47 protein-coding genes (1 of these 47 running past the window's edge) are annotated in these 57,671 nt (G+C 55.0%); 38 read left to right on the top strand and 9 right to left on the bottom strand.

Translation table 11 applies throughout. From position 1 onward, the window contains the following. The 8 genes from RMS95_RS03290 to RMS95_RS03255 all read left to right on the top strand — a co-directional run. A protein-coding gene (locus RMS95_RS03290; RefSeq protein WP_310643562.1) for a helicase-related protein crosses the window boundary here: on the top strand, nt 1-1,676 show its 3' portion. 1,183 nt of this gene lie to the left of the window's left edge; only the last 1,676 of its 2,859 coding nucleotides appear in the window; its start codon lies off the left edge, out of view; it ends in the stop codon at nt 1,674-1,676. A 15-nt stretch (nt 1,677-1,691) separates the two neighbouring features. Then, nucleotides 1,692-6,083 carry an Eco57I restriction-modification methylase domain-containing protein gene (locus RMS95_RS03285; RefSeq protein ID WP_310643560.1) on the top strand — a complete coding sequence of 1,464 codons (4,392 nt, stop codon included), beginning with the start codon at nt 1,692-1,694 and terminating at the stop codon, nt 6,081-6,083. Further along, complete coding sequence (locus RMS95_RS03280) at nt 6,083-7,492, top strand: AAA family ATPase (protein WP_310643559.1); 1,410 nt, start codon at nt 6,083-6,085, stop codon at nt 7,490-7,492. The genes RMS95_RS03285 and RMS95_RS03280 overlap by 1 nt, the downstream gene beginning before the upstream one ends. Further along, a complete protein-coding gene (locus tag RMS95_RS03275; RefSeq protein WP_310643557.1) occupies nt 7,492-8,064 on the top strand; it encodes a hypothetical protein in 573 nt (190 codons plus the stop codon). The genes RMS95_RS03280 and RMS95_RS03275 overlap by 1 nt, the downstream gene beginning before the upstream one ends. Continuing rightward, the gene (locus tag RMS95_RS03270) at nt 8,061-8,771 is read left to right on the top strand and encodes an RNA ligase family protein (RefSeq protein ID WP_310643555.1); all 711 of its coding nucleotides are present in this window, start codon (nt 8,061-8,063) and stop codon (nt 8,769-8,771) included. Before RMS95_RS03275 ends, RMS95_RS03270 begins: the two co-directional genes overlap by 4 nt. Before the next feature lie 15 nt (nt 8,772-8,786). Continuing rightward, nucleotides 8,787-9,959 carry a HEPN-associated N-terminal domain-containing protein gene (locus tag RMS95_RS03265; RefSeq protein ID WP_310643554.1) on the top strand — a complete coding sequence of 391 codons (1,173 nt, stop codon included), beginning with the start codon at nt 8,787-8,789 and terminating at the stop codon, nt 9,957-9,959. Nucleotide 9,960: 1 nt separating this feature from the next. Then, nucleotides 9,961-11,607, top strand: coding sequence for an ATP-binding protein (locus RMS95_RS03260; protein WP_310643552.1), 1,647 nt, complete (start codon nt 9,961-9,963; stop codon nt 11,605-11,607). 243 nt (nt 11,608-11,850) lie between these two features. After that, nucleotides 11,851-12,537, top strand: a complete 687-nt coding sequence (locus RMS95_RS03255) for an HNH endonuclease (protein ID WP_310643550.1) — start codon at nt 11,851-11,853, stop codon at nt 12,535-12,537. A 146-nt stretch (nt 12,538-12,683) separates the two neighbouring features. Here the strand turns inward: RMS95_RS03255 and miaB are convergent, their stop codons facing one another. Continuing rightward, a complete protein-coding gene (gene miaB / locus RMS95_RS03250) occupies nt 12,684-14,018 on the bottom strand; it encodes a tRNA (N6-isopentenyl adenosine(37)-C2)-methylthiotransferase MiaB (RefSeq protein ID WP_310643548.1) in 1,335 nt (444 codons plus the stop codon). Between the two features lie 235 nt (nt 14,019-14,253). Here miaB and RMS95_RS03245 point away from each other — a divergent pair, with 235 nt between their 5' ends. Further along, nucleotides 14,254-15,456 carry a carbonic anhydrase family protein gene (locus RMS95_RS03245; RefSeq protein ID WP_310643546.1) on the top strand — a complete coding sequence of 401 codons (1,203 nt, stop codon included), beginning with the start codon at nt 14,254-14,256 and terminating at the stop codon, nt 15,454-15,456. A 126-nt stretch (nt 15,457-15,582) separates the two neighbouring features. Here RMS95_RS03245 and fliN read toward each other — a convergent pair whose 3' ends face one another. From fliN to RMS95_RS03225, 4 genes are read right to left on the bottom strand one after another with little or no spacing between them, the layout of a single operon-like run. Then, nucleotides 15,583-15,963 (bottom strand): flagellar motor switch protein FliN, encoded by a 381-nt coding sequence (gene fliN / locus RMS95_RS03240; RefSeq protein ID WP_310643545.1) that lies wholly within the window; start codon nt 15,961-15,963, stop codon nt 15,583-15,585. Nucleotides 15,964-15,977: 14 nt separating this feature from the next. After that, nucleotides 15,978-16,970, bottom strand: coding sequence for a flagellar motor switch protein FliM (gene fliM, locus RMS95_RS03235; RefSeq protein WP_310643544.1), 993 nt, complete (start codon nt 16,968-16,970; stop codon nt 15,978-15,980). Nucleotides 16,971-16,981: 11 nt separating this feature from the next. Beyond that, the gene (gene fliL / locus RMS95_RS03230; RefSeq protein WP_310643542.1) at nt 16,982-17,581 is read right to left on the bottom strand and encodes a flagellar basal body-associated FliL family protein; all 600 of its coding nucleotides are present in this window, start codon (nt 17,579-17,581) and stop codon (nt 16,982-16,984) included. 35 nt (nt 17,582-17,616) lie between these two features. Then, entirely contained in the window at nt 17,617-19,542 is a 1,926-nt protein-coding gene (locus RMS95_RS03225) for a flagellar hook-length control protein FliK (protein ID WP_310643540.1), read from the bottom strand. 189 nt (nt 19,543-19,731) lie between these two features. Between RMS95_RS03225 and flhA the strand changes: the two genes are divergently transcribed. The 8 genes from flhA (at nt 19,732) to RMS95_RS03185 (ending at nt 28,099) form a co-directional block, all read left to right on the top strand. Further along, nucleotides 19,732-21,828: a flagellar biosynthesis protein FlhA gene (flhA, locus tag RMS95_RS03220; RefSeq protein ID WP_310643538.1), complete on the top strand. Its 2,097-nt coding sequence runs from the start codon at nt 19,732-19,734 to the stop codon at nt 21,826-21,828. Nucleotides 21,829-21,864: 36 nt separating this feature from the next. Further along, entirely contained in the window at nt 21,865-23,247 is a 1,383-nt protein-coding gene (locus tag RMS95_RS03215; RefSeq protein ID WP_310643537.1) for a hypothetical protein, read from the top strand. Then, nucleotides 23,240-24,067 (top strand): MinD/ParA family protein, encoded by an 828-nt coding sequence (locus tag RMS95_RS03210; protein ID WP_310643535.1) that lies wholly within the window; start codon nt 23,240-23,242, stop codon nt 24,065-24,067. Before RMS95_RS03215 ends, RMS95_RS03210 begins: the two co-directional genes overlap by 8 nt. Further along, nucleotides 24,064-24,819 (top strand): RNA polymerase sigma factor FliA, encoded by a 756-nt coding sequence (fliA, locus tag RMS95_RS03205; protein WP_104799885.1) that lies wholly within the window; start codon nt 24,064-24,066, stop codon nt 24,817-24,819. Before RMS95_RS03210 ends, fliA begins: the two co-directional genes overlap by 4 nt. Next, nucleotides 24,816-25,613, top strand: a complete 798-nt coding sequence (locus RMS95_RS03200) for a hypothetical protein (protein WP_310643533.1) — start codon at nt 24,816-24,818, stop codon at nt 25,611-25,613. The genes fliA and RMS95_RS03200 overlap by 4 nt, the downstream gene beginning before the upstream one ends. A 93-nt stretch (nt 25,614-25,706) precedes the next feature. Further along, a complete protein-coding gene (gene fliS / locus RMS95_RS03195; protein WP_310643531.1) occupies nt 25,707-26,129 on the top strand; it encodes a flagellar export chaperone FliS in 423 nt (140 codons plus the stop codon). 90 nt (nt 26,130-26,219) lie between these two features. Further along, on the top strand, nt 26,220-27,080 hold the full coding sequence (locus RMS95_RS03190; RefSeq protein WP_310643530.1) for a motility-associated protein: 861 nt from the start codon (nt 26,220-26,222) through the stop codon (nt 27,078-27,080). Continuing rightward, nucleotides 27,080-28,099, top strand: a complete 1,020-nt coding sequence (locus RMS95_RS03185; protein ID WP_310643529.1) for a flagellar motor protein MotB — start codon at nt 27,080-27,082, stop codon at nt 28,097-28,099. The genes RMS95_RS03190 and RMS95_RS03185 overlap by 1 nt, the downstream gene beginning before the upstream one ends. Before the next feature lie 36 nt (nt 28,100-28,135). Here RMS95_RS03185 and RMS95_RS03180 read toward each other — a convergent pair whose 3' ends face one another. Then, entirely contained in the window at nt 28,136-29,239 is a 1,104-nt protein-coding gene (locus RMS95_RS03180; RefSeq protein WP_310643527.1) for a sigma-54 dependent transcriptional regulator, read from the bottom strand. 134 nt (nt 29,240-29,373) lie between these two features. Here RMS95_RS03180 and RMS95_RS03175 point away from each other — a divergent pair, with 134 nt between their 5' ends. Genes RMS95_RS03175 through RMS95_RS03155 form a run of 5 tightly spaced genes read left to right on the top strand, consistent with a single transcriptional unit; the run spans nt 29,374 to nt 32,792 of the window. Further along, the gene (locus RMS95_RS03175; RefSeq protein ID WP_310643525.1) at nt 29,374-29,877 is read left to right on the top strand and encodes an LPP20 family lipoprotein; all 504 of its coding nucleotides are present in this window, start codon (nt 29,374-29,376) and stop codon (nt 29,875-29,877) included. Nucleotides 29,878-29,902: 25 nt separating this feature from the next. After that, nucleotides 29,903-30,967 carry a hypothetical protein gene (locus RMS95_RS03170; protein ID WP_310643523.1) on the top strand — a complete coding sequence of 355 codons (1,065 nt, stop codon included), beginning with the start codon at nt 29,903-29,905 and terminating at the stop codon, nt 30,965-30,967. 26 nt (nt 30,968-30,993) lie between these two features. After that, on the top strand, nt 30,994-31,389 hold the full coding sequence (locus RMS95_RS03165) for a hypothetical protein (RefSeq protein WP_310643521.1): 396 nt from the start codon (nt 30,994-30,996) through the stop codon (nt 31,387-31,389). 9 nt (nt 31,390-31,398) lie between these two features. After that, complete coding sequence (locus RMS95_RS03160) at nt 31,399-32,490, top strand: hypothetical protein (protein ID WP_310643519.1); 1,092 nt, start codon at nt 31,399-31,401, stop codon at nt 32,488-32,490. Between the two features lie 8 nt (nt 32,491-32,498). Continuing rightward, entirely contained in the window at nt 32,499-32,792 is a 294-nt protein-coding gene (locus RMS95_RS03155; RefSeq protein ID WP_310643517.1) for an EscU/YscU/HrcU family type III secretion system export apparatus switch protein, read from the top strand. Nucleotides 32,793-32,810: 18 nt separating this feature from the next. Here the strand turns inward: RMS95_RS03155 and RMS95_RS03150 are convergent, their stop codons facing one another. The 3 genes from RMS95_RS03150 to flgA all read right to left on the bottom strand — a co-directional run bounded on the left by RMS95_RS03150 (nt 32,811) and on the right by flgA (nt 34,521). Then, complete coding sequence (locus RMS95_RS03150; RefSeq protein ID WP_310643515.1) at nt 32,811-33,233, bottom strand: flagellar export chaperone FlgN; 423 nt, start codon at nt 33,231-33,233, stop codon at nt 32,811-32,813. Nucleotides 33,234-33,249: 16 nt separating this feature from the next. Beyond that, nucleotides 33,250-33,570, bottom strand: coding sequence for a flagellar biosynthesis anti-sigma factor FlgM (gene flgM / locus RMS95_RS03145; protein WP_310643513.1), 321 nt, complete (start codon nt 33,568-33,570; stop codon nt 33,250-33,252). A gap of 141 nt (nt 33,571-33,711) precedes the next feature. Further along, nucleotides 33,712-34,521: a flagellar basal body P-ring formation chaperone FlgA gene (gene flgA, locus RMS95_RS03140; protein WP_310643510.1), complete on the bottom strand. Its 810-nt coding sequence runs from the start codon at nt 34,519-34,521 to the stop codon at nt 33,712-33,714. A 70-nt stretch (nt 34,522-34,591) separates the two neighbouring features. Here flgA and RMS95_RS03135 point away from each other — a divergent pair, with 70 nt between their 5' ends. The 16 genes from RMS95_RS03135 to RMS95_RS03060 all read left to right on the top strand — a co-directional run. Beyond that, complete coding sequence (locus RMS95_RS03135) at nt 34,592-35,905, top strand: LysM domain-containing protein (protein WP_310643508.1); 1,314 nt, start codon at nt 34,592-34,594, stop codon at nt 35,903-35,905. Nucleotides 35,906-36,043: 138 nt separating this feature from the next. Next, nucleotides 36,044-36,427, top strand: a complete 384-nt coding sequence (flgB, locus tag RMS95_RS03130; protein ID WP_310643506.1) for a flagellar basal body rod protein FlgB — start codon at nt 36,044-36,046, stop codon at nt 36,425-36,427. Nucleotides 36,428-36,433: 6 nt separating this feature from the next. Further along, nucleotides 36,434-36,859, top strand: coding sequence for a flagellar basal body rod protein FlgC (gene flgC / locus RMS95_RS03125; protein ID WP_310643504.1), 426 nt, complete (start codon nt 36,434-36,436; stop codon nt 36,857-36,859). Nucleotides 36,860-36,884: 25 nt separating this feature from the next. Continuing rightward, nucleotides 36,885-37,598 carry a flagellar hook capping FlgD N-terminal domain-containing protein gene (locus RMS95_RS03120; RefSeq protein WP_310643502.1) on the top strand — a complete coding sequence of 238 codons (714 nt, stop codon included), beginning with the start codon at nt 36,885-36,887 and terminating at the stop codon, nt 37,596-37,598. Nucleotides 37,599-37,637: 39 nt separating this feature from the next. Continuing rightward, nucleotides 37,638-40,832: a flagellar hook-basal body complex protein gene (locus RMS95_RS03115; protein WP_310643500.1), complete on the top strand. Its 3,195-nt coding sequence runs from the start codon at nt 37,638-37,640 to the stop codon at nt 40,830-40,832. Between the two features lie 22 nt (nt 40,833-40,854). Continuing rightward, nucleotides 40,855-41,619 (top strand): flagellar basal body rod C-terminal domain-containing protein, encoded by a 765-nt coding sequence (locus RMS95_RS03110; RefSeq protein ID WP_310643498.1) that lies wholly within the window; start codon nt 40,855-40,857, stop codon nt 41,617-41,619. Nucleotides 41,620-41,649: 30 nt separating this feature from the next. Then, complete coding sequence (gene flgG / locus RMS95_RS03105) at nt 41,650-42,435, top strand: flagellar basal-body rod protein FlgG (RefSeq protein ID WP_310643496.1); 786 nt, start codon at nt 41,650-41,652, stop codon at nt 42,433-42,435. 11 nt (nt 42,436-42,446) lie between these two features. Then, a complete protein-coding gene (locus RMS95_RS03100) occupies nt 42,447-43,130 on the top strand; it encodes a flagellar basal body L-ring protein FlgH (RefSeq protein ID WP_310643494.1) in 684 nt (227 codons plus the stop codon). A gap of 63 nt (nt 43,131-43,193) precedes the next feature. Beyond that, nucleotides 43,194-44,285 carry a flagellar basal body P-ring protein FlgI gene (locus RMS95_RS03095; RefSeq protein ID WP_310643492.1) on the top strand — a complete coding sequence of 364 codons (1,092 nt, stop codon included), beginning with the start codon at nt 43,194-43,196 and terminating at the stop codon, nt 44,283-44,285. Nucleotides 44,286-44,295: 10 nt separating this feature from the next. Continuing rightward, nucleotides 44,296-44,775 carry a rod-binding protein gene (locus RMS95_RS03090; RefSeq protein ID WP_310643488.1) on the top strand — a complete coding sequence of 160 codons (480 nt, stop codon included), beginning with the start codon at nt 44,296-44,298 and terminating at the stop codon, nt 44,773-44,775. Beyond that, entirely contained in the window at nt 44,772-47,873 is a 3,102-nt protein-coding gene (flgK, locus tag RMS95_RS03085; protein ID WP_310643486.1) for a flagellar hook-associated protein FlgK, read from the top strand. The genes RMS95_RS03090 and flgK overlap by 4 nt, the downstream gene beginning before the upstream one ends. Nucleotides 47,874-47,888: 15 nt before the next feature. After that, the gene (gene flgL / locus RMS95_RS03080; protein ID WP_310643484.1) at nt 47,889-48,812 is read left to right on the top strand and encodes a flagellar hook-associated protein FlgL; all 924 of its coding nucleotides are present in this window, start codon (nt 47,889-47,891) and stop codon (nt 48,810-48,812) included. 59 nt (nt 48,813-48,871) lie between these two features. Beyond that, nucleotides 48,872-50,401, top strand: coding sequence for a flagellar filament capping protein FliD (gene fliD / locus RMS95_RS03075; protein WP_310643482.1), 1,530 nt, complete (start codon nt 48,872-48,874; stop codon nt 50,399-50,401). Between the two features lie 190 nt (nt 50,402-50,591). Next, nucleotides 50,592-50,900 (top strand): flagellar protein FlaG, encoded by a 309-nt coding sequence (locus tag RMS95_RS03070; RefSeq protein ID WP_310643480.1) that lies wholly within the window; start codon nt 50,592-50,594, stop codon nt 50,898-50,900. A gap of 145 nt (nt 50,901-51,045) precedes the next feature. Beyond that, nucleotides 51,046-53,172 (top strand): flagellin, encoded by a 2,127-nt coding sequence (locus RMS95_RS03065; RefSeq protein ID WP_310643478.1) that lies wholly within the window; start codon nt 51,046-51,048, stop codon nt 53,170-53,172. Between the two features lie 687 nt (nt 53,173-53,859). After that, nucleotides 53,860-57,671, top strand: a 3,812-nt coding sequence (locus tag RMS95_RS03060) for a beta strand repeat-containing protein (RefSeq protein ID WP_405023353.1), incomplete at its 3' end; no start/stop codon positions are given.

Below are 57,671 nucleotides of genomic sequence, written 5' to 3'. Positions count from 1 at the left end.
CGTCTCCCGCCGCTGCCGTCAAGGCGCTGACCACAAGGCTTGAGGGTAAAACCGGCGCAGACCTGGAGGCCGAAGCCGACGACTTGCTGGGCGATGACCGACTGCACGACGGCGAAGCCGATGACATGGCGGGCACCGATCTAGAGCCACCCGGTCAACTCAACCCCCAACTGCAAGACGCCCAGCGCCTGCAAACCCTGATCGCTGATGCCCATCGCTTGAGTGGCAAATCTGGCGACCCCAAACTCGCCAACCTCATCGTGCACCTGGACGGCTTGGTGAAAGAAGGCTTTCACCCCGTAGTGTTTTGCCGCTACGTGGCCACCGCCCACTACGTGGCAGACGAGTTGCGCAAGCATTTCAAACAAGCCACCGTCTTATCGGTCACTGGCGAACTCAGCCCCGAAGAACGCCGCGAACGTGTGGAAGATATGGCCGATGCAGATACCCGCATCTTGGTGGCGACAGACTGTTTGTCAGAAGGTATCAACCTTCAGCATTTGTTTACCGCTGTGGTGCATTACGACCTGGCTTGGAACCCCACCCGGCATGAGCAGCGTGAAGGCCGAGTCGACCGCTTTGGGCAACAAGCCCCCGAAGTGCGCTGCACCATGCTGTATGGGCAAGACAACCCAGTCGATGGCTTTGTGCTCAACGTTATCCTTCGCAAAGGCGAGGCCATCCAAAAAGAGTTGGGCGTGCTGGTGCCCATGCCCGAGGACAAAACCCGCATCAACCAAGCCATGGTCAAAGCCGCGCTCATGAAGCGCGTGAGCGCCGAAAGCCGCCAAATGGGTTTTGGTTTTGAAGAGGCGGAAGAAATTTTGGCCCCGCTTCAAGCACAGTGGACCGACGCCCTCGAAAAAGCCAAGGCCAATAGAACCGTGTTTGCCCAGCGCGCCATTCGCCCAGACGAAGTCATGCCCGAATGGCAAAAACAGCAACAAGCCTTGGGCACGCAAGATGATGTTCAGCGCTTTGTGCAAAGTGCCTGCGCACGGTTGAACGCGCCGCTAGAAAAATCGCGACGCCAAACCTTCAAGCTCTTGCCCGGACACCTGCCTGAGGCTCTGCAACAACGCATGGCCGACGAAGGCTTGATTCAAGAAGGCGACAAAACCCTCGCCACCAAAGGCCTAGTGCTTGACTTTGCCGAACTGCACCGCAGCCACCCGCTGGTGACCGTGCTTGCCGACCACTTGATTGAAACCGCTTTGCAAGGTGACAGTAGCATCACCGCTCGCTGTGCAGCCACTGAGACAAATGCAGTGCAGGTTGTCACCACAGTGTATTTGTTGCGCTTGCGCCACCAGCTCAGCTACGTGCGCCGCAGACAGCCTTATCAAATGATGGCCGAAGAAACCGTTGCTGTGGCCGTCCAAGGACGCAGCAACCCGGTTTGGCTTAGCGACGAGGGCGTGGCACAGCTTCTGCAAAGCACCCCATCCAGTAACCTGCCGCGTGACTTGATCTCGCGCCAGATTCAGAAGTCCATCGAATTTGCAGAGGCCAATCAAAGCTACTTCGAGCAACTGGCCAAAGAGCGCGCCCAAGCCCTTTTGGAAGACCATCGACGCGTGCGCGAAGCCGCCCGCGACGTGGGTCAATACAGCGTCAGCCCCTGTCTGCCGGTCGACGTCATTGGTGTGTATGTGCTGCTGCCAGCAGACCTGTAATTCAATAAGAACAACATGAAACGCGTCACCCGCCACAAGTCATCCGCCCTGAACCTGCCTACCCTCCGCTTAGAGGGGGGCCTGTTCTTGCCCGACGTTTTGGAAAAAGCCGCCCTGGGCACCGCCCGCTTGCAAGCCGATGCCGACTACGGCATTCCCAAAGGCCTCAAGCAAAAGGACGAATACAGCCGCGCCTTTCAAATCGCATCCGCCCAATGGAAGCACTTTGAAAAGCAGATGGAGCGCACCGACTTAGACGCCAACCACGCCACGGCCACCTTTGTGGCCGAGCTGTTGCGCGACGCGCTGGCTTACCCAGCCGTGGGTGCCAGCACCGGCATCAGCGTCGGTGACCGGCATTACCCCGTGACCCACATCGCCAGCAACGGTTTGGGCGCTCAGCTGCCCATTTTGGTTGCGCCACACACCCAAGGCCTAGACGAGGCTGACGCACGCTTTGGCGTACGCCACACCGACGGCCAAGCCATCGGCGGCCACAGCGGTACGCGCAAAAAGTCACCTTTTCAGCTGGCCCAAGAACTCCTCAACGCCAGCCCAGACCACCAGTGGGCCATCGTCACCAACGGCAAAACCATTCGCATCTTGCGCGATGCCGCCACGCTCACCCGCCCGAGCTACCTTGACATCGACATCGCCGATCTGCTCAGCGGTCAACGCTACGCCGAATTTGCCTACGCCTGGCGCCTGCTGCACGCCAGCCGCGCAGGCCTGCAAGCCACAAACGACATCACCGTCAAGCAGCCCGTGGTGTGGGAAACCTGGCGCGAAGCCGGGCAAGAAGAGGGCACCCGCGTGCGCAACGGCCTGCGCTTGGGTGTCACGCAAGCCTTGCTCACCTTTGGGAATGGCTTTTTGCAGCACCCCGCCAACGACGCCTTGCGCATGGCCCTGCAAAACGGCGAACTGAAAAAAGAAGACTACTTCGCCCAGCTGTTGCGCCTGATTTACCGCTTGATCTTCGTCTTCAGCATCGAAGAGCGCGGCCTGCTCAAAGACGCCAACGGCCAAACCAACGCCGCGTACACCCAAGGCTATGCACTGGCCCGCCTGCGCGACATGGCCTTGCGCCGCCGCGCCCGCAACCGCTTTGATGACCTGTGGCAAAGCATGCGCATCGTGTTCAAAGGCCTCAACCTGGGCGAGCCCCGCTTGGGCCTGCCTGCATTGGGTGGCTTGTTCAACACCAGCCAATGCCCTGCGCTGGACGGCGCCGAACTCAGCAATGCGCATCTGCTGGCCACCATGCAAAGCATGCGCTGGGCAGCACAAGCGGGTGGCAGCCTGGCCCCCATCGATTACCGCAACATGGGCGTGGAAGAGCTGGGCAGCGTCTACGAAAGCCTGCTGGAGCTGGTGCCTGAGGTAGACCTGCCTGCCCGCAGTTTTGGTTTTGTAGGATTGACCAGCGAAGGCACGTATGTGGCATCGGTGGCAGGCAACGAACGCAAGCTGACCGGCAGCTACTACACCCCCGACAGCCTGGTGCAAGAACTCATCCAGTCTGCGCTGGTGCCCGTCATTGACGAGCGCATTGCAGCCCAACCCGACAACCCGGTGGAGGCCTTGCTGTCCATCAAGGTGTGCGACCCTGCCTGCGGCAGCGGCCACTTTTTGCTGGCCGCCGCCCGCAAGTTAGCCGAGCGCTTGGCAGCCCTGCGCTCTGACGACGGCGTGGTCACTCCATCCGCCTACCGCCATGCCCTGCGGGAAGTCATTGCACGCTGTATTTACGGCGTGGACCGCAACCCCATGGCCATCGAGCTGGCCCGAACGGCGCTGTGGCTGGAAGGTTTTGAAGAGGGCAGGCCGCTGAGCTTTTTGGACCACCACCTGCAGGTGGGTGATGCGCTGCTGGGCCTTGTCGATTTGAACGTGCTTCAGAAAGGACTGTCAGGAGAGGCATTCAAGCAGCTTACAGGCGATGACAAAGAGGTTTGCAAAGCTCTGTCAAAAATCAACTTGGCCGCCTTGAAGCAACTGGAAAGAGAACAGGAGTCAGGGCAGTTGACGCTGGATTTCTCGCACGAAACCGGCCTACAGTCACTCAAAGCCATCGAGTCTATGGCAGCTGAGACCCCCGAGCAAATCAGCGAGAAGGAGAGGGCGTATTTGCAGTTCCTTGAGCACAGCCAGGACTCCACCATTGCGCATGCAGCAGATCTGTTTGTGGCGGCCTACCTTGCACCCAAGACGGCAAAAAACCTGGCTATCGTGCCAACGACCGCCAGCTTGATTTTGGAATTAAGCGCTCAAGACAAGGATGAGTCACACCACCAGCAAGTTGCCGCTGCAAGAAAAGCATGCAAGGCAGCTCGCGTTTTACACTGGCCATTGGCCTTCCCGCAAGTGTTTGCCGCAGGTGGTTTTGACTGTCTTCTGGGTAATCCGCCCTGGGAAATGTTGCAACTCGACCCACAGGAATTTTTCGCGAGCCGTGCCCCTGAAATTGCCAACGCACAGCACATGGCCGCACGCGACAAAATGATCGAGGACTTGCGGGCCTCCAACCCGAAGCTCCATGCAGAGTATTTTGAGGACGTTCGACGGACCGAGGCCTCACAGGCTTTTGTCCATGTCAGTGGGCGATTCCCAGCCTCAGGGTTTGGGCGACTGAACCTGGCCTATCTGTTTGCCGAGTTGTTCCTGGACCTGAAGAAAGCCATCGGGCGCTCGGGTGTCGTTGTTCCCTCTGGCATCGCGACCGATTCCTTCAGCCAACATTTGTTCAACAAAATTGCCAAAGGAAACTTGGTCAGCTTTTTTGACATCGAAAACTCTCAGGCAATCTTCGAAGGAGTGCACCGAAGCTACAAGTTTTGCTTGCTTACTTTGGGTAATGCAGAAGAGGCCCAGTTTGCTTGTTTCATCAGCAATACATCGCAGTTGACCGATGCAAGACGAATTTTCAGGCTTGCTAAAGATGACTTTGAACTGCTTAACCCGAACACAGGTACTTGCCCTGTTTTCCGTTCTAACCAGGACGCCGAACTCACCAAGAAGATTTATCGGCGTGTACCTGTTCTGTGGCGTGAGGCAAGCGACGACCGGCTAGAGGTGAACCCCTGGGGCCTTAAATTCATGCTGATGTTCATGATGAACACCGACAGCGGAAAGTTCAGGAACCGGGAAGAGCCTGGTACCTTGCCCCTCTTCGAAGCCAAACTTATCCACCAGTTTGACCACCGTTGGGCCACCTACACGCCAGATGGCAATGTCCGCGACATGTCCCTGGCTGAAAAGCAAGACCCTGTTCAAACCGCCCGCCCGCGCTACTGGGTGGACGAGCGCGAAGTGCTGGCCCGCGTAGCCAACGTGCCCGCCCGGCTCGCCAAGGCCTGGCTGCTCACCCATGCCGAAGGCCCGTACAGCCAGAGCATCCCCGAGGCTAAGTCACTGGAGTTTGCCGTTGCCAGTTGGGTGGCCGGGCAGCTCATGCGCGAGGCCGTCTACAACACAGGCCAGGCCGTGCGCACCGTCGACACCCTGAGCAAAAACGAACTCGCCCAAGCCCTGCATGGGGCACAAAGCGTCATCGAAGAACGCTACCCGCCACTGGCCGAAACCCTGCGGGCCGCCGGCATTGAAGGCGCTGCCGCCCGCAAAGCCTTCGCCGCCTGGTGCGAAGACGACCGCGAGGTGCCCCTCTCACAGCTGGAGCTCGATGAAATCGACGCCTGGATGCGGGTCTGGAATGGCCTGTCCAGCGAAGGCACCCGTGTGGGGGCATTGCTGACGCAAGTCGACGTGTGGATGCAGCGCCGCAGTCCGAAGTGGTTGATGGGGTGGCGACGAAATGCACGTGCTACAGATGAGCGTACAACAATTGCAACCGTGATGCCGTTGAGTGGCCAAGGTGACAGTATGTTTCTTTGGACAGCGTCAACGGCAATAGTGGAAACTAGATCTGCAGCTCTTTTGGCTAATTTGGGTTCGCTGATTTTCGATTTCGTAGCTAGGCAAAAAGTAGGTGGCGTTAATTTCAGTTTCTACTATTTCAAACAGCTACCTGTGTTTCCACCGGAAATTTATACAGAAAAGGACTTGTTGTACATAGTCCCCCGCGTGCTGGAACTAACCTACACCGCACTCGACTTAGCCGCTTGGGCGCAAGACCTCGGCTACACCGGCCAGCCATTCCCCTTCAACCCCGAACGCCGCGCTCAACTGCGCGCCGAACTCGACGCCTACTACGCCCGCCTCTACGGCCTCACCCGCGACGAACTCCGCTACATCCTCGACCCGGCAGACGTCATGGGCGACGACTACCCCAGCGAAACCTTCCGCGTCCTAAAAAAAGGGGAAGTCAATGAGTTTGGCTACTACCGGACACAGCGGTTGGTGCTAGAGGCGTGGGATAGACTGACACAAACAGGAGATTTGCACTGATGCACTTCCATTTCGAAAAACTAGGACTACTGGATCAAATCGATCTGGAGCTGGCTGATCTGACCTTGATCTGCGGCGAAAACAACACAGGTAAAACCTATGCCACTTATGCGGTATACGGGTTTTTGCGCAACTGGCGCGGAATTCTTAGGGACTTGATCGAGCCAGAAATTGATCAACTGCTCAAAGACGCCAGCGAGTACCGCATTGATCTGATGCTCATGTTTGAGGGAAAGGTCAATGATTACCTTAAACGCATGGGCAAGACATATGTGAAAGGGCTGCCCCGCGCATTCGCGACAGATGGCAGCGTTTTTGCGCAGACAGTGTGCGTGCCTAGGTCTGATCTTTTTGTTGATCTGGTTAGTAAAACTTACCAATACAGTGTTCAGTCAGGGCCAGGTGGAAAAGTGCTGGCGACACTGAATAAAAGCCCTGGTAGTTCAATGTTAGAGGTGCTGGTCGCCGATCCGGAGGTTTTGCGGCGACCATTTGGTGGTTTGACCGACTTCATCACAGACGCGATTGCCGATATCGTATTTGCAGACCATTTACCTCGCGTTCATATCACCAGTGCTGAGCGAACAGGCGTTGCCATTTTCCGTAAGGAATTGGACATGGCACGCACCCGCATGATCAAGGCGCTTCACCAGGTTGATTCGAAAGAGTTCAAAAAAAACCCATTCCAAACTGTGTTCAAGGCCGCAATGGATGCAGATTACGCTTGGCCGGTGGAGGACAACGTCGAGTTCATTCGTCAACTGGAGGATATTGATAAGCGAACGGGCAAACTCGCTGAAGACAATCCTGAGTTACTTCAGGTCTTCGACGCCATCATTGGTGGCAGCTACAAGGTCGTGAAGAATCAGTTGTTTTTTCAGGCTAAAGGTGCCGCCAAGCAACGCTTCACCATGAACGAGGCATCAAGTTCGATACGTGCCCTGCTGGATGTAGGTTTTTACCTGCGCTGCAAAGCAGAGCCGGGTGACTTGTTCATACTGGACGAGCCTGAACTCAATTTGCACCCCAAAAATCAGCGGGCCTTTGCACGTTTGGTGGCCCGTATGGTGAATGCCGGCATCAAGGTGTTCATCACCACCCACAGTGATTATTTGATCAAGGAACTCAACACACTGATCATGCTCAACCAACAGACGGCGCACACACGCGCTGTCCAGAGTCAGCATGGCTATGCTGACAATGAGTTGATTAATCCGAATCGAGTTCGGCTTTATACAACCGCTTTAGAAAGTGTGAAGATTGCTGGTGCAGCTCGAAGCAGCAAGATCAGGACGTTGAGGCTGGCCAACATTCATGCGGACCGGGGCATCGAGGTTGAAACCTTCGATGACACCATTGAGACCATGAACACGATTCAAAGCGAAATCCTTTACGGGGGCGAACTTTGATGGCCCTCAGTGCTGAACTCGATGCTTTGCACACCTCACTTTCTTGCTGCACCTACAGGGGAGATCAGCACACGCATGTGTTGATTGAAGAACATGGGGCTTTGGCGAAGTTAAAGAAGGTCACTCTGACAGCACCCAATGGCGACTGGTTCAGTTTTGACCCTGACAAAGGGCGTGGCAACACCGCGTTGATGTCGCCGTTGTTGGCCGTAGCTAGAAGTCATAACCATCATCGAGCGTGCGACTGTGTCGTGTTGGTCGGGCGTTTGGGTAAATTGACCGCAATTTATATCGATTTGAAGTCGGGCAATCCGAAGGGTTATGCGGGTCAGTTCAAGAGCACGCGGCAGTTCGTTCGTTATGCCTTGGGCTTGTTGGCCGAGTTTCACGGGCTCGCACTGAACTTGGATGATGAGCGTTATGTGGTCCTGCATGGCGGTCAGCCTGCTTTGATCAATAAAACAACGACCGTACCCAAACCAGGAAAAGCAGCTAATACCACGCCCAACAATCCCTACAAACGTGAGGTCACCAATCCAGCACGCTTGTATTTGAAAGAGTTGTTGGCGTGACGCCCGAATTTTTCCGTTTTCCCCACACGCCCCACATCGCTTGGCTTGCAAAAGGTGAGCCGCGTGACGATAAGGTGCTGTCACCAGCTGAGGCGCAGTCGCTGTTGTCACAAGCGGTGGTGGTGGAAGAAAAGCTCGATGGCGCAAACCTTGGTTTTTCGCTGGATGCTGATGGCCGGTTGCAGGCTCAAAACCGAGGTCAGTATTTGCAAGATCCATTCGCCGGTCAATTTGCCCGCTTGCCTGACTGGTTAGCGCAGGCGGGGGATCGTGTAGAGCTGGCGTTGCTGGGGCTTGCGGAGACGCCTGTCATTCTGTTTGGCGAGTGGTGCGCTGCCCGTCACTCACTAGGCTATGACCATTTGCCCGATTGGTTCTTGCTGTTCGATGTGTACGACAAGACCCAAGGACGCTTTTGGAGTGCGCAGCGCCGCAACGTGCTGGCTGAAACCTACGGGTTTGTCAAAGTGCCTTGCCTTTTACAAGGCTCGACCACCTTGGACCACCTCAAAGTGATGCTCAAGGAAACGCCCAGCCGCTACCGCAACGGTTCGCTCGAAGGCGTGGTGATTCGTCAAGATTCAGAACACTGGTGCGAAGCCCGTGCCAAGCTGGTACGCCCCGATTTCACACAAGCCATAGAGGAGCACTGGAGTCGTAGGCTGGTCGAGTGGAATCGGTTGGCGGTGATTACAACTGCCAATTGATTAAGAGGCTGACCGATGGGCATTGACGATGAAGCTTTTGCGCAAGAGGAGCGTGGTTGGCGCGATCCCGGTAAATGGATTTGTCGTGAGTGCGTTGGAGAGCAAGAGTTCTTGCGTCGATTGATTCAGGAAAACACCAGTTCGTCCACTTGCTCATATTGTCAATCCCACTCGCGTCGAGCGGCACCGTTGTCTGCTTTGATGGATGCGCTGTTACGGGCAGTCAAATACAGTTTTGAAGATCCGACACACGCAGGGCATCCTTGGGACAGCGCGTGCCCCATTGACTACCAATGCTCTGAAGAAGTTTTTCGGGCAGTTTTGGATTCGGAGGCCTTGGACTTGTCGGATAACTTGATTGCTGATGTCGCAGCTTCGTTTGTGAATACAGGCTGGGTCGAAGCAGCGGAGGGTGAATGGATGGGCAGTCACGGACATGAGCTTTACCGCTGGTCGTGGGAGGCGTTTACCAGAACAGTCAAGCATCAAAGCCGATTTCATTTCCACAACGTGGCCAATGTCGACAGAAATTGTGGCGACCAGTTTGTGAGTTCATCGCAAATTTTCGGTTTTTTGGGTGACGTGTTTAACGCGAATAACATGGTTAAGAGCATTTCAGTCAACACGGAATTGCTTCGAGTGCGACGTGGGAATCATGGGCTCACCGCACAGGAGGCTGGACCGCCGCCAAATGCCAAAGCCACGTCGGGGCGGATGAATCCCGCGGGTATCCCCTATTTGTACCTGGCGTTTGATCAGCGCACAGCATTGGCAGAAGCTCGGGCTGTGATAGCCGAAGACGTGACGCTCAGTCGCTGGCAGTCCAGCCGTGAGCTTCAGGTGCTGGACCTGACACACCTGCCGCAATGCATGTCGATCTTCGAGGGGCGCGACACAAAACAAGACCAGGTGATTTTTCTGTCGCATTTCGTGGCGGACATGCGCAAGCCTGTGGGCGAGGACAATCTTGCTGAAATCGAGTACGTGCCTACCCAGCTGGTTTGCGAATATCTCGCCCAAGTCTTCTCCTCCGAAGGAAAGCCTTTGGATGGGCTGATTTATCCCAGTGCGCTGACCACCGGGAAAAATTTGGTGCTTTTTCCAGAGCGTGGTCAGCGGTATTCGGCGTCTTCACTCCATCGTTTTGGAATGGTGAAGTTTCAATCTGCCGAGGTCATCAAGGTTTGACATGATTCCAAATTCAGAATCCCTCACCGTTGAATTCAAAAGCGACCGCAAACGCCTGTCGGATGCCGAGCTGGTCGAGGCTTTGGTGTGCCTAGCCAACACCGAGGGCGGCGAGCTCTGGCTGGGGGTGGAGGACAATGGGCAAGCCACGGGCCTGCATGCCGACCACTTGGCGCTGACCGGTTTGGCTGGCATGGTGGGGGCGCGCACATCGCCTGCTTTGCAGGTGAAGGTAGAGGCACTGCAAGTTGGTGATGTACCTGTGGCCAAAATCACTGTGCCCAAAGCTCAGGGCGAGGTGGCCACGCAAGCTGGCGTGTATGTGCGCCGCCGCATCAAGCACGATGGCACGCCCGAGTGTGTGCCCATGCTGCCGCACGAGCGCATCAGCCGCGCCAGCAGTTTTGGCCTGGTGGATGTGTCGGCCCAGCCGGTGGCGGGCTGCACCCTTGCCGACTTTGACCCGCTGGAGCGCGAACGCCTGCGCCAAGCCGTGCAGCAATACGGTGGCGACCGCGTGCTGCTGGAGCTGGACGACGAGGCCATGGATGGCGCACTGGGATTTACGCAGCGTTTGGCCGATGGCACCCGTGTGCCCACGCTGACGGGTTTGTTGTTGATTGGCCGCGAGTCAGTGTTGCAGCGGCGCGTGGCCACCCACGAGCTGGCGTTTCAGGTGCTGGCGCAGCAGGCGGTGCGCTTCAACGAGTTTCGGCGTTTTCCGCTGCTCAAGGCGCTGGATTGGCTGGAGACCAACTTCCGCCCCTACAACCCCGAGCAAGAGTTGCAAGTTGGCTTGTTCCGTGTGCCGGTGCCCTTGGTGGACATGGCCGCGTTTCGCGAGGCCGTGGCCAATGCCTTGATTCATCGCGACTACCACCGCATGGGGGCGGTGCATGTGCGGCTGGAGGATGAGGCCTTGGTGATCAGCAACCCCGGTGGCTTGGTGGACGGCGTGACACTGGCCAATTTGCTGGTGACAGAGCCGCGCCCACGCAATCGCGCACTGGCCGATGCGATGAAGCGCATTGGGGTGGTGGAGCGTTCTGGGCGCGGCGTGGACACCATTTATCGGGGCATGCTCAAGTTTGGCCGCCCAGCGCCAGATTACGGCCGAACGGATTCGCACAACGTGGTGTTGAGCCTGCCCACGGTGCCCGCCGATGTGGCATTCCGCCGCATGGTGGTGGACGCAGAGCGGAACCGCAATGCCGAGCTGCCCATTGATTCACTGATTGCTTTGGCGGCATTACGCGAATTCAAACGACTTCCAGCTGACGCGCTGGCCTTGCATATTCAGCGCGACGCGGCCAGCGCCAAGCGCACGCTGGAGGCGTTGACTGAAGCTGGCTTGGTAGAGGCACACGGCAACACGCGTGGCCGCAGTTACACCTTGTCGGCAGCGGTCTACACCGTGGTGAGCGACAAGGCGGCTTACACCCGCCAGGTGGGCTTTGGGCCCATTCAGCATGAGCAGATGCTGCTGAGCTATATCCGACAGCATGGGCAGATCAAACGGGCTGAGGTGATGGAGCTTTGCCGATTGACGGAGGGACAGGTCAAGCGGTTGTTGCAAAGAATGTTGGCTGCCGGGCAAATTGTCATGCGCGGACAAGGAAAAACGACCGCCTATGTAGAGCCGGAGTGACTTGCATGCCACCCGATTCGGATCATTTGCGGATCATTTGCGGATCATTTGCGGATCATTCAATTTTTATAAGTCATTGATTTTTATAGTTATTTTTTCTAAATCCCACGTTGAACAGGTTCTTGCGGATCAAAATAAACGGGGGGTTTTTCTGAACACATGACACCTCTCAAACGCGCCCTCATCGAAAAAGCGGGTCACGACCACGGTTTTGAACACACCGTGTCTGCAACGGGTGCGGCCGTGACTTTGGGCTCTGCCCGACACCCAGCGCGGGTGGCTGTGTCGCTGTTGCAGCAAGGCTATGCCGTGACTTTGGTTCAGGGACCGCCAACTTTGCAGCCTGAGTTGGAGCGCAGTTTTGCCATGTGGCCGCGTAACGATGCCACATTTGTTGCAAATACCGATGCCGAGCTGGCCGGATGGTTGCGCCGGGCGTCAGCTTTGGCTCAGTCGCTACCCAACCAGGCGGTGGTAGATTTTGACACCGAGGTGCAACACGCCTTAGCCGCGCTGCCTAGCCATGAGATACAAAGTACAGAGGTGCAACGTTTGGTGCGTCAACGTGTGGGGCAAGATCGATACCGCCAGGCTATGCTGTCCTATTGGGGCGGTGCATGTGCTGTTACAGGGTTGACGCTTTCGCCTGCACTACGAGCAAGCCATGCCAAGCCATGGGTTGTATGTTCCAGTGATTCAGAACGCCTTGATGTGTTTAATGGGTTCTTGTTATCTGCAAACTTAGATGCATTGTTTGACAAGTTTTTGATCACATTCTCAAACACGGGGCAGATCATGATTAGCGATAAGGTTGATGAGCTGAACCGCCAAGTGCTTGGCGTCTACTCTCAGATGTCGTTGCGTTGGATAGCAAATGAACACTTGATGTACTTAGAGTTTCATCGTGGCGAATTTTCAAAGACTTTTTGAATTCCAACTAAATAGTAGGAGCTGAATAATTCAGTTTTCAGACAGTCTGGTACGCAGGTTTGAAAACACAATAACTGACTGCGAACAGCAAAAAGCCCAACCGTGATTTCACGGTTGGGCTTTTTTTCTTTGGATTGCTCGTAGAGTTACTTCACCACCACCTCGCCCCGCAATGAATGCGGGTTGGCTTCGGTCACTTTCACGTCAATCAGCTGGTGCATCAAGCGTTCAGGGTTGGGGCCTGCAGGGAAGTTGACGATGCGGTGGCACTCGGTGCGGCCGCGCAATTCGTTGGCGTCTTTCTTCGAGTAACCGTCCACCATCACGCGTTGCACGGTGCCCACACGCTGCACGTTGATGGCGTGCATGTTGTCGTTGATCACCTTTTGCACTTCTTGCAAACGTCGCAGTTTCACCGCGTGCGGCGTGTCGTCGTGCAAGTTGGCGGCAGGGGTGCCGGGGCGTGGGCTGAAGATGAAGCTGAACGAGTTGTCAAAGTACACATCGTCCATGAGCTTCATCAGCTTTTGGTGGTCGTCTTCGGTTTCGCCGGGGAAGCCCACGATGAAGTCTGAGCTCATCGCCATCTCAGGGCGAATGGCGCGCAGTTTGCGCACCGTGCTCTTGTATTCCATGGCGGTGTAGCCGCGCTTCATGGCCATCAAGATGCGGTCGCTGCCGTGCTGCACGGGCAAGTGCAAATGGCTCACCAGTTGCGGCACTTTGGCGTAGGCATCAATCAAACGCTGGGTGAACTCGTTGGGGTGGCTGGTGGTGTAGCGGATGCGCTCAATGCCCGGAATTTCGGCCACGTACTCGATCAACAGTGCAAAGTCGGCAATCTCGGCGGTGTTGCCCATCACGCCACGGTAGGCGTTCACGTTTTGGCCCAAGAGTGTGACTTCTTTCACGCCTTGCGCGGCCAAACCGGCTACCTCGACCAACACGTCGTCAAACGGACGGCTGACCTCTTCGCCACGGGTGTAGGGCACCACGCAGTAGCTGCAATATTTGCTACAGCCTTCCATGATGCTCACGTAGGCGGTGCCGCCTTCTACGCGGGCAGGGGGCAGGTGGTCGAACTTTTCGATCTCGGGAAAGCTGATGTCCACTTGTGGGCGCATGAGCGATTCACGTTGATTCAGCAAATCAGGCAGACGGTGCAGCGTTTGGGGGCCAAACACCACGTCCACATAAGGCGCACGGGCGATGATGGCGTCGCCCTCTTGGCTGGCCACGCAACCGCCCACGGCAATTTTGACGCCCTTGGCTTTCAGGTGTTGAACGCGACCGAGGTCTGAAAATACCTTCTCTTGTGCTTTTTCACGCACCGAGCAGGTGTTGAAAACGATCAGATCGGCTTGTTCGGGGTCGTCGGTTTTTTCGTAGCCTTGGGCTTCGCCCAAGACGTCTGCCATCTTGTCCGAGTCGTACTCGTTCATTTGGCAACCGAAGGTTTTGATGAAGACTTTGCGGCTCATGCGCGAGCCTCCCCATGGGGGAAAGTGCAGCGGTTCATGGTGTTGATCCAGAGGCTGTTGATAAGACCGCCATTGTAATTCGCCGCCCCTTGCTGGCCCAGCGGCCATAATTTGCCGACTCAGCCGTGCATTAAAGCTTTGTGGACTTGGAGCCGATATGCATGCACCTGCCTTGAGAGAAGCCGCGCGCTTGTGTCAAGGACATCTATCAATGCACCCCTTCAAGTGAATGGCCATGAAAAAATACCTACGTCTGATTCTCGAAATTGTCCTAGGCCTGTTGCTCGCAGGCGCTGCGGCGTTTGCTTATATGAGCTACAGCGCCAAAACCCACGCGGTCCAAGAGCTGACCGAAGCCAGCGAAGGCATGGGCGAGGCGCAAGAAGAACTCGAAAAGCTCACCAAAGAGTTGGAAGAAGCCAAAGAGCAACTGAAAGAAATTGAGCCCGTCGCCACCGAGTTCGCGGCTGTCAAAGACGCGTTCAGCAACGGCGTGGTGTTGGAAGAGTACGACGCCTACATCAAGGCCCAAAAAGGCCCGATGACCAGCGAGCGCCAACTCGGTTTAGGCGCCTTGCGCTTGTTGACCAATGGCGTGAAAGACCCAGACACCATTTCAGCGTTTGAGAAGTCTCTTGAAATGGCGGAAGTGGCCTCGCGTCTGAAGACCATTTGCGCCGCACAAAACGCCTTGGTCGCCGCTGGCAAAAAAATCAATGTGTTGGCTGACTGCGCCGTTTCCAAAGAACCCGCGCATGCCAAAAAAGACGGTCACCATGCCGTGCATTGGGCCTACGACGGTGAAATGGGCCCAGAGAAGTGGGGCGATGAGTTCCCCACCTGCGGCACAGGCACCAAGCAATCGCCTTTGAACATCACCGGCCCATTTGAGAAATCCAAAGATGTGTTGACGGTGGCTTACAAAGAAGGCCCGCTCAAAATCTTGAACAACGGCCACACCATCCAAGTGAACGTGGAGCCCGGCAGCACGCTGAAGATCAACAAAGACGTCTACAACCTGTTGCAATTCCACTTCCACCGCCCCAGCGAAGAGCAAATTGACGGCAAGCCCATGGCGATGGTCGCTCACTTTGTGCACAAAAATGCGGAAGGCAAGTTGGCGGTGTTGGGTGTGTTGCTCAACGAAGGCAAAGACAACGCGTCGATCCAAACTTTGTGGAACAACGCGCCTAAGTCAGAAGGCCCCGAAGTCAAGCCTGAAAAAGCCAAGTTCGACCCTGCCACTTTGGTTCCCGCTGCGTTGACCCACTACAGCTACGAAGGCTCGTTGACCACACCCCCATGCACCGAAGGCGTGAACTTCTACATCTTGAAGACGCCCGTTGACATTGGTAAGAAGCAAGTCATCGACTTCCCCTTCAAGCGCAATGCACGCCCTGTGCAGCCTTTGAACGGTCGCAAGATCAACGCGAACTGATCACGGTTTCTAACCCCCAAGAAAAATGCCTGCAAATTGCAGGCATTTTTTTGGCCGCTTGAAGCGGAGGGAACAAAGTGAAGCCTCGGGCAAAAAGCCGAGGCTGGTGGCCCCTAGGTCGGTGAATTAAATCAACTTCAGGCGTTCCGAAGAGGGCACCACGCGGGTCAAGCGCACGCCGTAGCGGTCGTTGACCAACACGATTTCGCCTTGCGCGACCACCGAGTTGTTGACCAACAAGTCCAATGGTTCGCCAGCAATGCGGTCAAGTTCGACCACGCTGCCTTGGGTCAGGCGCATCAAGTCTTTGATCTTGATTTGCGCACGGCCCACCTCGATGGACAAGGTGACCGAGATGTTTTGCAAAATCTCGGGGTTGATGTTGCCAGGCATGCTCGGCTTGAAGTCTTCCAAGCTGGGCTCCGCGTTGCCAGCCAGCATTTGAGCCAGCCCTGCTTGCGCGTCGTCGTCGAGTTCGTGTGTGTGGTCGTCAGTGTTATCAGTCATTTGAAAGTCCTGTCTCAGATTTTTCCGTGCACGTGTTCGTGGTCGATTTGAACGGCTACTTGTGAGCCGCGTGTTCCCACATTGACGTGGAAGGTGGGGACGCCGCTGGTGGTCATCAGCGCCGTCTCGTCTTTCTTAAAGAAGAGCAAATCGCCTTCTTGCAAGTTATTCAGGTGGTGCAGCGTGGTTTTCACCTCGCCCATGTTGACCACCAATTCCAATTTGGCGTCGCCCACGGCGGCAGCCAAGTCTCGGCGCCAAATTTTGTCGGATTCTTCGTTGCCTTCGCCGCTTTGCACGCGGCTGCTGAGCAGTTCGCGCACAGGCTTGAGGGACGAGTAGGGGTAGACCAAATCGATGAAGCCTTTGCCGCCGCTGACCGTGGCATCGGCTTCAAAGCGACTCAGCACGACCAAGTCGTTCTCATCGGCAATTTGCGCAAATTGGGGGTTGATCTCAGAGCTCACATGCTCGCACTCGATGGGCAATAAAGGGCCCCAAGCTTCGGTCAGTGAGCGAAAGAACACTTCCAAGATGATCTTGATGATGCGGCTTTCGGTGGGCGTGAACAAACGGCCCGAGGGCAATTCGCCCACACCTTTGCCAAAGCCACCAAAGAAGCTGTCCAGCGAGCTGAACACCACGTTGGGGTCAATGATGATCACCGAGTTGCCGCGCAGCGGGTTCATGCGAACCATGTTGACGGAGAGCGGTGGCTTCAAGCCTTTGAGGTAGTCGCCGAACTTCAAAATCTGGACGCGGGTGGGGTTCACACGCGGGCTGGTACGCAGCACTTCGAGCAGACCCAGACGGAACAAACGGATGAAGCGCTCGTTGATCATGTCGACCGACGAGACGTTCACGCCTAAGCTGCTGTCTTCGCTGGCGAGGTCGTGCTTGCGAACCCGCACGCGGGTGTTAAAGCCGGTGTCGGTCTCGATCGAACCGTCGCGCACGCCCTCAGACAGGGCGGCCAGTTCTTCTTGCGAGAGCAGGTTGGATTTCATGGGCTTGTGCGTTATTGCATCACAAACGAGGTGAAGAACACGTCTTCAATGCCGCCGAAGTCTTCGTACTTCATCAGCATTGCGTTCATCACGGTTTTGATTTTGGCGGCCAGTTCGGTGCGGAACTCAGGCTTGGCAATGTCGGCTTCGGTGCTTTGGCGCATCACGTCGAGCACGGCAGAACGCACGGCGAACTCGTGTTTCTTGACGTTGTCGAACACACGGTTGTCGTAATGCGTCATGACGGCAATCTGCACCACCATCACTTTTTTACTGCCCGTGATGTTGGTCATGAACTCTTTGTCGATTTGCAAATAGGTATTTTCAAAGCGGGTGGTTTCTGACGCATCTTTCTTCACTTTGGAAGGACCGGCGGGGGCTGCGCTGTGGGCGTCTTCGGCGGCTTTTTCGAGCTCATCGACTTTGTCGTGGGCGGCTGCTTCGCTCTTGTGCTCAAAGTAGCCTGACATGAACAAAGTGCCAAACACGCTGCCGCCAATCAGGATGATGAGCGACAAGACGATCACCAAAATCAGCAAGATTGGCTTTTTCTTTTTCGGCTTGACTTCGCCTTCTTCGGCTGGGGCTGCTGCTGCGGGTGCGCTGGACATGGGGCTTACTCCTGTTATTAGATGGTCATGCGTGATTAGGCGTACAGGTCAAGCAAGGACGCATTGGCCTTGTTGCGGGTTTCGGTGGCGCTGGCCACGTTGTCGCTGCCCTTGACTTGCAATGATGAATTGTCACCAACTTGCGACGGTTTTGATGAACCGCGAGATGGGTTTTGTTGTGCGTTGCCGCTGTCTTGACCGATGTGCATTTGGCCGGCATGAATGCCAAAGTTTTCAAGTGCGTCGCGCAAGCGTTGGCTGCTGTTTTGTAACAGGTCGCGTGTGAGTGGGTTTTCAGCATGGATCACGGCGTTGAGTTTGCCGTCTTTCATTTCCAGCTGAATTTCGACGCCACCCAAATGGGCAGGGCGCAGACCGAATTTCATTTTCCATTCGCCATCGCTGAGCTGCTTGTGCATGCGAGCGGCCATTTCGGTGGCCATTTTGTCGCTCAACTGGTCGTACACCTCACTCATGGGCGTCGTGGTCGCGACGGATGAGGCCGCGTTGGCGTTTGTTGCTTGTGCGGGGGCGCTGGTTTGTGCCAGAGCTTGGGCAAAACCTTGGCCGCTGTTGTTGCCAGAAGAGGGTTGTTGCTGTGCATCGTCACCAGCGCCGGAGTTCTGTGAGAACTGCGCCACCAAGTCGCTGATGCTTTGCTCGGTGATGTTGCCACCCAGCAATGACAAAGCCTCTAGCGTGCTGGGGGTGGCAACACTGTTTGGGCCGCTGGTCAGGGCCATGTTTTGCAACGAGGCCACTGGCGCAGCGGAGGGCGCCGTAATGGTGATTTGAATTTGTTGGATCGACGCCATGTCTGCCGCGCTCAAACCCAGTTGTATGGGGGGCTGAACATTCGCCGGCGCTGTGGCTGGTGCCAGCGATGTGGTGGTCATCGTCGCAGCCGCAGGCATGATCGGGGTGTCTGCCGACGACGCAGCCACGGTTGAGGTGGCTGTTGTGTCAGGCATCAGCCCTAAGGCTGCTAATTGTGTGGCAGCCGAGTCGACTTGGTTCGGCGATGGCAGTGAGAGCGTGACCGCTGGCGTTGCTGTCGCTGTCGCTGCGCCCGTGGACGCAGATGGCATGTTTGCCGCTGCTGCATTCAGGGCTTGCATCAAAGGATCGGCGTTGTGGGGCGAGGCTGACGCAGGGGCTGTGGATTGCAATGTCGCCCCCTGGGGGGCTGGCTGCATCAGCGATGCAAGACCGTTTGGCGTGGCCACAGGGCTAACGTTAGCCAGTGCCGATGCGTCTACGGTGGTGCCGCCTTGTCCTGGGAGTGGCGGTGCAACGGGGGGCTTGGCCGCGCCTTCGCCCAGCAGCTTCTGAATGGCGGCTTCGTCCAATCCCATGGATTTGGCAAATTCCGTCAAACTCTCGGCGTTCGGCGTGGCGCTGGGCGTCGTGATGATGTGTACTTGTGGGCTGAGCGCAATGGTGCGCAATGACAAAGGCGCTTCGGTCGGTGCTGTGGCTTGGCCCTGCACTGGCGGGGTTGATGGCATGGCCATCATGGCGACTTGCGCCAAAAGGGTGGCGTCTGCGGCGTCAGAGGCCGCGGTATTGGCTTCATCACGCAGTTGTTGCGCGCGCTGCTCAGCGCGTTTTTCGTCCGTGCTCTTATTGGCGTCGTCCGTTTGAGCGGTGCGGTCCTGCTGACGGTCATCGCTCAACCGTTGTTGTGTGGCGTAAGACTGGTTGGTGGCCCATTGCGCACGCTGTGTTTGGTCGGCTTGGGCGCTGACTTCTGGCCTAGGCGGTGTCTCAGCGGCAAAACTTGGCCGCTCCGAGGCCGACAGCCGTTGGAACTGGCGGGCCATGATATTGGCGAAGTCTTGCCCTGCATTGGTACCGGCGTCGGCACGCACGCCTGCTGCCAGCCCTTGTGTGGCGCTGGTCGAGAGGCTTTGAGGCACTGGAGGTGCCGGTGGCATTTGAAGGTAGCTGGACAGGTTCATGTGTGCTTTAAAACGAGTTTGCCTACGAGTTAAGCAAAAACCGTGACAGGTCACATCTTGCCGCTGCTCGGACGCAACCACGTCGGTGTCAGATTGAGCTGGCACATCGATTGCTTAGTGAAGATGTCCCCGACGTTTTGTCAGGGATGAAAAGACAACTAAACGTTCCAATTCAACTGGATTTCATCGATGAGCACTCTCACTCTGTCAACGATTCGACACAACTTGTCGAAATTTGACCTCTCCGGACTCAGTATTCCGGCGGTGGTGCTCGTCATCATGTCCATGCTGGTCTTGCCGTTGCCTGCGTTGTTGCTGGACTTTTTGTTCACCTTCAACATTTTGATCAGCTTGGTGGTCATCATGATCGCCATCGGCACCCGCAAACCCCTCGAATTTTCTTCATTCCCGACCGTCTTGCTGTTTGCCACCATGTTGCGTTTGGCTTTGAACGTGGCCTCAACCCGTGTGGTGTTGGTCAATGGCCATGAAGGCGGCCATGCGGCTGGCAAAGTGGTGCAGGCTTTCGGTGAGTTCGTGATTGCCGGTAACTACGTGGTGGGTTTCATCATCTTCGCGATTTTGATGATCATCAACTTTGTGGTGGTGACCAAAGGTGCGGGCCGTGTGTCTGAAGTGAACGCCCGTTTCACCTTGGATGCGATGCCCGGCAAACAAATGTCCATCGACGCTGACTTGAACGCTGGCGTGATCGACCAAGACACCGCCAAAAAGCGTCGCGCCGAGTTGGCCCAAGAATCAGACTTCTTCGGCTCCATGGACGGTGCTTCTAAATTCGTGAGCGGTGACGCCATGGCCGGTTTGTTGATTTTGATCATCAACTTGGTCGGTGGTTTGATCATTGGCGTGGCCCAACACGACCTGCCCGTGGCTGAAGCCGGCAAGATTTACACCTTGTTGACCATTGGTGACGGCTTGGTGTCGCAAATTCCATCGTTGCTGTTGTCACTGGCTACCGCCATCATCGTGACCCGCGTGACAACCGCCGAGTCCATCTCTGAGCAAGCGTCGGACCAACTGTCTAACCCCAGCGCCTTGTTTATCTCTTCTGTCATCTTGTTGATCTTGGGCATGGTGCCCGGCATGCCGCACTTGATGTTCATTGCTCTGGCCGCCGCTGCCGCGGGTTTGGGCTTGATGATCGTCACCCGCGAAGTGCAAGACGAACAAGCCGAGCAGGCTGTCAAAGATGCCGTCGCCCCCGAAGCCCCCAAAGAACTCGACTGGGACGATGTGGACCAAGTCGATCTGATTGGTTTGGAAATTGGCTACGGCTTGATTCCCCTGGTCAACGTCGACACCGGTGGCGAACTGATGACACGCGTCAAAGGCGTGCGCAAGAAGTTGTCGGCTGAACTCGGTTTCTTGGTGCAGCCCGTGCGCATCCGTGATGACTTGAACATCGACCCTGACGCTTACAACATCGTGCTCAAAGGCGTGGTGCGTGGCAAAGGCGAAGTCAAAGTGGGCCGTGAATTGGCCATCAACCCCGGTCATGTGTACGGTCAGCTCGAAGGCATCGCCACCCGCGAACCCGCATTTGGTCTGGAAGCCGTCTGGATTGAGCCTTCACAACGCGACCAAGCCCGCACTTTGGGCTACACCGTGGTTGACGCGGCCACTGCTATTTCTACCCACTTGAACAAAGTGCTGCGCGAAAACGCCTCTGATTTGTTGAGCCACGACGAAACCCAACAACTGTTGGATAAATTGGCAGCCAAGTCGCCCAAGATCGTCGAAGACTTGGTGCCAGGCAAGTTATCGCTCGGTATCTTGACACGCACGTTGCAGAATTTGTTGTCGGAATCGGTGTCGATTCGCGACATGCGCACCATCGCCGAAGCCTTGACAGAGGCCAGCACCCGCACGCAAGACCCTGAGCAACTCACCGCCATGGTTCGCCCCAAGCTCGGTCGCATGATCATGCAAAGCTTGGTCGATGCCGACAGTGGCTTGCAAGTGATGACCTTGGAGCCATCCCTGGAACAGTTATTGCATAACGTCTTGCAACAAAGCCAACCTGGCCAAGCCGTGGTGATGGAGCCAGGTTTGTCTGAGAACTTGTTTGCCGGCTTGCGCGAAGGCGCACGCACGGTAGAAGAAATGGGTCACCCCGCGGTGTTGGTGGTGTCCCCTGTGATTCGTGGTTGGCTGTCCAAAGCTGCCCGTTTCCGCGTGAACGATTTGACTGTGCTGTCTTACAGCGAAATTCCGGACGATCAGGCCGTCAAAGTGATCCACACCGTGGACGCCAAAAGCCGATAACCCGACAACAACAAATAAGACAGAGTGAGCTGACCTATGGAACTGAAACGAATCCTCGCCCGCGACGCCCGCGCCGCCAACGAAAAGGCTGTGGCTCAGTACGGCCCCGATGTGCTGATCATCTCCAGCAGCCAAGTCAATGGCTTGACGGAGTTGATCGTGGCCGTGGACTTGTCGCCTTTGACGCCTGAGGAGGCCGAGCCGTTCATCAAGAGCGACTTTTCTCAATCCAAAGCGCCTGCTGGCAAGTTTGATGTGCTGTTGGGTCAAACCATCGATCAAAACAAGCGCGAATCTCGCGAGCGTCAAGCCACCCAAGTGGCTCAGCCCTTGATTGAGGTCAAGCCCCAAGTTGCCAAGCCGATTGCCAAAGTGGCCGCGTCCAAAGCAGCCACCCCTGTCAAAGAATCCACACAACACGCCGAAGACGCGCACGACGCCTTGCGCGGTCGCGAAATCGTGGCCTTGGTCCGCGAAGAACTGGCTTCTTTGCGCCGCGAATTCAAACTGGGCCAACAAATGGCCGCTTGGCAGGGCAGTGTGCCCCTGCCTGCAGCCTTGTCGCCTTTGCGTGATGCCTTGAACGATGCCCCCATTCCTGTCGCGTTGCGCGCTTTGTTGATGGATTGCATCAAAGACCACGACAACATGGCCGACGCAATGGGTGCTTTGCAGCGTCAACTCAGCCATGCGGTGGGCCAAGAGTCTGCCGCGACGCCTATGTCGGGTGTGCATGCGTTGGCCGGTCCTTCGGGCGCTGGCAAATCGTTGATGATTGCGCGCTTGGCCCAAAATGCCGCGCTCGTCCACGGCAGCGAACAAGTGGTGGTGATCAGCTTTCACGACCAACGCGCTGGCGCTTGGAGCCAAACACAATTGCTCAGCGCCCAGTCGGGTGTGGACAGCTTCCGCGCCACCAATGCCGCCACTTTGAAGCTGTTGCTCGAAGAGCACAGCAACCGTGAATTGATTTTGATTGACACGCCCGGCGTGCAAATGAACGAGCGTTTGGCCGACCTGCGCAGCATGAACCTGCAGGTGCAGTGTCACGCCGTGGTGCCTGCCGATGCATCCGCCGCCAACTTGCGCCGCGTGTTTGAAAACACCGACAACACATGGGCTTCTTTGATGTTGAGTAAGCTCGACGAGTCGAACCAACCATGGGCGCTGTTGCAGTTCTTGACCGAGCAAACCTTGGGCGTGTCAGTGGCCAGCACAGGCGACCGCACGGCTGACTTGGTGCAAGACGTTGCGATGACCGATTTGGTCAAGCGCGCCTTGGACAACTTGCCTTTGCCAGAGGTGGAAGACCACCCCCACGCCGCCCGCAATGCAGCCTTGAACGATTTGGCCACTTCTAAATTGGCCCAAATCGCCGCCCGCTTTAAACCCGAAACCACAGGCCTGACCCATGAGTAAGCACCGTAAAACTGAAATCATCGGCATCGCCAGCGGCAAGGGTGGGGTGGGTAAAACCACCACGTCCATCAACTTGGCCGTGGCCTTGCGCCAAATGGGCTTCAGCGTCATGTTGTTTGACGCCGACCTCGGCTTGGCCAACGCGCAAATCGCCCTCGGTGCACGCGCCGAGTACAACTTGGGTCACTTTTTGGCAGGGCAAAAGACCTTGCCTGAAATCATGCTCACCACGCGCCAAGGCATCAAGCTGATCCCGGGTGCCTCAGGCATGCAAGAGTTGGCTGGGTTGAGCCAAGTGCAAGCGGCCAGCATCGTGCAGTCGTTTGGCGCTTTGACCGACGATGTCGACTACTTGATCGTCGATGTGGCGGCGGGCATTTCGCCCTCGGTGCTGTCGTTCTTGTCGGCCTGCCAGCGTCGTTTCATTGTGGTCAAAGACGATCCCTCGTCCATTGCTGACGCGTACGGCACCATCAAAATCTTGACCAAAGAAATGGGTTTAGACGAAATCTATTTGTTGCCCAACATGGTCAACACCCAAGCTGAGGGTTGGAAACTTTATAAAAAACTCAACGACGTGTGCGTGCGCTTCTTGGGCGAATCGGTGCACTACCTCACCTCCATCGAGAGTGATGAGATGGTGTTGCGCGCCCTGAAAAAATACCAATCAGTCTTGGAGCTCGCCCCCGGCACCGCCGCTTCGCGTGACTACATGCGCTTGGCCGAAGCCTGCACCCATTTACGACCCATCGACCATCCGTCGGGCGGCATGCAATTTTTCATGGAGCGTCTGATGCAAAACAGTTCGTCTGAGTCATGAGCCCGCGTTCTCCCGTCAATATGTACAAAGCCTGCGCCCCCAAAGGCGAAGACTTGGTGTTGGCCCACCTCGGGCTGGTCAAACGTGTGGCCTTGCACCTCAAGGCGCGCATTCCTGCGTTCATGGAGCTTGATGAGCTGATTCAAGTCGGCATGATCGGTTTGTTGGAAGCGTCACGTGCGTTTGACCCCGTCAAAGGCATCGAGTTTGAAAACTTCGCCCACAGCCGTGTGCGTGGGGCGATGCTGGATGAAGTGCGTCGTTTGTCGTTCTTGCCACGCTCTGCCGTGGCGTTCAACAAAGAACACAACACCACGGTGCACGCTTTGGCTGCCGAGTTAGGTCGTGCCCCCAGCCAAGCAGAGATTGCCGATTACATGGGCAAAGACTTGGAAGAGTTCCACAAAGAACGCGGCAAAGCCAAGCGTTTTGAGACGTATTCGATGGAAGTGGTCACCGAAGAGGTGATGAGCATTGCGGATGATTCTTCGCAGCAGCCCGATGTGATCGTGGAAGAAGCCCAGTTCATGGATGCGGTGACCGATGCGATTGCGCAGTTGCCTGAGCGTGAACAGTTGGTCATGCAGTTGTATTACGTGGAAGAGTTCAACCTGAAGGAAATTGGCGAAACCTTGGGGGTCAGCGAATCTCGGGTCAGCCAAATTTTGTCATCGGTGGTCAAAAAACTGCGTGGCACCTTGAAAGTGGAAGGGTCGGAGGCCGATCAACCCGCTGCTAGGAGACGTGCATGAGTAACTTCATGATGAATGTGGTGTCGTGGGTGCTGCTGCTGCTGGTCATCCTCACGCTGTATTTGATCGACAAGGTCAACCAGCTGGCCAAAATGTACGAAAACCCCGCCAACGCACAGCCTGCGACCGAGGCGCCAGTTGAGCCTGCGCCACCTGGCGATATTTTGTTCAGTGGCCTCGAAGGTAAAAAGCTGTGGGATGCCATGAACGGCAAGCAAGTCGATGGCTTTGACGCGAACTTGGTGGAGGCCTTGCGCCCGCATTACGAGCCGATCTTGCGCGCCCACATCACCGCCACGTTCCAAGATGGCGTGGAGGATGCGGCAGGCATCGAAAACCGTGTGCCCAACTCGGAGCGCCAAATTTCGACAGCGCGCGGGCACATTCAATCGTGGTTGCCGCCCCAACATTTGGGCAGCATTTACCGCAATGCCCGTGAATACGGTGGCGATTACGCCAAAAATCCGGATCCAGACGTGTTGGCCCGCTTAAAGCAAACCATCGACAGCGTGGTGGACATGATGTATCAGCGTGTTGGCATTCCTAACGACACACCGTATTCTCAATTTTTGTTCAAACGCCCAGCCCCATCCGCGGATGCGTCTGACGACAACGTCTTGGCGCTGACCGATCAAACCGGCCAAGCCGAGGTGCTGGAAGGCGGCAACGCTTTGAACCAAGGCTTGGAGCATGTGCAAGCGTATGAGGATCAGCAGCGGCAAGACTTGGCCACCGACACGGTGACCGATGTGCCATTCAATCAGCCTGTGACCGCAGACGCTAAGATTGCGTAAAGATACGCATGAACTTCACACACAAGCGCTCAAGTTTTTGGACACCCTTCCGATACTGTCTGTGTCAACCAGAGAAACACAGGAGCTAATCAGATGCGAGCCAACATGCGTGCCATTCAAAGTTATGGCAATGTCAAAGTCACCACAGGCGTAGCCACGGCTAACAATGTGCAGCTCATTCAAATGTTGTTTGACGGCTTGCTGGAGAGCTTGTCTACCGCTCGCGGTCACATTCAACACAACAACATCGCAGAAAAATCGAAAGCTGTTGCCCGCGCCAGTCGCATCGTGATTGGTCTGCAAGGCGCTTTGGATTTTGAAAAAGGCGGCGACTTGGCCAACAACCTCAATGAGTTGTACAGCTATGTGACCCGTCGTTTGTTCCATGTGAACGCCCACAACGACATCACCGTTTTGGATGAGATTCACGGTTTGATGCGTGAAATTCGCGATGCTTGGGAAGGCGTGCCTTCCTTGGTGCCAGCCAGTACCCGATCTACAGGCTTGATGAACTGAAATTCAGTTAATCTTGCAGGTTGTTAGGATTGATAAAAACAAGCGCACCCGAAGTGTTCGAGGTGCGCTGACCTGCATGGGGAGTGTTAGATGATTTCGATTGTTGGCGTTATTTTGCTGTTTGTCTGCGTGTTCGGCGGTTACGTCGCTCACGGCGGTGACATGGGGCCTATTATCAAAGCCGCGCCTGGTGAGATGTTCATCATTGGTGGTGCGGGTATTGCCGGCATGGTCTCAGGCAACAGCCTGTCTATCTTCAAAGCTGCGATGGGTGGTTTTGGCCGTGTGGTCAAAGGGCCTAAGTACAAAAAAGACGACTACGTCGCCATCATTGCCGTCATCTCCAAGCTGATGAAGACACTCAAGGCCGAAGGTGCCGTGGCGATGGAATCGCACGTTGAGAACCCTGAGGCCAGTGCGATCTTTGGCGAATGTCCGAAGATGCTGCACGACCATGGTTTAGTGGGTTTGGTTTGCGACACCATCCGTTTGATGGTGGTGTCTTCAGGCACGCTGAGCCCCTATGCCGTTGAAGACGTGATGACCACGTCGATCAAGCTCCATCACCACAATGAAATGAAATCAGCCGAGGCCTTGGCGGCTTTGTCAGGCGCTTTGCCTGCGCTGGGTATTGTGGCTTGCGTGTTGGGTGTGGTGAAGACCATGGGCGCGATTGACCAACCCCCGCCTGTGCTGGGTGCGCTGATTGGTGGCGCGTTGGTGGGTACGTTCTTGGGTGTGTTTATGGCTTACGGTATTTTTGAGCCCTTTGCCCAACGCTTGAAGCAAATCATTGACGATGACGGCGAAGTGCTCAAAGTGGCGCAGCAGATCATTTTGGGCAACATGCACGGCTACCCCGTGCCTTTGATCATCGAAGGTGCGCGTGTGTGTATCAGCCACGACAGTCAGCCTACCTTTGGCGAACTCTTTGATGCGCTGAGGAAATAATGGCGGATGAAAAAGACGCCGCTGTTGCGGTCGTACCCGAAGGTGAGGCCAAGCCTGTAGCGCCGCCCGCGCCACCTCCCATTCCCGAAGACACGCCGGCTGCGCCAGCGCCGGTGATCATCATCAAGAAAATCATTGATGATGGCCACGGCGGTGCCCACGGCGGTGCTTGGAAAATTGCGTTGGCCGACATGATGACGGCCATGATGGCCTTCTTCTTGTTGATGTGGCTGCTGGGCGCTTCCAACGAAGACCAGCGCAAAAGCATTGCGGATTACTTCAAACCGACCTCACAAAGCATGATTGCCATCGGGCAATTGGCGGGCTCCAACGGCATGTTCGGCGGTCGATCCATCATCGACCCCGATGGTTTTCCGTTTTCTGCCAAACAAACGGGCCTGTTGGAACGTTTGACACCTCGCTCTGAAGGTGGCCCTAACCCGAGCACCGAGCCCGGTCAGGAAAACCAAAACCCATATTCCGATCCCGATAAGCTCACGGAAGAGCAGAAAAAAGAAGTCGCTGCGGCCAAAGAGCAAGCTGACTTTGCCAAGCTCGAGCAAGAGATTGAGCAAAAGCTGTCTCAAAACAAAAAACTCGAAGGTTTGAAAGACCAAGTGTCGATCACTCGCGACAAAGACGGTTTGCGCATTGAAATCATCGACAAAGCTGACTTTGCGATGTTCCCCAGCGGCGGTATGAACATGCAAGGCAAAGCCTCTAGTTTGATTGCTGAGATTGCCGCGTCGTTGGCGGATATTCCGAACAAAGTGGCGATTCGCGGTCACACAGACAGCGTGCAGTTCCAAAACCCTGAAGGGCGCAACAACTGGTCGCTGTCAGCAGAGCGCGCTGAAGTGACGCGGTCGTTGTTGGAGAAAAAAGGGATCAAAGAAAACCGCTTTGCGCGGATTGAAGGTGTGGCTGACACCGACCCCTTCAACCCCAAAGACCCACGCGATCCGCGTAACCGTCGCATGAGCATCACCGTGCTCTACAACGACCAAGACAGAGACTAAAACCGCCTAGCCTGGGCTCTATACCCCAAGCCCAGTTCAGGCGACAGAGCGCAAGTCGTACTTGTTGATCTTCTCGATCAAGGTGGTGCGCTGTAAATTGAGCAACTTGGCCGTGCGCGACACATTGCCCGAGTTGCGGCTCAAAGCCTGCTCGATGATGCTGCGCTCGATCTGAGCCATGCGCTCTTTCAATGACAGACCTTCGGGCGGCAGCTGCGGCATGCCCTGTGCCAACATGATGATGCCTTCGATGTCGTTGTCGTCTTCAGGTTCCGGTTGGTCGTCCAACTCAATCAACACTTCGGGCGGCGGTGTCATTTCTAACTTGGCCAACAAGGGGGCAATGGCTTGCAATTCAGCTTGTGCCGAAATCAGACCTTTGGGCAGCAAAGTGGGCGGAATGGCACGTAACTCCAACTCTTGACCGGCGTACAGCGTGCTGAAGCGGTCTACCAAGTTCGACAATTCACGCACATTGCCAGGCCAAGGGTACTTTTGCAGCGCTTGCAAAAAGTCGGGTTTGAAGGTGATGGGTTGTTTGCCAAAGTTGGCGCATTTTTTGGCAAAAAAGGTCAGCAGTTCCGGCACATCGTCTTGACGCTCGCGCAGCGGCGGCGTCACCATGGGCAACACGTTAAGGCGGTAATACAAGTCTTCGCGGAAGCGGCCCGCTGCAATTTCGGTTTCTAAATCTCGGTGAGTCGCTGCGATCACGCGCACATCGACATTGATTTGGCGTGTGCCGCCAATCGGGTCGACCGTACGTTCTTGCAACACACGCAGCAATTTGACTTGCATGTCCAAGGACATGTCGCCAATTTCATCCAAAAAGATGGTGCCGCCATGGGCCAACTCAAAGCGACCAATGCGGTCTGCGACAGCGCCTGTGAAGGCCCCTTTGCGGTGACCAAATAGTTCGCTTTCTAATAAATCTTTGGGAATGGCGGCACAGTTGATCGGCACAAAGTTGGCACCACAACGCTCAGATTGATCATGCAACAGGCGCGCCAAAAGTTCTTTGCCGGTACCGCTTTCGCCTGTGATCATGACAGTGGCGTTCGAGTTGGCCATGGTGGCGACCAGATCGCGTAGCGATTGAGCGGATGTGCTCGATCCAATAAAGTGAGTAATCTGTTTCATGTCAAAAATTCCTACACATGATTGTCGTTGGCGGAGCAAATGCGACAAGACGGTAAAAGTATTCATTCGTCAAAATATTAAAGATGCCTCATTTCGTACCGAATCAAGGGGGAGACCTGTTTTAGGAACACGACATGAAACGCATCACCATTTGGACTGCACTTGCGGTCACTTTGTTTTTGAGCGGCTGCTCCGCTTTTAAGTTCCACCACGTTCACGAGTACGAAGAGCCGCCCCAATCCGCTGCGGACAACAAGCCCGCCACGATGATCACGCCCATGACTGAAAAGCGTGAGACCTTGGTGGCAACAGGTTATGCGGTGATTAGTATTCAAAACCACCGTAACCCAGCGCAACAACGTTTGTTGGCCATTCGTGCGTCCAAACTTGACGCCTACCGCGCTTTGACCGAGCAGGTTTACGGCCAGCAGTTGGACGCCAGCACCACGGTGGCTGACATGACGGTGATGAGTGACACGTTCCGTGCGCGTGTGGAGGGTGTCATTTTTGGCGCCGTGTTGGTCAGCATCACCCCTGTGGGGGACGACACGTACGAAACCACCATGTCCTTGGACCGTGGTGTCGTCAATGACTTGCGCACGCTCTACGTCGCCAGCTTGAACAACAAACGCCGCTGATGCGCCCCGTTTGGAGATGCGTGCTATGACTTTTTTGCGTTGGATGCCCTTTGTGCTCGTTGGCGCCAGCCTCGGGCAGGGCGTATGGGCGGCCGACTTGAATCCTGAGGAACGCTTGAAAGCGATCCGCAGTGCGTTGGTTGAAACCGCCATGAAAGCGAACACTCAAGTCACCGCCACCAGTTGGATGGAAACCGATGGCGCTTTGCGAGAACTGAACCGTTTCAGCTCTGAGATCAAGGTGCGTGATTTACGCGTCAAGTCCTACTCCCGTGACGCCAACAACGAACCGCAAGCCGACATGGCCGATGCCAACGTCGAGGCCGTCGCGCCCAAGCGTTGCGAAGCCACGCAAGCCAAAGCCCCATTGATGCATGTCATGTCCGTCAGTGTGGATTTGTCGCCCAGCTTGCGCGCGGTACAACGTTTTCATGCGCAGCAAATTGGTCGCACTGCCCGAGCCCGTTTGCTCGAAGCGGCCAGCCAAGCCCAACATTGGCGCTTGATGACCGACCCTGTGCACACCCGCGCCTACGACCGATTGACGCATGGGCACGGTGAAGAGCATGTGCAGTGGCATTTGCAATTGACCTTGGCCCCCGCGCCACAAGGCACCACCACCGATGACCTGTCAGGCTTTGCCATGCAGTGGCAAGTGCGTGGTCCTGGGGCGCGTGGCACTTGGTTGAGTGCCCAAGATTTGGTGTTGACCTTCCCCCAAGCTGACCGTTTGGGGCAGCCCAAAATCGATCTTGATACAGCCGATGCGATCGCGCAGTCGGTGGCGGGCTTGGCGCAACAACTCGACAAACAACTCGCCTGCGATCCGCAAAGCTTTGCGGTTTTGCAAGATGAGCCGGGCAAACTCACGCTCAATGCCGGTGGCACATCCGGTCTTCGAGTGGGCGATAAGCTCATGCTGGCTGATTCGCGGGTGTTGCCCAAGCATGCTTTAGAAGGTGGTGCGCTTGACGCGGCGGTGTTGGCGGAAGTCAAATCCGTCAGCCCCTACCAAGCTGAATTGAAGCAGGTGGCAGGACAAGCGCAAAAATTTCGCGGCACTTGGGTCGCTTGGCCTTACACCTACTGAACACAATGTTGACACGGAGAATTCACATGAACACGTTGCCTGTTTCCTTGCGCGCTTTGCTGGCGATGTGGTTGATGTCGGGCGCTGTTTGGGCGGCTGAGCCCGCTGGCAAAAGTTACACCGTGCATGCCGGTGACACAATCGACAAAGTGATTCGCCAACATTTGGCGGAAAGCCCTCTCAAAATCGAAGTTCTGCGCCAAGCCCTGATGCAACAAAACCCGCAAGCCTTCACCCAATCCACCCCGCGCGTGTTGATCGCCGGTGCGGTGCTGCGCATGCCAAGCAACGAAGATTTGTTGCGGACCCAGTTGGGCGCGAGCGGCAAAGCTTCCGCACCTTCGGGCAGCACTTGGGCGGGTGGCTATTCCACCCGTGACATGAACATGAACGAGCGCAAAAACTGGGTGCGCTTCCCCTAAGGTCGAACCATGGCCATTCTTGGCCCTGAGGGCGTCTACCAAGTCTCTCGGGCATCGCCTGTGCACCTCGACATGCGCACGGCCTATGTCGATGCGCCCGTCGCGCGTGCGCTGGGTTTGCACGATGGCCAAGTGGTGCAAGCCACGGCAGCGCTGCGACAAGACCAACTCAAACTCACGCTCAACGAGCATGTGTTCAATCTGCCGCTCTCGCCCTACATCAAAGAGGGCGACGTCATGCAACTGCGTGCGCACCTTTTGCCGACGGGGCAGTGGACGTTGCAGCTCCTGCACACGGGTCGTTTTGCTGGGGTCGACCCTGCGACGGGCGCACCTGTGCCCGCTCAGCCTTCGCGGTTGAACACCTTGCTGTTCCAGCCTGGCGGCTTCACCGCCTTGATGAGTTTGATGCAGCCCGGCATGTTGGAGAGTCTGTTGCCTGCTGGCAGCAGTGCGCTGAAAGAGCGCATCAAAGCTCAGCGCTTGAGCATGGCGTCTTTGCAGCCGCAGACCTTGCGTCGCTGGGTGTTGCAGCATGGCAAAAGTGGCGAAGCCAGCTTGGCGGAAGGTGCGCCAGTTGAGTCGGATGTCAAAGCATTGCTGCGTCTCATCATGGCTGATCGCGCGCGTGTGGGCGCCATGGAAGGTGGCGACACCGAAGCCTTGCAGCATGCGGTGGACGAGGCTGAATCCGCCCAGTTGCAGGCTGCACAAGATTGGCACAAAGGCGAACTCAATTTGGCCTTTGTGATTCCCTTCAAAGACGCTGATCCTCTGGAGATGCGCTTTGAGCGCCGTGGCGATCAGCCCGGGCAACCCAAAAATCCTTTGGTGGTGAACATGCACACCCAAAGTCGCGTGTTGGGGGAGGTTTGGCTCAAAACCACCATCAGCGAGAACGCGCATGTTGATTTGACCATGTGGGCCCTCAAAGAAGAGGTGGCCGCGCAGGCACGCTTCAATGCGAGTGAGCTGACCTATGAGCTTGAAAGCGCGGGTTTGGTGATGGGTAGTTTTCAGGTCTACAACGCGGCCCGACCCGACGTGAAGGCCGATCGTGCCCCACCGCCGCATGGCGCCTTGATTGACACCCAAGCCTGAGCGACACCATGTCACCCAACAAACCTTACACGCAGCAAGCCGTCGCTTTAGAGTACGGCCGCAACAAAACGCCAACCGTCACCGCCAAAGGGGACGAGGAGCTGGCGCGTCGCATCGTGGATGAGGCCAAGCGTCAAGGGGTGTATGTGGCGCAAGACCCACGTTTGCTCGCCATGCTGAGCCGTTTGGACGTGGGGCAAGAAATTCCACAAGACATGTTCACTGCTGTGGCCGTGATTTTGTCGTGGGTGTACTGGCTCAAGGGCATGCAGCCCGGTGATGAAAAAGCCCGAGAGGCTTAATAGACTGAGGCGCTGGGCTTAAGCGTCGCTGTAGCCTCGACCGCGACGCACGCGGTTGAGCTTGCCGAGTCGGTCATAAATTTCGACCGAGCTGGCGGGATCTTGCACTTGCAAGCTTTGTAGTGCGCCACGAATGGCGTCAATTTTTCGGCCAATCAGCACTTCGTTGCGACGGTGCATGTCGCGGCACTGTGCCATGTGCTCCTTGAACCCATCCCATTCAGGCCCCAAGGCGTCGGCTGACTCGGCGGTTTGAATGCCAGCGAGTTGAACGAGTTGCAGTAGCAAATCGTTTTTGACGGGTTGGGAAGCCTCGAAGGCGTCCAAGTTTTGCGCTTTCAAGTGCTCGAACTCAAGTTCAAGCATTTCTTCAAGCGTTTGCGCCAAGGCCAAGGCCTGCTCTAGCGATGAGGGCAGGGTGTCGGTGGCGGGTGTCGTCATATCGGGCGTGGTCCGATCAGTTCGTGATCATGCGTTCGAGCGCAACAAAGTTTTCAGCGATGCGGCGGGGATTCACAGGATAGTTGCCATCCTTGATTGCCTGCTTGATCGCTTCGACTTTGGAACGGTCGAAGTCTGGCTGTGCCATGACCTTTTGCGCAACATTGCTCAGGCTCAATTTGTCTGCTCCCGCTGAAGTTTTTTCCAGCGTAGGTGTAGATCCCGTGTCTGCCGCTTGCGTGGCAGTGGGGCTTTTTTTCTCAACCTTGTCGATGGCGCTGCGCAATGCAGCGTTCGATGTGGCCATACGTCCGTAGTTCGAAATAGCGTCACTCATGATGATTTCTCTTTCTTTAACCTGTTACAGCAAGTCAAACTTTCTTCACAACACTTCAATCGACCCCAAATTTTAGAACTTGAGGCGATTTTCCAAAAAATTAATACTACAAATTTGATTAATTAATCATTTTTGATGTACTCATCTCAGTTTCGCTGCATTGGGTCCAGTGATCACTGCAGTTAGAGATCGACCCGACTCACTGTTCTTTAAGCGAATTTGTTCACCCATGCCGCCATCTTGCAATGCTTCGGCCCGCATGGTGATTAAGAATCCTTGTCCCACACCTGCAGAAACCTGCACTTCCTGGCCTCGTTTGACCATCACAGCCGTTTTCACGTCATACGTTTTCAAAGGGGTGTTGGGCGTTAAATCGCGCACTAACTCCATGTTGACCAACAGTTTAGGGTCGTTGATCAGCTGGCTTTCCATCCCCGGGGCGGGCATTTCGGTGGCGGTGAACATGGCAGGCGTCAATAGCGTACCGCGTTTGAGCAGGTCTTTTGCGATCAATACTTTTTGCACAGCGGGGGCGGGCAAACCATTGCGCGCAACGGCCGCAGGTGCATTGCCTGAATTCAAGGTGACGTAAAGCTGCCAATTGGGTTGAGTGCAGCGCACGCGCACCGACGCTTGGCCCGGGAACGGTTGGTCAAATTGCAGTGTTTGTTGACAGCTTTGCACCGCAATGCGGTTGTCGATGGGCGCGACGTGGACGGCGCGCCCTTGGAATGAAGGGTGTGAACTGGCCCATTGCTGGGCCTGTGTTTGCAGGGCCTCAATGGCTGATTGGGCAGGGGGCGTATCAGCCGCAAACCCAAGACTGGCATGGCTTAGCGCCAAGGCGAGCACCCACCCAAACCACCGAGCGCAGAGGACTCGGAAGCTGTCGGTTTTAGTTAGGCACAGCAATTGCATAGTGAGTTGGGTCAGGTGTTGAAGTTTTGACATTTTTTTCAGACCTTCACCTTCTTGCAAGAACGAGACCAACTTTTAAAACCCACCGTTAAACGGAACCGCCATGCGACTCGACCCGTCCTTTCAACCCCAGGTGACCAACACCGATATCAACGGCAAGCCATCGCTGTCCGTGGGGTCGCAGGCGTTCACGCGTGCGGCACCTGCTTTCACGCGAGCCCTGTCATCGGCGCAAACAGCGTCTATGTCGAGTCCATCGGGCGCACTCGCGCCTTGGGATACCTCCGTCAAATCAGGACAAACTTTGTCGGGCATCGTGCGCGAGCAAATGGCGTCGCGTGGCGTCAATGTGTCCAACAACGAGGCTTTGCGTTTGGCGCAAACCGTGGCACGGGCCAATAACTTGCCCAACGCCAACTTGATTCACCCAGGGCAAAAACTCAATCTAGACAGCTTGAACTACAGCGTGGCTCAAGCGCAAGCTGGCACGGCGAACGCACCAACAGCCAGTGCGGCTAAACCGCAAAGTGCGTTGATGAACACCGCGGCTATGTTGAATGCCGCGTCGAACGCGACACCCAATTCAAACGGCGCAGCCAGCACGCTTTCGATCAGCACCGCGGCCGCACTGTCGGCGCTTGCGGCCAATGCGTCGACGTCATCCTTGTCAAACACCACATCGGCCAACGCTGCGGCACCTTTGGTTTTGAACGGTGAGAGTTTTGACACCCCCTTGGGGGCGTCATCGCTTGCAGGCACGGCGCAAATTCAATTGCTGTCGCGTGCCGACCGCAGCTCCTATCCTGTGCTTGAAAAAACCGTCGCCCGTGCGGTTGAAAAAGGTTTCATTCCTGCTGAAGACAAGCAAGCCGTGATGAACAAAATTGTGCAAATGTCGCAGCAGCACAAGTTTGCGCCCGATGACTTTGCGCGGCTGAGCTTGATGGAAAGCGATGGCCTCAACCCCAAAGCCACCAACAACCGTTGCCACGGCATCATTCAGTTTTGTGACGGACCCGACCGCGGCGCAGCCAGCGCTGGGTTTGGCGCCAACCCCAAGGCCATCTTGGGTCACAGCGTGTTGCAGCAACTCGACATGGTGGGCAAATACTTTGACGACACCGGCCTTAAAAACAACGGACCTGTCGGCTTAGATGATTTGTATTTGACCGTGCTGACACCAGCAGCCCGCAATGAAACGCGCCCCAACGCCCCCTTGAATATTCCAGGCCGGCAAGCGGCGTACTTGCACGTCAACCGTGATGTGCGTGCGCCGATCACCCGCAACTCCATCGTGGCGGGCTTGCATCAAAACGCCAAAGAACGTTTGGGCACCGACGTGGCCCAACGTGCGACCCCTCAGGCCGCGCGCATGAGCGCTTACGCCACACAGGCCGTCGTCACCCAAGTGCAATAACGCACGGGGAGCGGCAAATCTTTGCCGCCAGCACCGTCAAAACACCGTTGGCATGGCTCTTGCACTAATCGACGTGAGGTCTCATGACTTGAGGCCATGTGTCAATTAATCGGAGTCGATCTAGATCGGAGTGGTGCTATGGATGTTTTTGCAAACGCATTCGGAATTCATGAACGTGCGCTTGGCGTGAGAAGCCAACGCATGGAAGTGCTCGCCCGCAACATCGCCAACGCTGACACGCCTAACTACAAAGCGCAGGACGTTGACTTCAAAGCCATGCTCAAAGAAGCCAAAACCGAATATTTGACATCCACCAATGACAAACACTTCGCTGGCATCCAAGAAGGCCCAGACAACGGCATGCGTTTTCGCACCCCATTCAACAGTTCGTTTGACGGCAACACCGTCGAAATGAACGTGGAACAAGCCCAATACGGTAAGGCCGCCAGCGAGTACCAAGCGACCTTGCAATTTTTAGAAAACCGCATTGGCGGGTTGCGCAAAGCTTTGCGCGGGGAGTAATGAATCATGAACCTTGACAACGTTTTTGGCATCGCCGGCACCGCGCTCAACGCGCAAACCGTGCGCATGAACACCACCGCCTCGAACTTGGCCAACGCCAACTCAGTCGCGGGCACAGAAGCCGAGGCTTACCGCGGCAAACGCCCGTTGTTCAAAGCTTTGATGCGCGAAGAAATGACCCACGCCGGCGCGCAATACATCGGTGGCGTGAAGGTGGACCGCATCGTGGACGACCAAGCGCCCGTGCGTAAAACCTGGGACCCAGGTAACCCATTGGCTGACAAAGAAGGCTTCGTCTTTCATTCCAACGTGAACGAAATGTCTGAGATGGTCGACATGATGGCCGCCTCACGTTCTTACCAAAATAACGTCGAAGTGGTGAACACCGCTCGACAGCTGATGTCGCGCACGCTCGACATCATCAAAAGCTGATTGACAGCAAGTACTGGAGTCTTTCATGGCCGTTTCTGACACCACCTCGATGATGAGCTCGTTGCCGAGCAACATCATGACCAGCGCGCAATACAAAGCGCAGCAAGATGCCGCGAAGGCTTCTTCGTCTAGCTCCACCATGGGGCAGAGCGCTTTTCTCAAGTTGTTCACCACCCAATTGACCAACCAAGATCCGACCGACCCCGTCAAAAACGAGGCGTTTGTGGCGCAGTTGGCCCAGTTCTCCCAACTCGAAGCCTCGACTTCCATGAAGACCAGTTTGGAATCCATGGTCTCCAGCATGAGCGGCGACCGTATGTTGGGCGCTGCTTCGTTGATCGGCAAGACCGTCACCGTGCCCGATGGTCCTGTCACCGTTACCGACACCACCGTGTCGCAAGGCACCATCAATTTGCCCGCGGGTGCCGATGGCATCAAGCTGCAGGTGTTTAACGACAAAGGCATTTTGGTGCGCAGCCAAATCATGGGCGCACAGCCCGTGGGCGACACCACCTTGGCGTGGGATGGCATGAACGACGGCGGCACTGCTGCCCCCAACGGAACCTATCGCTATGTGGCCACTGTCAACAGCGCCGGAAAAATGACCACCCCCACTGTCAACACCTACGCGACCGTACGCGGCGTGTCCAGCGCTGCAGCCGGCGATGGCACCTTGTTGCTCGAAGTCGATGGCGGCAAAACAGTCAATTTGGCCGACGTCAAGCGCGTCGGTTCCTGATTTAACGATTTAAGAATTTCTCACTGGAGTTAAAGCACCATGTCTTTTTATACCTCTCTGACCGGCTTGAACGCCGCCACCGCCCAGCTCGGCGTGACCGCCAACAACATCGCCAACGTGAGTACCGTGGGTTTCAAGCGCAGCCGCGCTGACTTTGGTGACATTTTTGCGACCTCGCCGTTGCAAAAAGCGTCGTCGACGGTCGGTCAAGGTGTGTCGCTCAAGAAAGTGACCCAAGAATTTGGACAAGGCAACATGACCTTCTCGTCCAACACCTTGGACTTGGCGATCAGTGGTGACGGTTTCTTCCCGCTCAAGTCGCAAGACGGTTTTCAGGACATCTTCACGCGTAACGGCTCATTCATGATGAACGACCAATACAACGTGGTGAACTCAGCAGGACAGCGTTTGATGGCGGCGTCCGTTGACTCGTCCGGCAAAGCGAATTTGACAGACATGAACGTGCTGACCATTCCCCAAAAAACCACGGGTATGGCCACACAAACCAGCAAAGTGCAGCTGGGTTTGAACTTTCCTGCGGATGCTGCGGTGATTACCGCACCTTTCAACCGCAACGATCCCACCTCGTACAACAAGAGTACCGCGTTGACCGTCTATGACGGCGGTGGTAACGGTTACTTGGCCACGGTTTATTACGTCAAGACCCAGAACGCGAGTCAAGAAACTCCGAACAACAAATGGCAAACCTTTGTGTATGTGGGCGATCAGTTGGTCGACGCTTCTTTGCAGCAAGCCACCAACAAAACCGGTGACGTGATGTTCGTCAACAAATATGGCGAACTCAAAGCCAAGAGCGATTTCAAGACGCCAGATGAAATTGCCGCCTTGAACAGCAGCTTCTCTAAAAAGACTTACAAGTTCTCACTCGATCAATTGAACGATGTGCGTACCTCGCAGCCTGCAGCCGTCTCTGGTGGCAGTGCAACGGGCTTGGGCACGGGCACCAACGATGGTGTGGACTTCAGTGTTTATTCAACTTTAACGAAGTCAGCATTGGCGGTGCAACAAGGTTTGAGCTCCGCAACTTATGCGCTGCCCGCGACCACAAGCTATACCACCGGCGATAAGTTTCAGGTGCAAATAAAAACTGGCACCCCCATTGAGGTGATTTCAGCAACTCCGTCAGCGCTACCAACCGCTGCCGAAGTAGTGACAGCTTTGAATGCCAATGCGGACTTCTCAAAAGACTATGTGGCTTCATTAGACAGCAATGGCGCTGTTTTCTTGAACTCGAAGGCCCCAAATGCCGCCAACACGCTTTCGACTGACATCAAGATGAATGTCGTTCCAGCGACGGGTGCCTCAAAGCCAGTGACTGCAACCGCAGGTGCAACGCCCTTGGCTATCCCAAACAGCTTGTTGGTTGGTAAGAAAAGCTTTGAAGAATTGAAGGATTTGTTCAGCATCAACATCGACAACTCGATTGAGCCGGTGTCGGTCGGTTTGGAGCGCTTGGCGGGTAAAAACGTCAAGCTCTCGGGTGCACAAATTGCCGCTGAGTTGACCAACGCCATCAACCGTGCATACGGCGATGAAAAGCCGTTCAACTTTAAGTCGACCTCTGGCACGACGTTTTCGCTTCAACTGCCTATCAAATCAGGATTGTCATCAGCGCCAATGGTGGACATCACGTTGGCCAATAAAGGTGATGTGCAAGGCAATATGCGTTACGAAGACATGGTTGCAGAAGTTCAGTCACAAGTTGATGCTCAAGTGGCGCTCGTTAATGCAAACCCTTCCTTAGCCAGCGGACAACACTACGGCAAGATCACGGTCAGCTACGACACCAAAGCGCAGCAATTGGTTTTCAAGCCCAGCGACAACGACAAAATCTCTATTTCTACCAACCAAACCAGCATTCGTCCTACCAACGATCCCATCTTGCAAGGTGTCAACGACGACACCGTGGGTTTGGGCCTCACGCCTTCAGTCTCTACGGCTCCTCTGCGCGCGTCCAACGACCAGCGTTATGGCGCAACGGTGGAATACGACGCGGTCAAGGGCGGCTTTGTTTTCAAATCGGGCACCACCGGTGATACCTCCAGCATCAGCTTGACCAACATCAAGCCAGGCAGCTTGGCCACGGTCAATGACCATGGCTTGGGCTTGACCGGTGACCCCGCCACGTATGTTGTGGGGCAATCCAAAATTGAGGCTTTGCGCGGTATTGCATCCACTCCTGCAGTGTTGGAAGGCAACGCTTTGGCCGTGAACGTGGACAACAACTTCTCGGTCGACACCACCAACAACCAGTTTGTTGTGTCGGTGAACGGCGTGACCGGTACGGTGGTTGTGCCCCCTAAAGACACTTACACACTTAGCACCTTCATGGAAGCCCTTCAAAGCGGTATCAACAACCTACAGGGGCCTTCTGTCGATGGCGGCACACCGCAAACCGTCGATGGCGTGAAGGTGACCTACGACACCAAAACCAACGCGTTGAAGTTCACCACGGGCACGGCATCCACCAGCTCGTACATCAAAGTGACTGGCGATGCACGTTGGGGCTTGGATGGTTTGGACGCCAAGTTTGGCACCACCACCACTTGGATCAAACCCACACCGTTCAAAGACGACAAAAACGCGACGGTCTACATTGACGGTTTCGGCAAAGAGTCGTCCACCGCCACAGGTTTTGACAACTTGCCCGAGTGGTCGCCCGTTTACTTCGACAAAGGCGAGCTGACCTTTGACACGGCCGGTAACTTGGTTTCTCCCAAACAAGGCGCTCAACTCGACACCGTGTACTTGCCAAACGGTAAGGGCTCTTTGACGATCAACATCGACTACTCCAAGTCGACCCAGTTCGCTTCGCCCTACGCTGTGTTGTCACAGTCGCAAGACGGTGCACCTGAAGGTGACTTGGTGGGCTTGGCGATCAAAGACGACGGCTTGGTCAACGCCAGCTATTCCAACGGTGCGCAAAAGTCGCTGGGTAAGGTGGTGTTGGTCAACTTCTCCAACCCCACTGGTTTGCGCCAAATTGGTGACACCAGCTACTACAAAACCTCTGATTCAGGCACCCCGAAGTACGGTGAAGCCGGTTCTGCCGGTTACGGCACGGTGCGCTCCGGTGCTACCGAGCGTGCGAACGTGGACTTGACGCAAGAATTGGTGGACTTGATCACTGAGCAGCGTAACTTCCAGGCCAACGCCAAAGCCATTGAGACCAGCACCTCGCTGACCTCGACCATCATTCAGATCCGCAACTAAGCGGACGCACTGAGAGCCTGACATGGACCGCTTATCTTTTAACTCGATGGCCTCGATCAACGAGGAGCGCATTGCGCGCCACCAGTTGTCCAACGAGATCGCCAACGTCTCGACCATTGGTTTTAAGAAAACTTTTGACGTCACTTTGCAATCGCACCAAGCGGTCGGTCAGGGTTTTGACTCGCGCATTCAACCACGCATGTACGCCAACGACCAAGTGCAGCTCGATCCCGGTCCTTTGATGGTCACCGGGCGCGATTTGGACGTGGCCATGAACCACAAAACGGTCTTGGGCGTGACGGGCAGCAATGGCGAGCTGGCCTTCACGCGCCGTGGCGACCTGAAGGTCAATGCCAGCGGTGTCTTGGAAACCGGCACCGGCCATGTGGTGCGCAGCCAAGATGGCGGCCCCATCACCGTGCCGCCGGGCTTCAAACTGTCTTTTGGCTCCGACGGCAACCTCTACGCCATAGACCCCACACAACAAGGCGTGCCTCAACAACAGGTGATTGCCCAGCTGATGCTGCGCGATGCCAGTGCCACGCCCTTGAGCAAGCGCGAAGACGGTTTATTCAAAGTTGTCGGAAAAGCAGCTGGCACGGACTTTGCAACTGGTCCAGAGCCAGTTTCTTTGACACCGCAGGCCGTAGAAGGCAGCAGCGTCAATCCAATGGCATCGATGGTCAAGCTGATTGAACAGAGCCGCTCGTTTGAGCACCAGGTTCGTGTCATCAAAGAAAGCAAGTCCAACGATGAGTCGGGCGCCTCCATGATGAAGGCGTCCTGAATTTGACAGTTTTAAAGGGAGCGATCAATCATGGACGCATCATTGTGGGTAGCCAAAACGGGTCTTGACGCGCAGCAAACGCGTATGAACGTCATCTCGAACAACTTGGCCAACGTGAACACGACCGGGTTTAAACGCGACCGAGCTGTCTTTGAGGACTTGCTCTACCAAAACATCAAGCAACCCGGTGGTCAAACCACCAACAATAGCCAATCACCGACCGGCTTCATGCTGGGTACCGGTGTGAAGATCAATGCCACTGAAAAACTGCACATGCAGGGCAATATGGTCAACAGCCAAGCCCCGCTGGACGTGGCCATCACAGGCGACGGCTACTTTCAAATTCAAATGCCAGATGGCACGACGTCTTACTCGCGTGACGGCAACTTCAAGATTTCCAGCACCGGCCAAATGGTGACCTCGCAAGGTTTTCCGTTGATCCCAGCCATCACCATTCCTAACAACGCTGCCAGCTTGACGATTGGTCGCGACGGCACCGTCAGTGCTGAGTTGGTTGCCGGCGGTGGTGCGCAAAACATTGGCCAAATTCAAATTGCACGTTTCGTGAATCCAAGCGGGTTGAAGCCCATCGGCAACAACTTGTACGACTCGTCGCAAGCCAGTGGTCAAGCGCAAATTTTGCAGCCGGGTCTCAATGGCGCAGGCACGCTGAACCAAGGCTCCCTCGAAGCGTCCAACGTGAACGTGGTGGAAGAAATGGTCAACATGATCGAGACCCAACGCGCTTACGAGATCAACTCCAAAGCCGTCTCGGCCGTGGACGGCATGCTCAAGTACTTGAACCAAAACATGTGATGAGGTTCATGATGAAACTGCTTCACTCTCTTTCTCTGATCGCCTGTGTGGCTGCGCTGCAAGGCTGCGCCACCGAACCGGTCGATTTGGTTCTCAAATCGTCACCCGACTTTGCGCCCGTCTATCCTTTGGCTTCAGACCGGCCAAAGATTGCCACCGGCGGCATCTACAACAACCGGCAAAGCGACGCTTGGTTTGGCCGTGGCCGCAATTACCAAGTGGGCGACATCATCACCGTGCTGCTCAATGAGTCCACGCAAGCGGCGCGCACGCAAAACACCGACGTCAGCCGCGAATCTAAAAACTCTTTGCCGACCGGTCTGAGTACCCAAGTCGGCAAGATTTCGCCGCTTTTCAACGGCATCAACCTCAACGAGAACGCCAACAGCAGCAAAGGGGCGGGCAAAGCGGACCAACAAGCGTCTTTGGTCGGTTCGGTGGCGGTCACCGTCGTTGAGATTTTGGCCAACGGCAACTTGATCATCCGTGGCGAGAAAAAACTTGGTCTCTCTGAAGGCACTGAAGTGATTCAAGTCTCTGGCGTGATTCGTCCTGAAGACGTGGGTCCAAACAGCACCGTTCAGTCGCGCCGTTTGGCCAATGCACAAATTGCTTACCGTGGCTCAGGCGACTTGGCCAACGCAACCAAAGCAGGTTGGGGCACTTCTGCCTTGCACAAATACTGGCCCTTCTGATCGAACGAGTACCTCATGTTGCGTCTTTCTCCCTTTTTTCGTCTTTGTGTCGCGAGCTTAAGCTTGTTGGCAGCAGGAAGCGCGTGCGCTGACCGTGTCAAAGACTTGGCCACGCTCGCCGCCCAGCGTCCCAACCAATTGATCGGTTACGGCTTGGTGGTCGGTTTGCAAGGCACGGGCGATGACGCTTCGGTGCCGTTCACCACCCAAAGCATGAAAGCCATGCTCTCGCAAATGGGCGTGCGCATTGACGGTCCCTTGACCGACTTTGAACAAGCGGCCACTGCGGCCCGCGTGGACATCAAAAACACGGCCGCTGTCTTGGTTACCGCTGATTTGCCTGGCTTTGCCAAGCCCGGTCAGCGCATCGACATCAATGTGTCTTCCATCGGTAAAGCCACCAACTTGCGCGGCGGCAGCTTGATCATGACGGCCATGCGCGGTGTGGACGGTGAAATTTATGCCTTGGCACAAGGCGCCTTGACCGCCACGGGCATTGACGCCAGCCAAGCCGGCTCCAAAGTGGCCATCGGTGTGCCCACCTCGGCCCGCATTCCTGGCGGCGCGATTGTGGAGCGCATTGTCGACACCCCGTTTGAGACCGCAGAAAACGTGATCTACAACATCCGTGAAAACGATTTTTCGACCACAACGGCCATCGTCAACGCCATCAATAAAAAATTTGGCGGCGACGTGGCACAAGCTTTGGATGGTGTTTCGGTATCGGTACGAGCACCTAAAAACTTGAATCAACGTGTGTCATTCATGAGCATGGTCGAGGCCTTGGAAATCACGCCAGGCGAGCCGCCAGCGCGTGTGGTCATCAACTCACGCACAGGCACCGTGGTCATCAACCGCTCGGTGCGTGTGACGGCCGCTGCTGTGTCGCACGGCACCATCTCGGTGGCGATCACCGCCACCAATGAAGTGTCGCAACCCAATGCGTTTGCGGGTGGCCAAACGGCTGAAGTGCAGAACGCCGAGATCAAAGTCAACGAGCCGAACAAGCCCATGTTCTTGTTCCAGCCGGGTGTGGAGCTGCGTCAAATTGTGGATGCGGTCAACCAAGTGGGCGCATCGCCTTCGGCCTTGATCGCTATTCTTGAAGCCTTGAAAAGCTCCGGCAGCCTGCGCGCCGAGTTGGTCATCATCTAAGAGCACGGACATGAGCAGCCCCGTCGACACCTCCACCACCCGGTCCTACCTGGACTTCACGGGTCTGGGTGAGTTGCGTGGCCAAGCGCAGCAAAACCAAGACAAAGCGCTGAAAGAATCGGCGCAACAATTTGAAGGCCTCTTCATCCAAATGATGATGAAGTCCATGCGCGAAGCCACCATGAAGGACGAAGAAAACCAGTCCAGCGGCGTGGAAACCTTTGAAGGCATGTTTGACAAAGAAATCTCCATGCAAATGGCCAAACGCAGCGCTTTGGGCGTAGCCGACTACATGGCCAAAGCCGTCAAACAAAACCAGCCCAGCACCGCTGACATGCTCAAAGCACGTCAAGTCGGCGGCATGGCTTTGAACCCCAAAGAGCCTGCAATGCCATTGAACACAACGCCTGCAGCGAATCCGATGCAGTTCAAGACGCCTGTGATCAAGCCTTTGCTTGACGCCAAGAAAATGCTTGGAGGTGGTTCATGAGTGACATGTTAGGCATCAGCGGCAACGCGATTGGCGCGTACCAACGTGCGTTGAGCACAGTCAGCAACAACATCGCCAACGTCAACACCGAAGGCTACTCGCGCCAAGACGCCGTCTTGAAAGACTCGGCGCCACAAAAATCTGCGGCCATGTTTTTTGGCACCGGTGTGGAGTTGCAAACCGTCAAACGTCAGTTTGATGCATTCGCCGAATCCAACCTGCGCAACAGCACCAGCGATTTGGCCAGCCAAAAACCGATGGTGGAATACACCAAGCGCGTGATGGACATCATGGGCGACAAGAGCGTGGGCTTGAGCTCTGCGCTGGACGACTTCTTCAATGCGGCCAGCAGCTTGTCTGCCGATCCTGCCTCCACCGTGTTGCGCACTTCCTTCATGCGCAGCTCCGAAGGCGTGGCTTCACGGTTTGCGGAGCTCTCCGGTCAGCTCGATTTGGTCTCCACCGAAACCCGTCAAGCGGTGGAGAGTACCGCCACCCAAATCAATACCCTTACTAGCCAATTGGCCTTGGTGAACCAAGCCATGGCCAAAGCGCCTTCGGTCGATTTGCAACCCCCCGAGTTGTTGGACCGTCGTGATTTGTTATTGCGCCAGTTGTCCGATTTGGCGCGTGTCAAAACGAGCTTCAGCACCAACGGTGCAGTGACCGTCAGCATGGGCACCACCATGACCCAAGGTCTGGTGGTCGATGGTCAAAAGTCGCGTCCTGTGGGCTTAGACCCCGCCGTGAAAGACCGCGTGAGCTTGGTGATCGACCCTTACGGCAACAGCGAGTCGTTGGCCAGTGCCAGTGGCGGTCAGCTGGGCGGTTACCAAGGTTTCATTAGCCAAGTGTTGGAGCCTGCGCAAAAGAATTTGAATTCGTTGGCTCAAACCTTCGTCAAAGAAACCAACGCTGTTCAGCAAAACGGTATCGATGGCTACGGAAAAATGGGCACCGATTTGTATGCCATCGACCCCACGGCAGCCAACGCTGCCGGTGGCATTCGCATGGCCTTGAACGATGCCTTGCGCGTGGCTACGGCCGCACAGTTTCGCGTTAGCGAAAGCAACACCAACGTCAGTCCCACCCGCGCCACGGTCAAGTTTGCCGGCACCACGCCCGCTACGCCTTTGAGCAACCCTGCGTTGGTGAACAACCCCAACGCCACCGCAGGCGTGACCTTCAAAGTCGACGGCGCACGTTTGTTCACGCCGGTCACCACCTTGGCCGCAGGCGTCAAAGCCGCGTTCTATTTGGACGAGGCCGACAAAGGCCAGCAGCTGCAAGTGATGACCCGAGATGGTCGTCAGTTGTTGGGCAAGAGTTTGAGTTTGGACGAAAAATTTCAGCTCATGTCGCCCAGCAATGGCTTTGTGCCCAACGCCACATACAGCGACGCTTACCTGAACAAGTCGGGGCCAGATGCTTACCGTGACTTGAATCTCTTTTACGGTGCCAAGGCCACGGTCTTGTACGGTCAAACGTTTGATGCCAACGGCGTTTCGTCCAACACCACGCCCATGCCTGCGGTGCTTGAAACCGCACGCGTGCTAGGTGATGGGACTGCCATTCCTGCAGGCGCGTTGGTGCTCAACGGTGTCAAGTTGGATAAAGCTCTTCCCCAACCTCAGGAAAGTGGACTTAAAGCCAATGCGACGGCATCGGACGTGGCTGACTTTATCAACTACTTTCAAGCGAAAACCAATATTCGCGCCGAGGCTTTCAGCGAAATCCGTGTGTCTGGCAGTCAGTTGGACTTCACACAGGCGTTGACCATCAACGGACAAGCCATTCCAACAGGTTACGCAGACATCAAGTCGCTGGCGCAGGCCATCAACACGAAGTTTGCTGGCGAAACGGATCTGACAAAGAAGGTCAATGCGTTCATCAGTCCCGCTGGCGAGTTGGTGTTGAACAACGCCAATTTCAGTCCCATCGAAATCAATGCCAATTTGGGCACGGCCCAACCCGGTGCGAACGCACTGAACTTGCAAGCCAATAGCTACAACGGCCAAGTGCGCATGGTGCAAGTGGTGCGTGACATGACCGTGCCCAGCACCGATGTCAACTTCACCAAGCCTTTGCAAATCAACGGCACCGATATTTTTGGTGCTAATAGCGGTATCACCACCCTGCAGGGCGTCGCAGAGAGCATCAATGCGAAAAAGGGTTTCACCGGTGTCAGCGCTGAAATCGACAGCAACCGCAACCTCAAGCTCACCACCCTGGATTCTTCGGGCACGATGAACATCTCGGTCGGTCCGGGCAAAGCGGCCGATGGCACCTTCCAAGCCAACGCCTTAGGTCTAGAGCCCTTGGATTACGACGTCACCGCACGCCTCAAACGCAAGCTGGCCGCAGACCCCACACAAACCGACATCCGTTTGTCGTTTGGCAGCTTCGGTGTGCCGCCCGATGTGCAAACGGGTGACCCGTCTGATTTGGGCAAGCTCGGTCTTCGCACAGGCGCTTTTATCGAAGGCGGCAGCCCCGATGACTTGTTGCTGTTCGTCACCGGCACGGGTACCGCCAAAGTCGCGACCAGCTTCACGGGTCAACCCGATGTGCCGCGCGACAGTTTGCGCAGCCAGTCCTTGACCATCAAGTTCACGGCCGCAGACCGTTACAGCATCATCGACAGCACGACGGGCACTGAGTTGGCCAGCCGTCAATACGACAGCTCGGCGTTAGAGCCCGTGGTCGACTTCAACGGCTTGCAGATCAAGTTTGACCACGCCCCGAGCGTGGGCGACAGCTACCAAGTCGACGGCAACCAAGATGGCTTGGGCAACAACGTCAACATGCTCGACATGGTTGATCTGAACAAAAAGCCGGTGGTCAATGGCAAAACCTTAGCCAACAGCTACATCGACCAAATCAACAACGTGGGTAACTTGGCGCAACAAGCCACCATCACCCAACAAGCGTTGACCGTGGTGAACGACCAAGCCATTGCCTCACGCGACAAAATTTCGGGCGTCAACTTAGACGACGAAGCCGCCAACCTCATTCGCTTGCAGCAGGCCTACCAAGCCAACGCCAAAGCACTGCAAATCTCGGGTCAGTTGTTTGACGCCATTGTGCAAATTCGCTGATAGAGGCCAAGACCTATGAAAATTTCAACCTCCCTCTACTTTGACCGCTCGACCCAGCAGTTGAGCACGGTGCAATCCAACTTGGCCAAAACGCAGGAGCAGTTGTCGACGGGCAAAAACATCGTCAAGCCCAGCGACGCGCCAGACAAAGCGGCTTTGGTGACCCGTTTGCAATCGGAGTTGTCGCGCAACACCAGCTACCAAGACACCTTGAAGTCTGCCAACGTGCGTTTGACCTCGGAAGAAACGGCACTCAAAAACACTTCCGACGTGTTGTATCGCATCAAAGAGCTGGCTGTCCAAGGTGCAAACGACACCTTGAGCCCGCAGGACCGCCAAAGCGTGGCTTTGGAAATGAAGGGCTTGCGCGAACAAATCATGAGCTTGGCCAACAGCCAAGACAGCAACGGTAACTTTTTGTTCTCGGGCAGCCGTACCGGACAGCCCGCCTTCGCGCAAGACGCCACGGGGCGTGTGTCCTACCAAGGCGACCAGTCGCGCATGAAAGTCAACGTGGGTGACAACCGCCGCATGAACCTCAACATGACCGGCACCGACGCCTTTGTGCGCGTCACCCGCACCGATGACAAAGGTGCGCAAACGGGTGTGGACTTCTTTCAGTCGTTGAACGACTTGGCCAACGCCGTGATTTCCGGCGACATGACCAACATCCAACGTGGCATCGGCGAGGTCGATGGTTTGCAAAATGGCATCAGCAATGGTTTGGCCCAAGTGGGTTCTGACTTGTCGGTGGTGGACTTGCAAACCAGCGTGCTCGATGAAGTCGTGCTGCGCTTGAAAACCACCCAATCTGACGTGGAAGACCTCGACTACACGGCGGCCATTACGAAAATGAACAAAGACCAACTCGCTTTGGAAGCCGCACAAAGCAGCTTTTCCAAGATCTCGCAGATGAGTTTGTTCAAATTCTTGAATTAATGCGCTCAAGTTTGAATACCTCGCGTCGATCAAGTCTAAGTTAAGAAAGTTCACCTCCCATGGCTACCACTGCTGTCAGCTCGACGACTTCTGCAACGTCAACCATTGCTGCAAATAAAACCGCAGCTGCGACGACGGCCGCCGCCAACAAAGCGGCTGCGCAAAAGATCATCACCTCGCTCAATGCGGGGTCGGGTGTGGACACGGCTTCTTTGGCTCAAAACTTGGTTGACGCTGAGCGGATGCCGCAAGAAAACGGCATCAATGCCAAGATCACTAAAAATGACTCGCGGGTTTCTGGCTACGCAGCTATTTCATACGTGATGTCGCAGGTTCAGACGGCTATGTCTGCCTTGAAGGATCAAACGAGTTTTAATTCTTTGAATGCCACAAGCGGCAACCCGTCAGCATTCACTGTCACAACAGGTGCTTATGCCATTGAGGGATCGCACGATGTTGAGGTTTTGCGTTTGGCGAAATATCAGCGTACGGTGAGCAATGGTTTGTCTTCTGCGACTGCTTCGCTGAACGGCGGCAAGGCCATGAGTATTCAATTAACGGTTGGCTCAAATATTGCACCTGTGATCAATTTAGCAGCTGGCAAAGACACGCCGCAAGATTTAGCAGATGCCATCAACGCTGCCCAAGCAGGTGTAACCGCTCAGGTTGTGAACACGGGTGATGGTTCAGCGAATCCCTTTCAGGTGGTGATGACGGGTGCGCCTGGATCGGCTGGTGCGTTTAGTTTGTCGACCAACTATGGTTCGGGAAATGGAGTGCCAGGCTTAGGGTTCATGGCTAATAACCCTAACAACCAGGTCGCGACCGATGCCCAAGTCAAGGTAGATGGCATCACTTATACAAGGCCAAGCAACACCATCAGTGATGTCGTAGCCGGTGTGACCATGAATCTCAAAGGTTTGACCGGTAGTTCTACTGGGCTAGATTTGACTCGCGATACCACGGCCATTAAAGAAAAAATCAATGCCTTGGCCACGTCTTACAACGATGCGATGAGCATGCTCAATGTGGTGTCAGACCCTAAATCTACCGTTGATACATATGGTGCCACTTTGGTTGGTGATTCAACGGTTCGCATGGTTAAGCAGCAACTTCGTTCCATGTTCGTCAATCCCTCCAGTACCCCTGGCAATAACGTGAAGGCGTTGTGGCAAGTGGGCATGGACATTGATGCCTCAGGGACTATGACTGTAGATGCCACAAAGTTAGATACGGCCTTGAGCTCTAACTTTGCAGATGTCGTTAAAACCTTTACAGGTAACCAAAATAACGTCAGTGCTTACACCGTAGCTGCTGCTGGTATTGCTGGTGACGGCCTTAAAAAACTCAATGCGATGTTGGGTGCTACAGGTGTTCTTGCTACACAAAGTGCGAACGCGACAACACAAAATTCAAAATACCAAGCCGACCTCACTAAGTTGGGTGTGCGCATGGACAGTTTGTTGGCACGCTATCAAAAGCAATTTGCTTCTATGAACAGTTTGGTCGGTAGTGTGAATAGTCAGAAGGCCAGCCTCAAGTCATCTTTTGACGGCATGATGGCCACGTACACCGGTAAAACAGGTTAATTGAGTAGTTAAGAATTCACATTTAACTCTTTAAAAAATTTGAGCGATTTCGCTCAAGTGTTGCTAATTCCTGCCGATATAAAGCCAAATCCCTAAAAAGGCAGGATGTATGACGAATGAAATTCAACCAAGGATAGGGCCCCAAGCTGCTGGTCGTGGGGAAGGTTTGCCTGTTGTTGTGAAGGCTGATGTGCCGCAAGCTGCAATTCAGCCAGAGCCAAAGCCGCACCTCGCACCCATTCCAAAGTCTGAAATTCAATTCGATTCAGAAGCTGTTCGCAAGAATTTGCAAGAGGCGATTCAAAAGCTCAATGACATGCTTGACAAGAGCGGGCGCGCAGTGAGTTTTTCGATGGATGTGAAGTTGGGGCAGCCTATTATTTTTGTCACCAACTTATCGACGGGTGAAGTCATTCGACAAATTCCCAATGAAGTGGTGGTGCGCGTGGCACATGGCATTGAAGACTTCAAAGGCATGTTGCATAACGTTGCCGCATAAATCATGCAAACGTAAAGATGGTTGATTTTTTAAATATTTTGAAAAATCTGCTCAAGTAAAAACCAAACCTTCCGATTCACTGCTCATCAGGAAATGAATTCCTGAATTTTCAACCCCTCAGTGATGGACCTTTAGGAGAATCCCCATGACCGTGATTAACACCAACGTTAAAGCTTTGAGTGCACAAGCAGCTTCGAGCAATGTCGATAAGATTTCTACGACAACCATGCAGCGACTCTCTACAGGTCTGCGTATCAACAGTGCCAAAGACGACGCTGCTGGTTTGGCAATTTCTAACCGCATGACTTCGCAAATTCGTGGTTATGCAGTTGCTATTCGCAACTCCAACGATGGCATCTCGATGACGCAAACTGCTGAAGGTGCGATGGGTCAAGTGACCAGCATGTTGCAGCGTATGCGTGAACTCTCGGTTCAGGCGGCCAACGGTGCCATGACTTCTTCTGACCGCGGTTCATTGCAACAAGAAGTGACTCAGCTGAAATCTGAAATCCAGAACATTGCCACCAAAACTAATCACAACAACATCAAGTTGTTGGACGGTTCAGCAGGCAAGATTCAAATCCAAACCGGTGTCAATGCCCATGACATGATGACGATCGGTTTTGATTCGCTCCAAACCAAAGATTTGGGCATCGGCAACCGCACGACGTTGAGCTCGGTTGGTGGTTTGATCGATGTTGAATCGAATGCAAAAATTGCAGATGGCGATTTGACCTTGAATGGTGTGGCAGTTGGCGCTTCTTTGGCGACCAGCGATTTGGTTTCTTCTGGTGACAACAAGGCAGCCAGCGCAATCGCTAAAGCTGCGGCTATCAACAAGGTCTCTGAGCAAAGCGGTGTTTACGCTACTGTCAATAAGACGGTCGCAGCTGGTCAACCGATGGCAGCTGCTACGGCTGGTGATACGGGCTCAGTTTCGATCAACGGTCTTGATACAGCTACTTTCTACATGTCTGGCAACAAAGAAATCGATCGCGCATCTGTTACACAGGCCATCAACGACATTTCTGATCGCACAGGCGTCAAAGCTGTGAACACGCATGACGATAAACAGGGCATTACTTTGGTTGCTGCTGACGGTCGTAACATTGTGTTGGGAACGTCGACAGGTGATGCTGGGTACGACACTATGGGTATTGCTGCTGCCGGTGATTATGTGGGTACCTACGAGTTGAGTACCAAGGATGGCTCTGCGATCTCCATCGGTAGTGCTGTTGCAAATGCTCAAACTGGCGAGTTGCGTTCGGGTCTTCATTTTGGTTCTTATGAGGCAGGTTCTGCGCAAAGCGTTTCAGCCAATCGCATTTCCACCCATGCTCTCGGGGGCGCAGGCACATTCAATGGCACAACACTCACCATCAATGGTGTGGCCATTGCTGGTGCCATTGGCTCGGATGATGCGGCTTCTTTTGAGGATGGCAAGGCATCAACCAAGGCAGACAGTGCCATTGCGATTGCTGCTGCTATCAACAAAGCAACCAACCTCACGGGTGTGACGGCCAAAGCTGCTGAAAACGTGATCCGTGGTACAGGTTTTGGTGCAGCCGAAGTGACGAAGATTACTTTGAACGGTATTGAAATCAATACATCTTTGAAGGGTGACTCTACACGTGATGACGTCTTAAATGTGATCAACGCACACAAAGGTGAAACAGGCGTGGTGGCAACGGCATACGGAGAGGGAATTCAAATGGTTGCTGCGGATGGTCGCAACATTTCTATCAAGCTGCAAAATTCGGGCGGCGGTATTGCTACCGGTGATGCCATTGGTCTGAAGGGCGTTGCACTTGACGCTACTGATCCAACGTCTTTCTTTGCGGGTGTCTCGCTTAGTTCTGACAAGGCATTTACGCTTGACAGTGGTTCGGATGGCGATGTTTCTAACTTCAAGAAGTTGGGTTTCAGCCAAGGCACTTTTGGTGGTGCTGGCAGCGGCATGAAAGTAGCTGACTTGGATATTTCTACAACTGCAGGTGCTGCGGACGCGATCAACGTGATTGATGCCGCCATCGAAGGTGTGGGTGCCAACCAAGCCAAGGCAGGTGCCTATCAAAACCGTTTGGATGCCGTGGTGAGCAACCTGACCGAATCTAATCAAAACATGTCTGCTTCACGCAGCCGTATTTTGGATACTGACTATGCGACAGAAACAACCACATTGGCCCGTGCACAGATCATTTCGCAAGCTGCAACAGCCATGCTGGCGCAAGCGAACCAGTCTGCTCAATCCGTGTTGTCCTTGTTGAAGTAAGTGCTTCACTTGTACTGACTGCTTGCCGCAGTCACGTTTAAAAAACGAGTCCTTTTCAGGGCTCGTTTTTTTTTGAAAAAATCCTCAAGTTTTATCAATACGGGACGAATCAAGAAGACGAAATCGTAAATATTGGCAGCTTGCCAGATGACAAGGTTTCACCCATTTCAAAGTGAGAATATCATGGTTGCACCCGTAGGATCCGGCGTAAACGTCATTGCCCCCCGTATTACTAGCAGTACGGCACTGGATGCTTGGACGTCGACGGCCATTCGCAGCTTGACAGTTGCAGAAGTTAAGTCGCTGAATACCACGCAAATTGCTTCCATTTCGGAAGCTGCGATTGTTGGTTTGACTGCGCAGCACGTGGCTGCTTTGAGCACCAGCCAAGTGACTGCGCTCACTGACTCTCAGCTCGGTGCAATGAGTAACACCCAGATTGGCGCTTTTACTAAGCCGCAAATGAGTGTGTTATCTGCCGTTCAGCTGAATGCGATCACAACGTCTCAGGTGTCGTCGCTTACCGCTTTAGAGATCTCTGGGATTAATACCTCAGAATTAGGTTCGCTGAAAACTGAGACCTTGAATCAGTTCAATGCAACACAAATTAAAGCGCTGACGACGGATCAAATCATCAGTTTAATTGGTGATCAATTGTCTGCACTTGGCACATCTCAGTTGAGCAATTTGACAGTTACGCAAGTCTCCGCGATTGAAACGCGTGATTTGGTGGGGTTGGATACCAACCAAATGCGTGCACTCAGCGTCACGCAGGTTCAAGCTTTCAATACAAATCAAATTGCGGCTTTGACCACTAGTCAATTGCAAGCCCTCGAAACCTCTGATGTGGCTGGATTGAGCGTTGCACAAATCAAGTCGCTCACCACAGCTCAAGTTGGGGCTTTGTTGACCTCGCAAGTTGCTGCTTTGTCTTCAGCAGAGGTTGCGGCATTTACAACGTCGCAGCTCAAAGCTTTGAACACCGCACAGATTCAAAAACTGAGCGTTGTTGGCATTGGGAAACTTAGCGCAAGCCAATTCGCTGCGTTTTCAACAGCCCAAGTCAATGCGCTGACGACATCTCAAATCAATGCACTATCAGCTGCGGTTGTTGGCGCCATGTCGACTGCACAAATTCATGCGATTTCTACCGACGATGTGAAGGCCTTGAATGCAACGCAGCTGAAGGCCCTGACCAGCACGTTGGTTCAAGCGTTAGACACAGCCCAGGTGCAGGCTTTGACTTCGACGCAAATGGTGTCTCTGAGTGTTGCGGCGGTAGGTGCCATGAGTTCAGCGCAGGTCGAGCAACTCAGCACCAGTCATCTGCAGGCTTTGTCTGGGGCGCAAGTGGCATCGCTCAATACGGCGGTGGTGCAAAGTCTCAGCTCGCCACGCCTGCAGGCACTGTTGCCCTCCCAGCTCGGTGCATTGACGACGAATCAAACCAGCGCGCTGAGCACCGCGCAAGTGTCTAACCTGACGAGCACCCAGTTGCAGACTTTGTCGGTCGCACAAGTGAGTAGTTTGGGTACCAGTCAAGTGAATGCCTTGACTTCGACACAGATGACCAAAATCACCGACACGCAATTGAAGGGCTTGACCACCACGCAAGTCGGGGCACTGTCTACTAGTGCTGTTGGTGTTATCAGTTCCGCTCAGGCCAAACTCTTGAGCAATACCCAGCTGCAAGCCATATCTACGAGTCAGATGGCGGCACTGAGCTCTGGTTTTGTGAACGCCTTGAGTGCCACGCAAGTGCGTGTTTTGACGAGCGCGCAGGTTCAAGCGCTTAGTGTTGCTGTCGCACCCTCCGTGTCTTCTGGCGTGTTGAGTTCCTTCTCGACCGGCCAAGTTCAGGCGTTGAGCAGTGGCGTGGTCAATGCATTGACTACCTCCCAAATGCAAGTGTTGTCTTCAGCACAAGTGGCGGTGCTGAGCTCATCCGTGATCGGTAATCTCAGTTCGAGCAATTTAAGAGCGCTCACCTCAGGGCAAGTGCAGGGTTTGACCAGCACTGCGTTGAACGCCCTTTCATCCACACAAATTCAGTCCCTTACAACGCAAGAAGTGACGGGCTTCACGTCGACGCAGTTGAATTCGCTGTCGTCTTCAAATCTAGGTAGCCTGACGACTGCGCAGGTGAGCGCTTTGACGGCCACCCAACTTAGCAAAATGACGTCCGGTACGGTACAGGCTTTGACTTCAACGCAGTTGAATGCGTTGACGACCAGTCAACTTGGGTCTTTGTCGACCAGTTCTGTCCAGGACTTGACCTCTTCTCAGGTGCAAGGACTTTCGTCTACCAACCTCGCTGCGTTGACGTATACCCAGGTGGGTGCGTTGGACGCTGAAGATTTCACAGCCCTCGGTACGACGAAAATCACACAGCTCTCGGCCTCGCAAGTGCGCGGCATGAGTACGGCTGACATCGCTGCATTGAGCTCAGCGCAAATTAGTGTGTTATTGACATCTCAAGTCAATGCCTTGAATGCCCAAGCTGTCTCCGCATTGAGCACAGACCAAGTCGCGGCACTCACAACGGCACAGTTAGGTGCTTTGACGTTTAGTGCGGTGACGGCTTTGAGCTCATCGCAAATCGCAGTGTTGTCGGCTGAAAAGCTGAACAAACTCTCGGCCTCACAGTTCCAAGGTGTTTCTACAAACGCTGTGGCGGCAATGAACACAGCGCAAGTCAATGGATTGTCGACCACACTTGTCAAGGCTTTCTCAGTGGCGCAAATTAAGGCTCTCAGCAGCGCCAACTTGGCAACTGTTGGCACAACCGGATTTAAATTACTTTCTGCACAGCAGATTGCAGCCATCACGACAACTCAAGCAGGCGGTTTGAGTACGGCTCAGCTGCAAGCAATGACCAATTCGCAGGTGGGCAACTTGAGCGCTGATGTGGTTGGCACCTTGAGCTCCAGTCAGCTGGGGTCGCTGAGCACTGCGCAGATGGCTTACTTGTCAGCCAGTGATGTTTCATCGATTGGTACGTCGGTTCTGTCTATGGTCACCACTGACAAAGTCGCCGCACTGACCAATGAACAATTGGGAGCTTTGTCTACAAACCAGATGCAAGCGTTGAGCACTGTCCAGTTGAATGCCTTGACGGCTAGTCAAGCGACTTCTTTGACGACAAGTCAAATCGGCGCCTTGAACACAGACGATGTGACGGGGTTAAACACTGACGTATTGCATGCGCTCAGCAGTGCACAGGTGAAAGCCTTGAGCTTTGCTGTGGTGGCGTTGATGGCCACGGCTCAAGTCGCGGCTTTTAGTGCGGATCAAATGAGTCAGTTGACCACAGACCAAGTGAAAGCCTTGAGCTCATCTGTGGTTGCCGCACTGAACACAGATCAAGTCACGGCCTTGTCTACCTCACAACTAGGCGCATTGAGCACCGAGCAAGTGCAAGCACTTTCGAGCAGTGCTTTGAACGCGTTGAGTAGTGCTAATTTGCGCAGCTTGAGCACATCTCAAGTGCAAGCACTGAGCAGTGATGTTGTGTCTCAGTTGAACACCACACAATTGGCGTCATTGACCACAACTCAGACCAAGGCTTTGACCACGCAAGCCATTGTTGGCTTGCAAACGACCCAAGTAGCCGGCTTAACGTCTAACAACTTGGCTGCACTGAGCATCGGCCAAGTGGCTGCTTTGACAACAGGCACATTGGGTCAATTGACCAGTACTCAAGTTAGCGCCCTCACAGCTTCACAAATTAGCAATCTGACCAGCACACAATTGAACGCTGTGAGCACAGGTGCTGTTCAGGCGTTAACCTCTTCACAATTTTCGGCTTTGACAACGCAGCAGTTGTCTGCCATGACAACTTCGCAGGTCAAAGCCTTTACGGCCGCTCAGGCCGTTAGCTTGGGCGCGGCAAAGATCACCTCATTGACTACGGCTCAATTGCGTGAGTTGTCGACGGATGCGGTATCACAATTGACCACAAGCCAAGTTCAGGCCTTGAGTACCGATCAATTTGTGGCATTGAATACGGCTCAGGTGCGGGCACTGACTACTCAAGATATGGTTGCCCTCACGGATGCCCAGTTGCAGGCCATGACCACGACTCAAGTGAGTCAACTTGAAACAGCTGACTTGAAAGCCATGTTGTTCTCTCAAGTTCGGGTCTTATCAACAGACCAACTAAGTGCATTGAGTACGGATCAAATTCAGGTTTTGGAAAAGGACGACATCATTGGCCTGAGTGCGCCACAGATTGCAGGTCTAAACACAGCGCAAGTCGCAGCGTTGACCACATCACAAGTCAGTGTGATGAGCGGATCTCAGCTCAGCGGCATGAGCACAGATCAGGCCGCTAATTTATCTACTTCGGTATTGAGTGCGTTGAGTGCCAATCAAGTGGGTGCATTGACCTCGTCGCAACTGAACGCGATCAGCAGCACCAAGTTGCAATCGATCAGCACAACAGCGCTGAGTGGTTTGACGACGGCGCAGTTGTCTGCCTTGAGCACGACCAATGTGTC

The sequence above is a fragment of the Limnohabitans sp. genome (genome assembly GCF_031539175.1).
Classification (GTDB): domain Bacteria; phylum Pseudomonadota; class Gammaproteobacteria; order Burkholderiales; family Burkholderiaceae_C; genus Limnohabitans.
This window is presented reverse-complemented; position numbering and strand designations above follow the sequence as displayed.

Excerpts from the sequence above, each read along its gene's own strand:
- RMS95_RS03065 (WP_310643478.1), top strand. The coding sequence starts at position 51,046 with ATGACCGTGATTAACACCAACGTTAAAGCTTTGAGTGCACAAGCAGCT.
- flgL (WP_310643484.1), top strand. The coding sequence starts at position 47,889 with ATGAAAATTTCAACCTCCCTCTACTTTGACCGCTCGACCCAGCAGTTG.
- flhA (WP_310643538.1), top strand. The coding sequence starts at position 19,732 with ATGAGCACTCTCACTCTGTCAACGATTCGACACAACTTGTCGAAATTT.
- fliS (WP_310643531.1), top strand. The coding sequence starts at position 25,707 with ATGCGAGCCAACATGCGTGCCATTCAAAGTTATGGCAATGTCAAAGTC.
- fliM (WP_310643544.1), bottom strand. The coding sequence starts at position 16,970 with ATGAAATCCAACCTGCTCTCGCAAGAAGAACTGGCCGCCCTGTCTGAG.
- miaB (WP_310643548.1), bottom strand. The coding sequence starts at position 14,018 with ATGAGCCGCAAAGTCTTCATCAAAACCTTCGGTTGCCAAATGAACGAG.
- flgB (WP_310643506.1), top strand. The coding sequence starts at position 36,044 with ATGGATGTTTTTGCAAACGCATTCGGAATTCATGAACGTGCGCTTGGC.
- RMS95_RS03165 (WP_310643521.1), top strand. The coding sequence starts at position 30,994 with ATGAACACGTTGCCTGTTTCCTTGCGCGCTTTGCTGGCGATGTGGTTG.
- RMS95_RS03110 (WP_310643498.1), top strand. The coding sequence starts at position 40,855 with ATGGACCGCTTATCTTTTAACTCGATGGCCTCGATCAACGAGGAGCGC.
- RMS95_RS03170 (WP_310643523.1), top strand. The coding sequence starts at position 29,903 with ATGACTTTTTTGCGTTGGATGCCCTTTGTGCTCGTTGGCGCCAGCCTC.
- RMS95_RS03245 (WP_310643546.1), top strand. The coding sequence starts at position 14,254 with ATGAAAAAATACCTACGTCTGATTCTCGAAATTGTCCTAGGCCTGTTG.
- RMS95_RS03120 (WP_310643502.1), top strand. The coding sequence starts at position 36,885 with ATGGCCGTTTCTGACACCACCTCGATGATGAGCTCGTTGCCGAGCAAC.
- RMS95_RS03225 (WP_310643540.1), bottom strand. The coding sequence starts at position 19,542 with ATGAACCTGTCCAGCTACCTTCAAATGCCACCGGCACCTCCAGTGCCT.
- RMS95_RS03260 (WP_310643552.1), top strand. The coding sequence starts at position 9,961 with ATGATTCCAAATTCAGAATCCCTCACCGTTGAATTCAAAAGCGACCGC.
- RMS95_RS03180 (WP_310643527.1), bottom strand. The coding sequence starts at position 29,239 with ATGAAACAGATTACTCACTTTATTGGATCGAGCACATCCGCTCAATCG.
- RMS95_RS03200 (WP_310643533.1), top strand. The coding sequence starts at position 24,816 with ATGAGTAACTTCATGATGAATGTGGTGTCGTGGGTGCTGCTGCTGCTG.
- RMS95_RS03100 (WP_310643494.1), top strand. The coding sequence starts at position 42,447 with ATGAAACTGCTTCACTCTCTTTCTCTGATCGCCTGTGTGGCTGCGCTG.
- flgG (WP_310643496.1), top strand. The coding sequence starts at position 41,650 with ATGGACGCATCATTGTGGGTAGCCAAAACGGGTCTTGACGCGCAGCAA.
- RMS95_RS03190 (WP_310643530.1), top strand. The coding sequence starts at position 26,220 with ATGATTTCGATTGTTGGCGTTATTTTGCTGTTTGTCTGCGTGTTCGGC.
- flgM (WP_310643513.1), bottom strand. The coding sequence starts at position 33,570 with ATGAGTGACGCTATTTCGAACTACGGACGTATGGCCACATCGAACGCT.
- fliD (WP_310643482.1), top strand. The coding sequence starts at position 48,872 with ATGGCTACCACTGCTGTCAGCTCGACGACTTCTGCAACGTCAACCATT.
- RMS95_RS03150 (WP_310643515.1), bottom strand. The coding sequence starts at position 33,233 with ATGACGACACCCGCCACCGACACCCTGCCCTCATCGCTAGAGCAGGCC.
- RMS95_RS03115 (WP_310643500.1), top strand. The coding sequence starts at position 37,638 with ATGTCTTTTTATACCTCTCTGACCGGCTTGAACGCCGCCACCGCCCAG.
- flgA (WP_310643510.1), bottom strand. The coding sequence starts at position 34,521 with ATGTCAAAACTTCAACACCTGACCCAACTCACTATGCAATTGCTGTGC.
- RMS95_RS03265 (WP_310643554.1), top strand. The coding sequence starts at position 8,787 with ATGGGCATTGACGATGAAGCTTTTGCGCAAGAGGAGCGTGGTTGGCGC.
- RMS95_RS03280 (WP_310643559.1), top strand. The coding sequence starts at position 6,083 with ATGCACTTCCATTTCGAAAAACTAGGACTACTGGATCAAATCGATCTG.
- fliL (WP_310643542.1), bottom strand. The coding sequence starts at position 17,581 with ATGTCCAGCGCACCCGCAGCAGCAGCCCCAGCCGAAGAAGGCGAAGTC.
- fliN (WP_310643545.1), bottom strand. The coding sequence starts at position 15,963 with ATGACTGATAACACTGACGACCACACACACGAACTCGACGACGACGCG.
- RMS95_RS03215 (WP_310643537.1), top strand. The coding sequence starts at position 21,865 with ATGGAACTGAAACGAATCCTCGCCCGCGACGCCCGCGCCGCCAACGAA.
- RMS95_RS03185 (WP_310643529.1), top strand. The coding sequence starts at position 27,080 with ATGGCGGATGAAAAAGACGCCGCTGTTGCGGTCGTACCCGAAGGTGAG.
- RMS95_RS03135 (WP_310643508.1), top strand. The coding sequence starts at position 34,592 with ATGCGACTCGACCCGTCCTTTCAACCCCAGGTGACCAACACCGATATC.
- RMS95_RS03155 (WP_310643517.1), top strand. The coding sequence starts at position 32,499 with ATGTCACCCAACAAACCTTACACGCAGCAAGCCGTCGCTTTAGAGTAC.
- RMS95_RS03160 (WP_310643519.1), top strand. The coding sequence starts at position 31,399 with ATGGCCATTCTTGGCCCTGAGGGCGTCTACCAAGTCTCTCGGGCATCG.
- flgK (WP_310643486.1), top strand. The coding sequence starts at position 44,772 with ATGAGTGACATGTTAGGCATCAGCGGCAACGCGATTGGCGCGTACCAA.
- fliA (WP_104799885.1), top strand. The coding sequence starts at position 24,064 with ATGAGCCCGCGTTCTCCCGTCAATATGTACAAAGCCTGCGCCCCCAAA.
- RMS95_RS03175 (WP_310643525.1), top strand. The coding sequence starts at position 29,374 with ATGAAACGCATCACCATTTGGACTGCACTTGCGGTCACTTTGTTTTTG.
- RMS95_RS03090 (WP_310643488.1), top strand. The coding sequence starts at position 44,296 with ATGAGCAGCCCCGTCGACACCTCCACCACCCGGTCCTACCTGGACTTC.
- RMS95_RS03210 (WP_310643535.1), top strand. The coding sequence starts at position 23,240 with ATGAGTAAGCACCGTAAAACTGAAATCATCGGCATCGCCAGCGGCAAG.
- RMS95_RS03285 (WP_310643560.1), top strand. The coding sequence starts at position 1,692 with ATGAAACGCGTCACCCGCCACAAGTCATCCGCCCTGAACCTGCCTACC.
- flgC (WP_310643504.1), top strand. The coding sequence starts at position 36,434 with ATGAACCTTGACAACGTTTTTGGCATCGCCGGCACCGCGCTCAACGCG.
- RMS95_RS03275 (WP_310643557.1), top strand. The coding sequence starts at position 7,492 with ATGGCCCTCAGTGCTGAACTCGATGCTTTGCACACCTCACTTTCTTGC.